45 protein-coding genes, 1 tRNA gene and 3 pseudogenes (2 of these 49 cut by a window edge) are annotated in these 57,487 nt (G+C 60.8%); 21 read left to right on the forward strand and 28 right to left on the reverse strand.

The genetic code is table 11. The features are described 5' to 3' along the window. The 3 genes from ACSQ3F_RS08255 to ACSQ3F_RS08265 form a co-directional block, all read left to right on the forward strand. On the forward strand, positions 1–317 hold the 3' portion of the coding sequence (locus ACSQ3F_RS08255; RefSeq protein ID WP_436099782.1) for a carbohydrate ABC transporter permease. Its footprint begins 508 nt before the window's first position; only the last 317 of its 825 coding nucleotides appear in the window; the start codon falls outside the window, past its left edge; it ends in the stop codon at positions 315–317. 10 nt (positions 318–327) lie between these two features. Beyond that, a complete protein-coding gene (locus ACSQ3F_RS08260; RefSeq protein ID WP_436099783.1) occupies positions 328–609 on the forward strand; it encodes a DUF2160 domain-containing protein in 282 nt (93 codons plus the stop codon). A 69-nt stretch (positions 610–678) separates the two neighbouring features. Further along, positions 679–2,403, forward strand: coding sequence for an ABC transporter substrate-binding protein (locus ACSQ3F_RS08265; protein WP_436099784.1), 1,725 nt, complete (start codon positions 679–681; stop codon positions 2,401–2,403). 357 nt (positions 2,404–2,760) lie between these two features. Here the strand turns inward: ACSQ3F_RS08265 and ACSQ3F_RS08270 are convergent, their stop codons facing one another. Together ACSQ3F_RS08270 and ACSQ3F_RS08275 are read right to left on the reverse strand one after the other, a co-directional pair. Further along, complete coding sequence (locus tag ACSQ3F_RS08270) at positions 2,761–3,369, reverse strand: sugar transferase (RefSeq protein WP_436099785.1); 609 nt, start codon at positions 3,367–3,369, stop codon at positions 2,761–2,763. 587 nt (positions 3,370–3,956) lie between these two features. Next, positions 3,957–4,832: a DUF6030 family protein gene (locus ACSQ3F_RS08275; protein WP_436099786.1), complete on the reverse strand. Its 876-nt coding sequence runs from the start codon at positions 4,830–4,832 to the stop codon at positions 3,957–3,959. A 120-nt stretch (positions 4,833–4,952) separates the two neighbouring features. On the opposite strand from ACSQ3F_RS08275, the gene ACSQ3F_RS08280 reads away from it, so the two are divergent. Beyond that, positions 4,953–5,087, forward strand: a complete 135-nt coding sequence (locus ACSQ3F_RS08280; protein WP_436099787.1) for a hypothetical protein — start codon at positions 4,953–4,955, stop codon at positions 5,085–5,087. Between the two features lie 255 nt (positions 5,088–5,342). Here ACSQ3F_RS08280 and ACSQ3F_RS08285 read toward each other — a convergent pair whose 3' ends face one another. Continuing rightward, the gene (locus tag ACSQ3F_RS08285) at positions 5,343–6,245 is read right to left on the reverse strand and encodes a LysR substrate-binding domain-containing protein (protein ID WP_436099788.1); all 903 of its coding nucleotides are present in this window, start codon (positions 6,243–6,245) and stop codon (positions 5,343–5,345) included. Positions 6,246–6,359: 114 nt separating this feature from the next. Between ACSQ3F_RS08285 and ACSQ3F_RS08290 the strand changes: the two genes are divergently transcribed. From ACSQ3F_RS08290 to ACSQ3F_RS08305, 4 genes and pseudogenes are all read left to right on the forward strand, one after another. Next, positions 6,360–7,502: an iron-containing alcohol dehydrogenase gene (locus ACSQ3F_RS08290; protein WP_436099789.1), complete on the forward strand. Its 1,143-nt coding sequence runs from the start codon at positions 6,360–6,362 to the stop codon at positions 7,500–7,502. 2 nt (positions 7,503–7,504) lie between these two features. Next, positions 7,505–9,004, forward strand: coding sequence for an aldehyde dehydrogenase family protein (locus tag ACSQ3F_RS08295; protein WP_436099790.1), 1,500 nt, complete (start codon positions 7,505–7,507; stop codon positions 9,002–9,004). A 68-nt stretch (positions 9,005–9,072) separates the two neighbouring features. Continuing rightward, a complete protein-coding gene (locus tag ACSQ3F_RS08300) occupies positions 9,073–10,194 on the forward strand; it encodes a mandelate racemase/muconate lactonizing enzyme family protein (RefSeq protein ID WP_436099791.1) in 1,122 nt (373 codons plus the stop codon). Between the two features lie 152 nt (positions 10,195–10,346). Beyond that, a pseudogene (locus tag ACSQ3F_RS08305) lies at positions 10,347–11,372 on the forward strand (hypothetical protein); the annotation flags it as partial. 489 nt (positions 11,373–11,861) lie between these two features. Here ACSQ3F_RS08305 and ACSQ3F_RS08310 read toward each other — a convergent pair. Further along, positions 11,862–12,706 (reverse strand): annotated as a pseudogene (locus ACSQ3F_RS08310) (IS5 family transposase). A 104-nt stretch (positions 12,707–12,810) separates the two neighbouring features. Between ACSQ3F_RS08310 and ACSQ3F_RS08315 the strand changes: the two are divergent. The 4 genes and pseudogenes from ACSQ3F_RS08315 to ACSQ3F_RS08330 form a co-directional block, all read left to right on the forward strand. After that, positions 12,811–13,671, forward strand: a complete 861-nt coding sequence (locus tag ACSQ3F_RS08315; protein ID WP_436099792.1) for a YcaO-like family protein — start codon at positions 12,811–12,813, stop codon at positions 13,669–13,671. 129 nt (positions 13,672–13,800) lie between these two features. Then, positions 13,801–14,661, forward strand: a complete 861-nt coding sequence (locus ACSQ3F_RS08320) for a protein-L-isoaspartate O-methyltransferase family protein (protein ID WP_436099793.1) — start codon at positions 13,801–13,803, stop codon at positions 14,659–14,661. Positions 14,662–14,995: 334 nt separating this feature from the next. Continuing rightward, positions 14,996–15,442 (forward strand): toxin-activating lysine-acyltransferase, encoded by a 447-nt coding sequence (locus tag ACSQ3F_RS08325; protein WP_436099794.1) that lies wholly within the window; start codon positions 14,996–14,998, stop codon positions 15,440–15,442. A gap of 43 nt (positions 15,443–15,485) precedes the next feature. Next, positions 15,486–16,430, forward strand: a pseudogene (locus ACSQ3F_RS08330) (virulence factor family protein); the annotation flags it as partial. A 40-nt stretch (positions 16,431–16,470) separates the two neighbouring features. Here the strand turns inward: ACSQ3F_RS08330 and ACSQ3F_RS08335 are convergent. The 4 genes from ACSQ3F_RS08335 to rocF all read right to left on the reverse strand — a co-directional run bounded on the left by ACSQ3F_RS08335 (position 16,471) and on the right by rocF (position 19,959). Further along, on the reverse strand, positions 16,471–16,878 hold the full coding sequence (locus tag ACSQ3F_RS08335) for a hypothetical protein (protein ID WP_436099795.1): 408 nt from the start codon (positions 16,876–16,878) through the stop codon (positions 16,471–16,473). 155 nt (positions 16,879–17,033) lie between these two features. Next, positions 17,034–17,513 carry a chemotaxis protein CheW gene (locus tag ACSQ3F_RS08340; RefSeq protein WP_037128397.1) on the reverse strand — a complete coding sequence of 160 codons (480 nt, stop codon included), beginning with the start codon at positions 17,511–17,513 and terminating at the stop codon, positions 17,034–17,036. A 276-nt stretch (positions 17,514–17,789) separates the two neighbouring features. Then, positions 17,790–18,995, reverse strand: coding sequence for an ornithine--oxo-acid transaminase (gene rocD, locus ACSQ3F_RS08345; protein WP_436099796.1), 1,206 nt, complete (start codon positions 18,993–18,995; stop codon positions 17,790–17,792). Between the two features lie 28 nt (positions 18,996–19,023). Continuing rightward, complete coding sequence (gene rocF, locus ACSQ3F_RS08350) at positions 19,024–19,959, reverse strand: arginase (protein ID WP_436099797.1); 936 nt, start codon at positions 19,957–19,959, stop codon at positions 19,024–19,026. A 138-nt stretch (positions 19,960–20,097) separates the two neighbouring features. Between rocF and ACSQ3F_RS08355 the strand changes: the two genes are divergently transcribed. Further along, positions 20,098–20,541: an Lrp/AsnC family transcriptional regulator gene (locus ACSQ3F_RS08355; protein ID WP_436099798.1), complete on the forward strand. Its 444-nt coding sequence runs from the start codon at positions 20,098–20,100 to the stop codon at positions 20,539–20,541. Between the two features lie 8 nt (positions 20,542–20,549). Here the strand turns inward: ACSQ3F_RS08355 and ACSQ3F_RS08360 are convergent, their stop codons facing one another. The 3 genes from ACSQ3F_RS08360 to ACSQ3F_RS08370 form a co-directional block, all read right to left on the reverse strand. After that, entirely contained in the window at positions 20,550–26,261 is a 5,712-nt protein-coding gene (locus ACSQ3F_RS08360; RefSeq protein ID WP_436099799.1) for a translocation/assembly module TamB domain-containing protein, read from the reverse strand. 68 nt (positions 26,262–26,329) lie between these two features. Then, a complete protein-coding gene (locus ACSQ3F_RS08365) occupies positions 26,330–28,252 on the reverse strand; it encodes an autotransporter assembly complex protein TamA (RefSeq protein WP_436099800.1) in 1,923 nt (640 codons plus the stop codon). Positions 28,253–28,523: 271 nt separating this feature from the next. Next, positions 28,524–28,778 carry a glycine zipper domain-containing protein gene (locus ACSQ3F_RS08370; RefSeq protein ID WP_112847930.1) on the reverse strand — a complete coding sequence of 85 codons (255 nt, stop codon included), beginning with the start codon at positions 28,776–28,778 and terminating at the stop codon, positions 28,524–28,526. A 498-nt stretch (positions 28,779–29,276) separates the two neighbouring features. Between ACSQ3F_RS08370 and hemA the strand changes: the two genes are divergently transcribed. Continuing rightward, positions 29,277–30,494: a 5-aminolevulinate synthase gene (gene hemA, locus ACSQ3F_RS08375; RefSeq protein WP_436102078.1), complete on the forward strand. Its 1,218-nt coding sequence runs from the start codon at positions 29,277–29,279 to the stop codon at positions 30,492–30,494. Between the two features lie 25 nt (positions 30,495–30,519). Here hemA and dxr read toward each other — a convergent pair whose 3' ends face one another. Further along, complete coding sequence (gene dxr / locus ACSQ3F_RS08380) at positions 30,520–31,725, reverse strand: 1-deoxy-D-xylulose-5-phosphate reductoisomerase (RefSeq protein ID WP_436099801.1); 1,206 nt, start codon at positions 31,723–31,725, stop codon at positions 30,520–30,522. Between the two features lie 155 nt (positions 31,726–31,880). Between dxr and ACSQ3F_RS08385 the strand changes: the two genes are divergently transcribed. Together ACSQ3F_RS08385 and ACSQ3F_RS08390 are read left to right on the forward strand one after the other, a co-directional pair. Further along, a complete protein-coding gene (locus ACSQ3F_RS08385) occupies positions 31,881–32,324 on the forward strand; it encodes an META domain-containing protein (protein WP_436099802.1) in 444 nt (147 codons plus the stop codon). A gap of 232 nt (positions 32,325–32,556) precedes the next feature. Beyond that, positions 32,557–33,837, forward strand: a complete 1,281-nt coding sequence (locus ACSQ3F_RS08390; protein ID WP_436099803.1) for an alpha/beta hydrolase-fold protein — start codon at positions 32,557–32,559, stop codon at positions 33,835–33,837. Positions 33,838–33,917: 80 nt separating this feature from the next. Here the strand turns inward: ACSQ3F_RS08390 and ACSQ3F_RS08395 are convergent, their stop codons facing one another. The 11 genes from ACSQ3F_RS08395 to ACSQ3F_RS08445 form a co-directional block, all read right to left on the reverse strand. Further along, the gene (locus ACSQ3F_RS08395) at positions 33,918–35,369 is read right to left on the reverse strand and encodes an FAD/NAD(P)-binding protein (RefSeq protein ID WP_436102079.1); all 1,452 of its coding nucleotides are present in this window, start codon (positions 35,367–35,369) and stop codon (positions 33,918–33,920) included. A 172-nt stretch (positions 35,370–35,541) separates the two neighbouring features. After that, positions 35,542–35,754: a hypothetical protein gene (locus tag ACSQ3F_RS08400; protein WP_436099804.1), complete on the reverse strand. Its 213-nt coding sequence runs from the start codon at positions 35,752–35,754 to the stop codon at positions 35,542–35,544. Positions 35,755–36,376: 622 nt separating this feature from the next. Further along, positions 36,377–37,861 carry a siroheme synthase CysG gene (gene cysG / locus ACSQ3F_RS08405; RefSeq protein ID WP_436099805.1) on the reverse strand — a complete coding sequence of 495 codons (1,485 nt, stop codon included), beginning with the start codon at positions 37,859–37,861 and terminating at the stop codon, positions 36,377–36,379. Beyond that, complete coding sequence (locus ACSQ3F_RS08410) at positions 37,833–40,490, reverse strand: nitrate reductase (RefSeq protein ID WP_436099806.1); 2,658 nt, start codon at positions 40,488–40,490, stop codon at positions 37,833–37,835. Before ACSQ3F_RS08410 ends, cysG begins: the two co-directional genes overlap by 29 nt. A 244-nt stretch (positions 40,491–40,734) precedes the next feature. Next, positions 40,735–41,070 carry a nitrite reductase small subunit NirD gene (gene nirD, locus ACSQ3F_RS08415; RefSeq protein ID WP_436099807.1) on the reverse strand — a complete coding sequence of 112 codons (336 nt, stop codon included), beginning with the start codon at positions 41,068–41,070 and terminating at the stop codon, positions 40,735–40,737. Between the two features lie 5 nt (positions 41,071–41,075). Then, entirely contained in the window at positions 41,076–43,526 is a 2,451-nt protein-coding gene (gene nirB / locus ACSQ3F_RS08420) for a nitrite reductase large subunit NirB (protein WP_436099808.1), read from the reverse strand. 5 nt (positions 43,527–43,531) lie between these two features. Further along, entirely contained in the window at positions 43,532–45,295 is a 1,764-nt protein-coding gene (locus ACSQ3F_RS08425) for an ABC transporter ATP-binding protein (protein ID WP_436099809.1), read from the reverse strand. Between the two features lie 10 nt (positions 45,296–45,305). Beyond that, positions 45,306–46,391, reverse strand: coding sequence for an ABC transporter permease (locus tag ACSQ3F_RS08430; RefSeq protein WP_436099810.1), 1,086 nt, complete (start codon positions 46,389–46,391; stop codon positions 45,306–45,308). Between the two features lie 35 nt (positions 46,392–46,426). After that, on the reverse strand, positions 46,427–47,809 hold the full coding sequence (locus ACSQ3F_RS08435; protein WP_436102080.1) for a CmpA/NrtA family ABC transporter substrate-binding protein: 1,383 nt from the start codon (positions 47,807–47,809) through the stop codon (positions 46,427–46,429). Positions 47,810–48,195: 386 nt separating this feature from the next. Continuing rightward, complete coding sequence (locus ACSQ3F_RS08440) at positions 48,196–49,482, reverse strand: CmpA/NrtA family ABC transporter substrate-binding protein (protein ID WP_436099811.1); 1,287 nt, start codon at positions 49,480–49,482, stop codon at positions 48,196–48,198. Between the two features lie 49 nt (positions 49,483–49,531). Continuing rightward, the gene (locus ACSQ3F_RS08445) at positions 49,532–50,119 is read right to left on the reverse strand and encodes an ANTAR domain-containing response regulator (protein WP_436099812.1); all 588 of its coding nucleotides are present in this window, start codon (positions 50,117–50,119) and stop codon (positions 49,532–49,534) included. 381 nt (positions 50,120–50,500) lie between these two features. On the opposite strand from ACSQ3F_RS08445, the gene ACSQ3F_RS08450 reads away from it, so the two are divergent. Then, positions 50,501–52,246, forward strand: coding sequence for a cation:proton antiporter domain-containing protein (locus tag ACSQ3F_RS08450; protein ID WP_436099813.1), 1,746 nt, complete (start codon positions 50,501–50,503; stop codon positions 52,244–52,246). A gap of 50 nt (positions 52,247–52,296) precedes the next feature. Here the strand turns inward: ACSQ3F_RS08450 and ACSQ3F_RS08455 are convergent, their stop codons facing one another. Beyond that, a complete protein-coding gene (locus ACSQ3F_RS08455) occupies positions 52,297–52,560 on the reverse strand; it encodes a hypothetical protein (RefSeq protein WP_436099814.1) in 264 nt (87 codons plus the stop codon). A 248-nt stretch (positions 52,561–52,808) separates the two neighbouring features. On the opposite strand from ACSQ3F_RS08455, the gene ACSQ3F_RS08460 reads away from it, so the two are divergent. After that, positions 52,809–54,092, forward strand: coding sequence for a cystathionine gamma-synthase family protein (locus ACSQ3F_RS08460; RefSeq protein WP_436099815.1), 1,284 nt, complete (start codon positions 52,809–52,811; stop codon positions 54,090–54,092). Positions 54,093–54,150: 58 nt separating this feature from the next. Here ACSQ3F_RS08460 and ACSQ3F_RS08465 read toward each other — a convergent pair whose 3' ends face one another. From ACSQ3F_RS08465 to ACSQ3F_RS08480, 4 genes are all read right to left on the reverse strand, one after another. Further along, the gene (locus tag ACSQ3F_RS08465; RefSeq protein WP_436099816.1) at positions 54,151–54,342 is read right to left on the reverse strand and encodes a hypothetical protein; all 192 of its coding nucleotides are present in this window, start codon (positions 54,340–54,342) and stop codon (positions 54,151–54,153) included. After that, a complete protein-coding gene (locus tag ACSQ3F_RS08470) occupies positions 54,339–54,668 on the reverse strand; it encodes a helix-turn-helix domain-containing protein (RefSeq protein WP_436099817.1) in 330 nt (109 codons plus the stop codon). Before ACSQ3F_RS08470 ends, ACSQ3F_RS08465 begins: the two co-directional genes overlap by 4 nt. Beyond that, positions 54,665–55,018 carry a type II toxin-antitoxin system RelE/ParE family toxin gene (locus ACSQ3F_RS08475; RefSeq protein ID WP_436099818.1) on the reverse strand — a complete coding sequence of 118 codons (354 nt, stop codon included), beginning with the start codon at positions 55,016–55,018 and terminating at the stop codon, positions 54,665–54,667. The genes ACSQ3F_RS08470 and ACSQ3F_RS08475 overlap by 4 nt, the downstream gene beginning before the upstream one ends. Before the next feature lie 221 nt (positions 55,019–55,239). Next, positions 55,240–55,316, reverse strand: a tRNA-Arg gene (locus ACSQ3F_RS08480). Between the two features lie 220 nt (positions 55,317–55,536). Between ACSQ3F_RS08480 and ACSQ3F_RS08485 the strand changes: the two genes are divergently transcribed. The 3 genes in view from ACSQ3F_RS08485 to ACSQ3F_RS08495 are tightly spaced (at most 21 nt apart) and all read left to right on the forward strand, a layout consistent with a single transcriptional unit that may run on beyond the window. Next, the gene (locus tag ACSQ3F_RS08485) at positions 55,537–56,433 is read left to right on the forward strand and encodes an ROK family protein (protein WP_436099819.1); all 897 of its coding nucleotides are present in this window, start codon (positions 55,537–55,539) and stop codon (positions 56,431–56,433) included. Positions 56,434–56,454: 21 nt separating this feature from the next. Further along, positions 56,455–56,949, forward strand: coding sequence for a heme-degrading domain-containing protein (locus tag ACSQ3F_RS08490; RefSeq protein WP_436099820.1), 495 nt, complete (start codon positions 56,455–56,457; stop codon positions 56,947–56,949). A gap of 19 nt (positions 56,950–56,968) precedes the next feature. After that, positions 56,969–57,487: the 5' end (the start) of an AGE family epimerase/isomerase gene (locus tag ACSQ3F_RS08495; RefSeq protein WP_436099821.1), read on the forward strand. The gene runs 639 nt beyond the window's last position; the window shows 519 of its 1,158 coding nt (coding positions 1–519); it begins with the start codon at positions 56,969–56,971; its stop codon lies off the right edge, out of view.

The following is a 57,487-nucleotide window of genomic DNA, read 5'->3' on the forward strand; positions in this document are numbered from 1 at the left end:
ACGAGACCGCCTATATCGACGGCTATTCCTTCCCGCGCTTCTTCCTGCGGATCTATATCCCGCTGATCGCTAGCGGAATCGGTGTCGCCGCCTTCTTCTGCTTCATGTTCTCCTGGGTCGAACTCCTGATCGCCCGGACGCTGACGACGACCGCCGCCAAGCCGATCGCCGCCATCATGACGCGCACGGTCTCGGCGTCAGGCATGGACTGGGGCGTGCTTGCCGCGGCCGGCGTGCTCACCATCATCCCGGGCGCGATCGTCATCTATTTCGTCAGAAACTATATCGCCAAGGGCTTCGCCCTGGGCCGCGTGTAAGGAGAGCGTCATGGACTTTTCATGGATGGCATGGACGCTGCCGACAGCGCTCTTCTTCCTGACGATCCTTGCCCTGCTCGTCGGCATGGGCATCTGGGAATACATATCGCCGGGCGGCAATCCGCGTGTCGGCATCCTGCGCTTCGAAACCACGCGCGGCGACCGGCTCTTCGTCTCGCTGCTCGGAGCCGCCTTTATTCATCTCGCATGGCTGGGGCTCGTCGGCCCCAACGTGTGGTGGGCTCTTGCGCTTTCCATCGTGTACGCCGTCGGCGTCTTCAAGCTGGTCTGAGGCAAGAATACTGAAACGGGTTGCCTGGGAGGCCGCCCGACATCGCAATCGCAAAACCGGAGGATTATTATGCGACGGCACCTTCTAACATCGACAGCAGCAATGCTGCTGGCCTTTACCGGAACCGCATTCGCGGGAATGGATGAAGCCAAGACGTTCCTGGACGCGGAAATCGGCGACCTCTCGTCGCTCGACCGCACGGCCCAGGAAGCGGAAATGCAGTGGTTCGTCGATGCGGCAAAGCCTTTTGCCGGCATGGACATCAAGGTGGTCTCCGAAACCATCACCACGCATGAATATGAATCCAAGGTCCTTGCTCCGGCCTTCACCGCGATCACCGGCATCAAGATCACCCACGACCTGATCGGTGAAGGCGACGTCGTCGAAAAGCTGCAGACGCAGATGCAGTCGGGCGAGAACATCTATGACGCCTTCGTCAACGACTCGGACCTGATCGGCACGCATTGGCGCTACCAGCAGGTTCGCAACCTGACCGACTGGATGGCCAATGAAGGCAAGGACGTGACCAACCCCGGTCTCGACCTCGCCGACTTCATCGGCACGTCCTTCACCACGGCGCCGGACAAGAAGCTCTACCAGCTTCCCGACCAGCAGTTCGCGAACCTCTACTGGTTCCGCTACGACTGGTTCAACGACGAGAAGAACAAGGCGGACTTCAAGGCGAAGTACGGCTACGACCTCGGCGTTCCGGTCAACTGGTCTGCCTATGAAGACATCGCCGAGTTCTTCACCGGCCGCGAGATCGACGGCAAGAAGGTCTATGGTCACATGGACTACGGCAAGAAGGACCCGTCGCTCGGCTGGCGCTTCACCGATGCCTGGCTTTCGATGGCCGGTAACGGCGACAAGGGCATTCCGAACGGCCGCCCGGTCGATGAGTGGGGCATCAAGGTCGACGAGAATTCGCGTCCGGTCGGCTCCTGCGTTGCCCGCGGTGGTGATACCAACGGTCCGGCAGCGGTCTATTCGATCAGCAAGTACCTGGATTGGCTGAAGGCCTATGCACCGCCGGAAGCGCAGGGCATGACCTTCTCGGAATCCGGTCCGGTTCCGGCCCAGGGCACGATCGCCCAGCAGATGTTCTGGTACACCGCCTTCACCGCCGATGCGGTCAAGAAGGGTCTGCCGGTTGTCAACGAGGACGGCACGCCGAAATGGCGCATGGCTCCGAGCCCACATGGCGTCTACTGGAAGGACGGCATGAAGCTCGGCTATCAGGACGTGGGTTCCTGGACGCTGATGAAGTCGACACCGGAAGACCGCGCCAAGGCCGCCTGGCTCTACGCGCAGTTCGTGACCTCGAAGACCGTGGACGTGAAGAAGAGCCATGTCGGCCTGACGCTCATCCGCGAATCCTCGATCCGGCATGACAGCTTCACCAAGCGTGCGCCGGAACTCGGCGGTCTGATCGAGTTCTATCGCTCGCCGGCCCGTGTCCAGTGGTCGCCGACCGGCACCAACGTTCCGGACTATCCGAAACTGGCCCAGCTGTGGTGGCAGGCGATCGGCGACGCATCCTCGGGTGCGAAGTCCGCTCAGGAAGCGATGGACTCGCTGTGCGCAGAGCAGGAAAAGGTGCTGCAGCGCCTCGAACGTGCCGGCATCCAGGGTGATATCGGTCCGAAGCTTGCCGAAGAGCACGATCTCGAATACTGGAACGCGGAAGCCGTCAAGGCCGGCAGCCTCGCACCCCAGCTGAAGGTCGAGAACGAAAAGGAAAAGCCGCAGACCATCAACTACGACGAACTGGTCAAGAGCTGGCAGTCGAACTAAGCGGTCTTGCTTTTCTCTGAACCATCGCCGCCCGGGCTCTGCTCGGGCGGTTTGCGTTCAAGGTCAGGGTATCCTTTTCGGGAAGCGTCACTGCCAGGCCGCTTTCGGGCTTTCCGTGGTGGCCAAGAGATAGCGCAATACCCTGCCTGGCATCCAAACATGGCGGCTTGGTCTTGAGGATACGCGGGGGCTTCCAGCGCACAGGGGGTCGGGTGCACAAGAGAGAATGACGGTTTGGAGTCCCCAGGCGATGTTTCTGCGGCTCTGCCATCGGCTGCACCGGCCAACGAAAAAAGCCACCGGCTGACGCCGATGGCTTTGCATTGGAAACATCAAGGCGATGAGGCTTTGCCAGCCTCAGAAGCCGGTGCCGCCCTTCAGTTCGTTGATCACCGTGCGAACGATGATCTTGATGTCCAGAAGCAGCGAGAACTGCCGGACATATTCGACGTCGCAGACGATCCGGCGGATCGCCAGCCAGCGATGTGCGGTCGGGCCGCGCAGGCCACGGGCCTGTGCAAGTCCGGTGAGGCCCGGCCGCATCAGGTGCCGGTACTCGTAACCCTGCACCAGTTCGGCATAGTTGCGGCCGGCAGCCAGCATGTCCGGAACGTGCGGACGCGGTCCGACCAGCGACATGTCGCCGATCAGCACGTTCCACAGTTGCGGCATTTCATCGAGATTGGTCTTACGCAGGACACGCCCAAGCGGGGTGATGCGCGGGTCGTTATCGATCGTTTGCCGCACGCCGCTTGTGTCGCAGAGATCGGTGTACATGGAACGGAACTTCAGGATCTCGAACGGTACCTCGTTGAGGCCTGTTCGTAACTGCTTGAAGAAAACCGGGCCTTTGCTTTCCAGCTTGATGAGCACGGCAATCAGAAGAATAACCGGAGAAAGAACAAGAAGACCGAAGAATGCGCCGCCAACATCGATCATACGCTTGATCGCAAGCTGAACAGGCATGTTCGGCGCACTGGCTGGGTTAATGTAAAAATTGCTTTCGTCTGCACGCCGTCCTTTGTTCTGAACGGCAAACCTCCCAGAAGTATGTCTATTCAACATGCTATCCTCCACCCCGATAGCAGCTGATTGTTGCAACATCATTTTTTCTGTCATGGCTTTAAATACTCCTGGCACTTTTGGCAGGCAGGGCCGACCACCTCTGAGTGGCCGTCACCAAAAAATGTGCTTGTCCGAAGAAGCCGGTCAAATTTTCTATTTGCAATACATATCGAGTCCTTGCCATCTCGGCAAGGTTGTTGTGCTTGGGTGCCTCGTGGAGTGTTGTCGTCCCTGAAATTTATTTGTCTGCAAAAAGCATTTTTTGTTTTTTAATCACTTATTAAATATGATCGTCTTTGACAAGTCTCCGAATGCGCGATGTTAGTGTTTGTGGTTAATTCGCAGCGCCCCAAAACGGATCATTTTTGGGGTGATTGCGGTTTCCGTTCAATGTCTTGCTGCGAAGCAACATATTTTTGCTGCGTTGCCGTTGCCTACCGCCGCTCACGCTGTGCCAATTTGAAATTTTTATGACTGAAGGAAGCCGGTCACTGCGCCGTATTTTTCGGTGCAGTCAGCGTCAGGCCGTCTGAACTTTCGCCCGCCATCATACCGTCGATCATCGGGAGGCCGTCGCTGCCGGTCAGCGGAAACCATTTGCTCCGATCGAAGAAAATATCTCCCGGCGTGCTCTTGCCGCGCTTTCTGATCTGGTTGGCAAGGAAATTGTAGCGCGGCGTTTCGCCGAACTCGCGCTTGAACTGGATCCGGCTGCCGAAATTGCGGATGTCGAAGGCCTCCAGCGCATGGATCTTGCCGATGACCTCGTCGGGGCTCTCCCAGCGCACCTGGCTGAGAAAGATGTTCGCCGCATTGCCGGCGAGGTCCGCGACCTTGATGGTATCGGCGACGTTTTCGATGTTCAGCTTGACGCGGAAGGACGTAACGCGGTTTTCGCCATCGCCCTTGATGAAGATGAAGATCGAGGACTGTACCGCACCGTCGCCTCTGGCCGGAAGATCGACGGAGGAGGAGCATTCCCAGTTATCCTTGTTGCCGCTGCTGACGGTCCAGTCCAGGTCGCCGAAGCCGCCGGTTTTCAGCCGTTCGCACAAGGTGCGCGGGTCGCTCTGGATCACGCGGATGAACTGCTGTTGCGGCACCTTGAAGTCACTGAATGCGTAGACCGGCAGGACAATGCGCGCTGGCGGCAGGCGCACGCTCTTGCTGCGGATGATCTTCACCTGCTTCGGCGCCGGCTCGGCCGTTGCCAGAAGCTCGGGATAGCCGAGATAGGCGAGCAGCAGATGGAGATTGCGCTGGCCATTGGCGAGCAGCACAGTCGCCAGGATGCCGGCAAAGATCAGGCCGACAGCGACGAGAAAGAACGTCTTTCCAGACCGGCTTTTCTGCTCCTCCTTCATGCCGAAACCCGAACTCCGCGGTTTCCACTCTCCGTGCCAGGCCATCCTGGCGCGCCTGCCGGGCAAGATTGTGGACGTCTGTCAGCCCGTCTGCCGGTTCCTGCAGGCTAAGATGATCACATGAACGAGGAGCAGTGGCCAGAGCAGGCACAAAGACAATCCGAGAACACGCATTGCATCCCAGGTGCCGCCGGCGGCCTCACCCTCGCGATAGGTATTGTCGAGAAAAAACAGACATATCAAGGTGTAAAATGAAAGCAGCAGATTTGACCATGGCATCGGGCAGGGGCCGGAAATTCAAGGGAGGAGAAAGAGAGGCTGAGATAGGCGCAACGTTCAACGTGGTTGCTGGCTGCAGAGGCCTTGCGGCTCTCCGGCTGGCTCGCGGAAATGCCACGGCAAAGATGGCAAGACCATCGCATGATTCGTTTGCATTGCACAATTACAGCGCCGCGCGTCTTTTCAAACGCGCAACGGTCGCTGTAACACCTTGATCTGCTGCGGCGCCCGTCAGCTCTCCGAGCCCGTCAGGAATGCATGCAGCTGCCGCGCTTCCGGCGTGACGGTCTTGAATTTGGGGAGGCCGAGATAATAGCCGTAGCCGGTGGAAAGGCACTCCGAGCCGACCGTCACGAGCCTGCCATCGGCGAGCTGCTCTTCGATCAGGCCGAGGCTGCCAAGCGCAATGCCGTCTCCGCGAAGGGCGGCATCGATCGCCATGATATAGGTGGAAAAGGAGAAACGCGGATTCTGCAGCTTCAGCCGGGGCGGCGGAGAAATGCGGCTGAACCACTGCCGGAAGGAAATCCAGTGCGCGTTGAAGCGCTCGTAGTCGATGAGGTCCAGCGACGCGATCTGCTCAACGGTCAGGCTTCCGGCATCGAGGCCGCGGCTGTCGAGATAGTCCGGCGACGCAACCGGCATCAGCCGCTCCGGCATCATCAGCGTCAGGTCCCAGCGCGGGTGTTCTCCGGTCGAATAGAGGATGACGAGATCATTGGTTTCAGCGGCCAGATCGGATGACGTGTCCGAGGTCAGCAGCCTGAGCGAGATCGCCGGGTTCTCCTTGCCGAAATCGCGCAGGCGGCCGCCGAGCCAGAGATGCGACACCGAACCGCTCGCCGCGATGGCGATCATGCCGCCTTTTACAGAGCGGAAGGGGTCGAGGCTCTCCTCCAGGTAATCCAGCGCGGCGCGAACCCGCTGGAACAGGCGTGCGCCTTGCGGCGTCAGTTCCAGGTTCTTGCCGCGCCGTGTGAACAGTGCCGCGCCGAGATGATCCTCCAGTCCCTTGATGCGGCGGCTGACGGCAGCCTGGGTGATGTTGAGTTCGCGCCCGGCTTTCGAAAAATTCATCTGCCGGCAGGCGGCGTCGAACACGCGGAACGCCTCCAGCGGAATATGGTCCAGCATCCCGTCTCCATGATTTCAGATTATCAAAATGGCTGAAAAATGCCCGTGTTTGAAAATATCAGATTGTGATGCAGGCTGGAAGCAGCATCAAACACGCATTGCAGGATCACCACCGTGGCTTTTTCCACCTCTTTCGTTCCCGAAATCCGTTTCGGCGAAAATCTTCACGAAACGATCGGTACCGCCGCCAGGGCTTTTGGTGCGAAAACCGCCGCCATCGTCATCGACGGCTTCCTTGCCCGATCGGGGCTCGCCGATCGCATCACAGTCCAGTTGCAGGCCGAAGGCATCGAGGCGCGTGTCTTCTCCGATTTCGCCGGCGAGCCGAAGATCGCCTATGTGCGGCAGGCGACCGAGGTCGTCACGGGCGCGGACGTGGTGATCGGTATCGGCGGCGGCTCTGCACTGGACATCGCCAAGATTGCCGCCTGCTGCGCAGCCTCCGGCGAGGATGCCATGCATTATGCGCTCGCGGCCAACCCGCTGCCGAAGAACCCCCTGAAGAAGATCATGGTGCCGACGACGGCAGGCACCGGATCGGAAACATCCGCGACCAACATTTTCGCCGGACCAGCGGGCAAGAAACTCTGGATCTGGGGTGCGGAGACCAAGGCTGATCTCGTGCTGCTTGATCCGGTCCTGACCGCGACGCTGCCCGCCGATCTCACTGCTTGGTGCGGCATGGACGCTTTCATCCATGCTTTCGAGGCCGCCACCAACCGCAATACCCATGCCGGCGGCAAATTCTACGCGCATGAAGCCCTGCGCCTTATCACCGGCGCGCTGGAAACGGCCGTCAAGCAACCCGACAATATGGACGCGCGCGGCAAAGTGTTGCTCGGCTCCTGCTATGCCGGCATCGCCATCGACAATTGCGGCACAGCCGTCGCCCACACTATCAGCCATGCGCTGGCGGGCCTGGCACCCGTTCACCACGGTCTTGCCACCGCTCTCGGCTTCGAGGCGACGCTTGCCTGGCTGGTCGAGGTCGATACCGCCGATCTCAATGCGGCTGCAAAAGCCTGCGGTCTTGCCAAAGCGGCGGACCTTCCGGCTTTCGTCTCGGGTCTGATGGATCGCTGCGGCATCGTTCGCGCCCTGCCGAAGATATTCGAGGCGCTCGATCCGGGCGCGCTCGCCGCCGAGATGAAGGCGCCGGAAAACCAGCCGATGCGCCGCGCGACCATCCGCGAGATCGGCGACGAGGACATCGCCCGTTTCGCCGCCATCATCATGTCCCTTCCGAAGGCCGCCTGATCATGACCAAGCCCTATACCCGCGACTACTGGGAAAACGTCCTCTCGGCCCTGAAGCCGGAAGGCCGCCATTTCATCAACGGCGAACTGTCACCGTCCTCGTCCGGTGAGACCTTCACCCGTAAGCGTCCCATGGACGGCAAGCCGGGCGGCACCTTGGCACGCGGCAATGCCGCCGATGTCGACCGGGCGGTGGCGGCTGCCCGCGCGGCCTTCGAGCGCGGTATCTGGCGGCACAAGGACCCGCTCGAGAAGAAGAAGATCATGCTGAAATGGGCTCAGGCGATCCGCGACCATGGCGACGAGCTGGCGCTGCTCGAAACGCTGGATGTCGGCAAGCCGGTCATGGCCGCGCTCAATGTCGATGTGCGCCTCTGCGCCGATGGCATCCAGTTCTACGGCGAGATGATCGACAAGCTCTACGACGAGGTCGCACCGACCCCGCCGAGCGAGCGCGCCATCGTCCGCAAGGTGCCGATTGGCGTCATCGGCGCCATCACGCCGTGGAACTACCCGATGATCATCGATGCCTGGAAGCTCGGACCGGCGATTGCCGCCGGCAACTCCGTCGTGCTCAAACCGGCCGAACAGTCATCGTTGTCTGCCATCCGCCTCGCCCAGCTCGGCTTCGAGGCGGGTCTTCCGGCGGGCGTCCTCAACGTCGTCACCGGTTACGGCGAGGAAACGGGCAAGCCGCTGGCGCTGCACATGGATGTCGACATGATCGCGTTTACCGGCTCGACCGAGGTCGGAAAGCTGATCATGGGTTATGCCGCGCAATCCAACGTCAAGCGCGTGGCGCTCGAACTTGGCGGCAAGTCGCCGCTCGTGGTCTTCGCCGATGCCGATCTCGATGCAGCTGCGTCTGCCGTCGCCTGGGGCTGTTTCTACAATTCCGGTGAAACCTGTCACGCCTCGACACGGCTGATTGTCGAGCGCCCGGTGCAGGACGCGCTGATCGCCAAGATCGAAGCCGTCACCAAGAGTGACATCGCCCTTGCCCATCCCTTCGAGCCGTCGGCCCAGATCGGCGCGCTGATCGAGGAAGAGCACATGAACAAGGTGCTCTCCATGATCGCGGCCGGCGAGAAGGAAGGCGCGCGCCGTGCCTTCGGCGCCGAGCGGACGCTCGCGGAAACCGGCGGCTATTATGTCTCCCCCGGTGTCTTCGTCGACATGACCAACGACATGAGCCTCGCCCGTCAGGAAATTTTTGGACCCGTTCTCGCTGCCATCCCCTTCGATACCGAGGAGGAAGCCTTGAGGATTGCCAACGACACGATCTACGGTCTGGCGGGGGCCGTCTTCACCAGGGACATGGACCGCGCCCACCGCTTCTCCGAGGCGATCCATGCCGGCACCGTCTGGATCAATACCTACGACATGTCGAATTTCGCCACGCCCTTCGGCGGCTTCAAGCAGTCCGGCTTCGGCCGCGACCGCTCGGTGCATGCGATCGACAAATATTGCGACTACAAGACCATCTGGCAGCATTTCGGGTGACGCGGGTCGCGTTCGGGGCGACCAGCCCGGACGAGAACGCATCCGCGAAAACAAAGGGAGCAAGGGACATGAGCAAGATCGTCTCCATCGGGGTCACCCATCACCGGCTGCCGCTCGATCCGGCCTTCAAGGCGAGCTGGGACGGCCGTCCGCGCACACATTTCGATGCGACCATCGTGCGCGTCCGCGACGACGGGGGCCGCGAAGGCATCGGCTCCGGCGACCTGATGAAGGGCTTCGCGGGCCATGAGGATCTCTTCATCGGCCAGGACCCGCGTCATCTGGAGCGGCACTACGAGGTTCTGTCGCATATCTCTTTCCACTATGGCCGTTGCTGGCCGATGGACCTCGCGCTCTGGGACCTCGCCGGCAAGATCACGCAAGAACCGGTCTGGCGCATGCTTGGTGGCCGCGCCGACAAGGTCCGGCTCTATGCCTCCTCCGGGATCCTGCGCGAGCCGTCGGCCATGGCCGATCAGGCCGAGCGTTACATCGAGGAAGGTTTCCCGGCGATGAAGGTGCGCTTTTCCTCCTCGGCCGGCGGCCGCGGCAGTTGGAAGGCCGATGTGACGGCGCTCGAAGCCATCCGTGCCCGCGTCGGCGACCGGCTGGAGCTGATGGTCGATTGTAACCAGGGCTGGCGCATGCCGTGGGACACGACGCTGCCCTGGACCTTCAAGGATGCACTGGCTGTCGCGAAAGAGCTGGAAAAGCTCGATATCTACTGGATGGAAGAGCCGCTGTTCCGCTCCGACCGCGAAGGCATGCGCCGTCTCTCCGACGCCACCAGCGTGCGCATCGCCGGCGGCGAGATGACCCGCGAACTCTATGAGTTCCGCGACATCATCGAGGAGCGCGCCTTCGACGTCATCCAGCCCGACGTGGCGCTGGTCGGCGGCATCACCGGCTGCCGCCGTCTTGCCTACCAGGCTCGCGAGGCCGGCGTGATGTTCACCCCGCACTCCTGGACCAACGGCATCGGCGTGCTCGCCAACGCCCACCTCACCGCCGGCGCCGGCGACGCGCCTTTCCTCGAATATCCCTATGACAATCCCGAATGGAGCGAGGAGCGCCGCGACTATCCGATGGTCTCGCCGCTGAAGCACAAGGACGGCTGGCTGGAGCTCGGTGACGCGCCGGGGCTGGGTGTGGTGCTCGACGAGGAGCGGCTGAGGGCGACGCGGGTTTGATCCCCCATCTCCCCATGGGAACGCGGGAAGTTCGCTCGGTGGGATGAACCGCCGCTCCCGGTAGATTACAGGAAGTTCACTTTTTTGCAGTGCGAAGCGGATGTATATCCTCGCCATTGCTATGGTTCCCAGTAGCATCGGCAGGGTGTCGCATGACAGATATTTCCGATCGGACCGAGGCGAGCGACGAAAACGTCCCCTCCCTGTTTCAGCGTTTGCGCGGCAACAGATGGCTCTTGAAAGGCGGCGCCACCGCCATCATCCTGCTCATCATCGGCTTTGCCATCGTCCAGCTAACGAGCGAGGTCCGCTATGACGACGTCCTGGCGGCGCTGCGGGCAACGTCCTGGCGATCGATCGTCCTCGCCATCGCGTTCACGGCCCTGAGCTTCGTCGCGCTGACACTCTATGATATCGGCGCTCTCCTTTATGTGAAGCGCAAGCTGCCCTATGCGGACGTGGCCCTGACGGCGTTTGCCGCCTATGCGGTCGGAAATACCGCCGGTTTCGGTCCCTTGAGCGGCGGCGCCATTCGGTATCGCGCCTATTCCCGGCTCGGTCTGAAGCCTGAAGAAATCGCCGGCGTGATCGCTTTCGTCACGCTTGCTTTCGGACTGGGGCTTGCCAGCATTGCCTCATTCAGCCTTCTGGCCATTGCGCCGGAAATCGCGCCGCTGGTTGGACTTGACCCTTCCTGGCTGCGTGTCATCGCCGTGATGGTGCTTGCCGCCCTTGGCGGCCTGATGGTCGCGGGCCGGGACGGCCGCGTTCTGCAGGTCGGCGGTATTGCGCTCAGACTTCCCGATTCCCGCACCGCGTCGCGACAGTTTCTCGTCTCCGCCCTCGACATAGCCGCATCGGCGACGGTGTTGTACGTGTTCCTGCCCGACGGGATCATGGGCTGGCCGGCTTTCCTTGCCGTCTATTCAGTTGCCGTCGGGCTCGGCGTACTCAGCCATGTTCCGGCAGGCCTCGGTGTTTTCGAAACCGTCATCATCGCGGCTCTGGGTCAGACGGCAGATGTCGATGCCGTGCTCGGCGCGTTGATGCTCTACCGGCTGATCTATCATGTGCTGCCTCTGCTTCTGGCGGTCATCTTCGTCATCGTTGCGGAGGTGCGCAGCCTGTCTCGACGCCCCGTCGCCTCCGGCCTGCGCCGTGTTGCCGGGCGGCTATCGGCCGGTAAAAATCCAGCTTCTACCTAAAATATATGTTGACTGACAATACAACCTAAGAGGTTAATAATCTGCGTGAAGCAACGCAATTTTCAAAATTTAATGGAGAGATGAAAATGCCACGTCGTCGTCCCAATCTTGAAGATGTAATGACTGAAACTTCGTTCGCTGATTTTTTAAACCGAACCTATAGAGGTGGCAGCGGCGGACGTGGTGGTGGTGGTGGCGATACGCAAGGTGGTCCCCGTATCGTAGTTGTTCCCAATAAGCCGAAGCCAGATTCCGGCAGCAACCCAAGGCCGCCTAAATCTATGTGAAAGCGTCACTTATACATTCAGATTCGGAGGAGGTTGATATTATCATCAGCACTACGGTACCAGTATCTCAAATAGTTGGAAACTATACATTATGTATAGTTTCCAACGAAAATGGCGCGTTCGGCGCGGCAACTACTGGATACGGTTTTGATTTAGAGTCGGTCCGGAAAGTTATTCATTTTGAACAGAGCCTTCGCAGCATGAGGCGGATAGACGCCAGCTTGAGGAAGGCGAGCGCGTTGCGCGACAGATTTTCGAAATCCTTGGCCAGCCTGCGGCATCGACCCAGCCATGCGAACGTCCGTTCGACCACCCAGCGCCTCGGCAGAACCTCAAAACCCTTGGCGGTGTCGGAGCGCTTGACGATCGCGGTCGCAAGTCCTGGCATTGCCTTCTTTTGTCCCTTGGCGAAGACAGGCCCCTGATAGCCACCATCGGCGAACAGTTTCTTCAAGAACGGATAGCGCCCGAACAGCGTCTTCAGAACCAGCACGCCACCGTCGCGGTCCTGGATGTCGGCCGGATGAACCAGCGCATGCAGCAGAAGGCCTACCGTATCGACAAGGATATGGCGTTTCTTGCCTTTGATCTTTTTCCCCGCATCATACCCGCCCGGGTCAATGCAGCGCCCCCTTTTTCAGCGCCTTTGACGCTCTGGCTGTCCATGATTGCCGCCGTCGGACTGGCCTCGCGGCCCATCGCCTCACGGCATTTCACGTAGAGTTCCTCATGAATGCGGCCGAGCGTGCCGTCCCAGTTCCACAGGTCGAAATAGCTGAACAGCGTGCTCTTCGGCGGCAGGTCCTTCGGCACTGCCCGCCATTGGCAACCCGTGCTGAGAACATAAAGCAGGCCGTTGAGAACCTCCCGGACATCGACCTCACGCCTGCGACCGCCGTGCTTGGCAGGCGGAATCAAGGGTTCAGCCAGCGCCCATTCCGCATCCGTCAAATCGCTCGGATAGCGCAGACAATCTCGATTGTATTTCCCTCGGTTAGCCTTCGTCCACATCGCGTCCATGCCCTCATCGAATCAATTCAACTGCATGGAATCACAAACGATTCATATCATTCAACTTCTTTATGGACCGACACTTAGACCGCACAGTTGCGCGTAAGAAAGCTTTGTTTGAGCACCTGGAGCGCGAGGCGTCTTATGCGGATTTAAGCACCTCCTTGGAATCAGTGAGGCTTGAGCCAGAATTTTTGGCATCAGGCCTCGCTGATAGCTTTTTTGATAATAAGCTATCTGACAATAATAAATTTTTTGGTTGTATGTTTTATTCACACCGGCATGCGCGGGGAGTAAATATTCCTCTGTATGCAAAACCGACAAAGCAAGGAAACACCGAAATTATATTTCCTATTTCATCTAGCGGTTGCGCATCTCATGTAAACGACAGGCTTGCTAAACAGAGTTCGATACTTGAAGTTGTGGAGAGAGATGCATTTTTTACGTCTTGGTACGGAAACATTTCGTCAAAATGCTGTAATAATATAGCCATTGTTGAAGATATATTTGAAAATACACCATTTGATAACTGGAATAGTATAAAGATTTATAGGCTGCCTACTAACTTTAATTGTTATGTTTATGCAACGGTATTGATTAACAATTCTGATGGATTTCTCATTGGGCTCGGCGCTGCGCTGGACAATGATACTGCACTACGTAAGTCTAGCATGGAGGCATTGTATTTTTTCAACTGGCTAAATATTTTTGGTCAAAAATCTTCTACGGTGAGTCATTTTCCCGTTATAAATGACTTCGATGATCATCTGTATTTCTTTTGGTTTTGTGGAAAACAGTCATATTCGCAGCTAGAATGTGGAGGTGAATTTCTTTTCAATGATTATGAAAGAAATTTCAGTTACCATGATCTTATTTCAAGCATAAATGCTGACCACTATTTGTTTTACAGGAAGTTGAAAACGAATTGTTCTGTAAGCACTCTGTTTACAGATCGTTTATTTCTCATACCATAAACCAGCACACGAGATATGATGCGCACTGGAACCTAGGTTTTATGAAGACCCGGTTTGCAGGATTTGCTCAACTATGGCCTGTTTTGGGCTTACACCCGTTTACATAACCATCGTCTTTAAGGGTCTACAATGAAAAATACTGCGATAGTCAGGGATGCTTTTGCAATACAGTTGCTCGCTAAGTGCGGTTTAGAGAATAACCTGGGTTTATTGAGTGCATTTAAAAATGTTAAGAGAGAGGAGTTTATTGGGGAGCCACCTTGGTTGATTGTTGGTGACGATGGTCTTATTCCGATAGAATCCCAAGATCCCGTCGTTTTGTACCAAGATGAATTGTTCGCTTTGAAGAGAGAACTTCAATTAAATAACGGGAGGCCATCACTGCATGCCTTCGCGCTCAATGCACTCGCGCCCAAAGAAGGTGAAGTTGTTGCCCATATTGGAGCAGGCACGGGATACTATACTGCAGTCCTTTCGCAGCTCGTTGGGTCGGCTGGTAGGGTGATAGCCGTGGAGTATGACCGCTCACTATATGAGCGTGCCAAAATTGCGCTTCAAGATTATACCAACGTTGATGTCATATGTGCGGACGGAAGGGAATTTCCAGAGCGTGAGGTAAATTGTATTTACGTGAATTTCGCGGTTTTGAATCCCGCGGAATCTTGGATAGAAAATTTGGCGGACGGTGGTCGCGCAATAATACAAATTGGGCCGCGTTTCAAAGATGCCGAAGGAAATCTTCAAGGGTTCACGCATCCAGGATCAGCTCTGCTTATTTACCGCGTTAAATCGGAATTTCATGTGACTTGGCTTGGACATACCAGTTTCACGTTTTGTCAGGGTGAATTCGATTCTTCTGACGAGGAACGACTTAGGTCGGCTTTTGAAAATGGCGGTGTTGAGCATGTCAATCGGTTATTTTGGAAATCGAACCCCAGTAAACGTAACTTTTGGTTCTCGAGCGGGCCTGTTTCTTGGTCGAACTCGTGACCTGCCGAGGATCTAGCCAATATTACGGACTGTGGACGGTGCTTAGCGAAGGGGAAACAGGTTGTCGATCGCACCGGCAAGCACCAGACTTTCATAGACGCCGTCGATTGCGAGAGGACCGCAGTCGCTGACGCTGTTATCAGAGATCAATAAAAACATCATTCGGTGTTACTCCGATAACAATTGGAATGACCGCTAAGCTCGATATCGTCATGGGAGCTTGATCACTTATTTCTTATATTCTTGAGCCTGCAGTGGAGGCGTCAATGCGCGGATGGAGGGAAAGGTGAAGGCAAAATGTGCGTGTTAAATATAGTATATATCGGACGGAGTTATGGCAGAGAACGATAGATTTGTAGATTATTATGAAGCGCTTGGAATCGTAATAGAATTATGTTTTCACGCTAAGAAATATCACGGCTGGGATATGTTTGATATTCAAAGGAATTTTATTCCAGCGTTAAAACTGTCTCAGTTTCATGTATTCTTCGATCAAACTGGCGCACCAAATGGTTTTATAACGTGGGCATTTTTCGATGAAGAATTGCATAGAAAATTTTTTATTGATGGCGAGCCTCCGGCTTTTGAGAAATGGAACAGCGGACCTCATCTTTGGTTGATGGATACGATAGCTCCATTCGGTGATACTTTATATATGATCCGCGAGCTAGCGCGAAATCGGTTTCGTGAAATAAGTATCGCACATTCTGTAAAAAGGGCGGCTGATGGAAGCGTTCAAAGAATCAAAGTTTGGAAAAATTCCCGACCGTTGGATGATTGATATTATATGAGCCAGCAGGTCCAGCGGGCGGCAAAGAACGATGACGATCGGGCAGACATTTGCCGTCGATCCCGAGGCCGGCATTGCGCTGACAAAACAGCTGTGCACGCCAGCGGACAAGCAAACAATCGGCGACCGGATGATCTACGGCCTGACCGACGGGCAGCTGCCTGACCCGGTCACCGTGCTGTTTTCCGGCGCGGCGCCGGCGGATGGCCGAGCCCATGTCGCAACCCTGACCGCCAAACACAGCGACATCCAGACAACAGAGACGGACGACGACGCCCGGGAGGCCCTGTCGGAGACGCTGTCTGCTCTCGTTTCCGCGTCGGCGGATGACGACAATCCGCTCGGCCTGCCGCTGACGGTCCTCGATGCCAAACCGAGCCGCGACACGATGGCGATTGTCTATTCCGGCGACGGGGGCTGGCGCGACATCGACAAGCAGGTCGGCGACGTTCTGCAGCAGCAGGGCGTGCCGGTGGTCGGGATCGATTCGCTGCGGTATTTCTGGTCCGAACGTCAGCCGCAGGAAACCGCCGATGATCTCCACCGGATCATCGCGTTCTACGCCAAGCGCTGGAAAGTGAAACATGTCCTGCTGGTCGGCTATTCCTTCGGCGCGGATATCCTGCCGAGAACATTCAATCTGCTGCCAAAGGCGGATCGCGACCGGGTCGCGCAAATCTCGCTGATGGCGGTGTCGCACCAGGTCGACTACAAGATTTCGGTGCTCGGCTGGCTCGGCGCGATCGGATCGCAGGGTGCCGGAGATCCGGGGGATGATATCGCAAAGATCAATCCTGCACTTGTTCAATGCATCTATGGCACGGACGAGGAAGACGATCTCTGCCCGACGTTGGCGGGCACCGGCGTCGAGGTTCTGGCAATCGACGGCGGCCACCACTTCGATGAGAACTATCCAGCCCTGGTGAAGCGCATCCTCGGCGGCTTCGATCGCAGGCTGGCTGCAAGATCGGGGCCTTAGAGCAATGCCGAATATGTGAGGCGGCCTGTTGCCGCGGGCGTCAGGTTTTGGCTCCCCTCTCACTCGTTCTTCCGCTCGGAATGCTGCTGACGGTCGCTGAAACCGGATCGCTTGCCGGGAAGGTGTCTTCCAGCCCCTCCTCGAGTTCTTCCTCGAGGGTAGCCTGGTCATGGGCCGAGCGTGCGCTTCGCAAGGATAGCACTGCGGGTGATTCGCCGCCGGACGTCGCGCCGGTTCGCGTGCCGTCACCGGCGCTGTCGTCCGTATCCTGCTCGAACGTCGCCACCTGCAGCATCATCGCCTTGGCTTTTTCGATCGCGTTCAGCCGGTTGAGGTCGTCATTCTTGCCCCTGCGCATCTGAACGGAGATGACATCGCCGCCTTCGCCGACGAACTCGACGGTCACGATCCCGGGCTGCTGGTGAACCTGTGTGCCGATCACTTGCATGGAAATCACCTCCGTGAATGCGTTGTCGGATGATAACCGTCTGGACGGGGCTTTGTTCCGCAAACGCGGTGAGTTGGGCCTTTCCGAGGAGGAGCGTCGGCCTGAAACGAAAAGAGCGGCCGGCGGCCGCTCTCGTCAATTCGGTTTGCTCGCCGTCAGGCGGCCATGTCGTCCATCTCGCGTTCCTTGAACATGCGGGCGAGATTGAGGAAGCAGATCATGCCGGTCTCGTTGGCGATGATGCCCTCGGCATAGCTCTTGTCGAAGGATGTGGTGATTTCCGGAACCGGCTGCACCTGGTTGCCCTGGACCGTCAGGATGTCGGAGACGCGGTCGACCACGAGGCCGATGACCATGTTGTGCACTTCGGCGACGACGATGGCGCTGCGCTCGTTGGCAACCGTCGACTTCATGCCGAGCTTATGGGCAAGGTCGATGATCGGGATGACCGTGCCGCGCAGGTTCATGACGCCGAGCACGTCGGCCGGCGAATGCGGGATCGGTGTCGAGGGCGCCCAGCCGCGGATTTCGCGGATCGTCGTGGTCTTCACGCAGAATTCCTGGTCGTGAAGGCGGAAGGCGATGATTTCCAGCGTTTCGCCGTCGAAACCTGCCATTTTCAGTGCATTCGTCATCTGCGGTTCCTTCCCGTTGCGGCTTTCGGCCGGCGCCAGGGCGCCCAGCCCTTAACAGACCTCGGCTGCATGCTGCTGGCGCCATTGTCGCGCCTGCGCTTGCTGCGTCGGATGAATTGTCTGGAATGCCGGCTACATCCGGTCAGGGGCGATGCGTCATGCACGGCAGATAGCCGTTCGCGCCCTGCGAAGAACCTTATATCACAAATCGTTAAGAGATGCTTTTGCAGCTTGAGGAAAGCGCACCGGCCAGTTGGCGGCCGGTGCGCTGAACACTCAAGCCGAGGCGAGAACGCCGGCGAGCTGCTCGAGCGCCCAGTCGACCTGGTCTTGCGTAATGACCAGCGGCGGGGCGATGCGGATCGTGTCGCCATGGGTGTCCTTGGCGAGGATGCCGCGCTCCTTGAGGGCCTCGCAATATTTGCGGGCGCCGCCGGCTTCCGGCACCAGTTCGACGGCGAGCATCAGGCCGCGGCCGCGCACTTCCTTGATGATGTTGGAGCGGATGTCCTTCAGCCCCGTCTGGAAGCGGTCGCCCATGCGGGCGGAGTTCTCGATCATGCCTTCCTCGGTCAGCGCCTTCAGCGCTGCGCGGGCGATGGCGCAGGCAAGCGGGTTGCCGCCGAAGGTCGAGCCATGCTGGCCGGGCTTCAAGACACCAAGCACCTCGGAATTGGAAAGCACGGCCGAAACCGGATAAAAGCCGCCGGAGAGCGCCTTGCCGATCAAGGTCACGTCGGCCTCGATGCCTTCATGCTCTTCGGCAAGCAGCTTGCCGGTGCGGCCAAGGCCGGTCTGGATCTCGTCGAGGATCAGCGTGACGCCGTGCTTGGAGCAGAGCGCCCGAACCTCGGGGAAATAACCCCGCGGCGGGATGATGACGCCGGCTTCGCCCTGAATAGGCTCGATCAGGAAGGCGACGGTGTTTTCGGTGATTGCGGCCCGGAAGGCCTCGATATCGCCGAAGGGCACGATCTTGAAGCCGGGGGCGAAGGGGCCGAAGCCGGTGCGGGCGTCCGGGTCGGTGGAGAAGCCGACGATGCCCATGGTGCGGCCATGGAAGTTGTTGGAGCAGACGATGATCTCGGCCTTGTCGTCGGGAACGCCCTTGACCTCGTATCCCCATTTGCGCACCGCCTTGACGGCAGTCTCGACAGCCTCGGCGCCGGAGTTCATCGGCAGGATCTTGTGGCTGCCGGTCAGCGCTGCGAGCTCCTCGTAGAGATGCGCCAACTGGTCGTTGCGGAAGGCGCGCGAGGTCAGCGTCAGCTTCTGCGCCTGCTCGATCATCGCCGCGAGGATCTTCGGATGGCAATGGCCCTGGTTGACGGCGGAATAGGCCGACAGGCAGTCGAGATAGCGATTGCCGTCGAGATCCCAGACATAGACGCCTTCCCCACGCGACAGGATGACGTCGAGCGGCTTGTAGTTATGCGCGCCGAGCCGGTATTCTGTTTCGATCAGTGCGTTCGTCGTGTTCATGGGATCTCCAGAGGCTCGGGTTCGTGGCTCAGGCGCCGCGGGTCGGTCGGTCGAGAATGCGGCGGCCGAACAGGCTCGCGGTCAGTTCGACGAGGATACGGGCGCTCTTGCCGCGATCGTCGAGGAAGGGGTTGAGTTCAACGAGATCGAGTGACGAGACGAGGCCGCTGTCGCAGAGCATTTCCATGATCAGATGCGCTTCGCGGAAAGTCGCACCGCCGGGCACCGTGGTGCCGACGCCGGGCGCCAGCTCGGGATCGAGGAAATCGACATCGAGGCTGACATGCAGCATGCCGTTCGCGCCCTTAATCGTCGCGATGATCTCGTGCATGATATGCGCCATGCCGGTCTCGTCGATGGCACGCATGTCGTAGACATTGACGCCATGCCTGGCGATTTCCTCGCGCTCGCGGTCATCGACAGAACGGATGCCGACCTGGAAGACGTGTCTCGGGTCGACCAGCGGCCGGTCCCTGTCGAGGATCGGCGCGAATTCGGCCTCGCCGCAGAAGAAGGCGACCGGCATGCCGTGCATGTTGCCGGACGGCGAGGTCACCGGCGAGTTGAAGTCGGCATGGGCATCGAGCCAAAGCACGAAGAGCGGACGGGCCTGCTCCTTTGCATAACGCGCCATGCCGGAGACCGAGCCCATCGACAGCGCATGGTCGCCGCCGAGGATCAGCGGGAACTTGCCGGCGCGGGCCGCATCGTGCACCGATTCGTCCAGTGCGCGGGTCATGGCTGCGACGATCTGCAGGTTGTTGGCGCCGGGATGATTGGCAAGGTCGCGGGCCGGCAAAGGCTTGAGGTCGCCTTCGTCGGTCACGCTGTGGCCGAGGCCGGCGAGGATGGTGTCAATGCCGGCGATGCGCAGCGCTGCCGGGCCCATGGCAGCGCCACGGCGGCCGGAGCCTTCCTCGAGTGCGGCGCCGATCAGCGCGATGTTTTTCTTGGATTCAGCCATGATTTCCCCGCAGGTTTGCGTGATGCCGGTTTGCCCGGTTTGTGGGTGGATTATTGCCGTTTCAGATGTAGGCAAATAGATGGAAAACTGACAGATAGAAGGCTATTATCGGCACTTTGATAAATCTGGATGAGCATAATGATAAGCCTTGATGATCTCGATCACACGCTCATCAGCGCTTTGCGCCACAACGCCCGTACACCGGTTTCGTCGCTGGCTGCGGCAACCGGTGCATCGCGTGCGACCGTCGCCGCCCGCATCGACCGCCTGGTGTCGTCAGGCACCATCGCCGCCTTCACCATCCGCACGGGAGCGGAACTTTCCGGCAGCGGCGTCAGGGCCATCGTCATGATCGAGATTCACGGCAAGATGGCCGACAAGGTTGCTGCGCAATTGCGCGGCCTGCCGCAGGTGCGGGCGCTCCATTCCACCAATGGCCGCTGGGATTTCATTGCCGAGCTCGAGGACAAGGATCTCGCCACCTTCGACGAGACGCTGAGGCGCATCCGGCTGATCGACGGGATCAACCTGACGGAGACGAATATTCTCTTGAAGACAAGCAAGATGGCGACGGGGCTATAACCCGCCGCTCAATATTCCTTCTCATAAAAAATACCGGCGCCCGTGCCGCTGCTGCCGGCTTCGCCGCGCAGCTTGACGCCGCGGCCGACGTCGAGGTTGATGATCGCCTTGCCGCCGCCGGCCTCGGAGCCTGACTGAAGCTCCAGATAGGTGCGGTCGTTCAGATATTTGCCGGCGGTCACCTGGGCGCCGCCGTTGGCGTCGGTCGAGACGTCGAGGTCGTCGACGCCGAGCTTGTTGCGCAATCCGTCAAGTAGCGAGTTGGAGCCGCCGCCGGCCAGCTGGCTCACGGCACTCGCGAGCTGCGCGATCTGCAGGGCCGACAGGTTGGAGAGCGAGCGGTTGAAGATCAGCTGCGCGAGGATTTCATCCTGCGGCAGAGCGGGCGAGGACGAGAAGGTGACGGTCGGGTTGTTGGCGAGACCGGCGACATTGACGGTGATCGTCGTCGAACCCGCGGTCGACGTTGCATCGAGGTCAAGCGTCGGGATCAGGTTGCCGCCGAAGCTGATCGTGCCGTCGGAGAAATCGAGCCGCTTGCCGAGAATTTCCAATCGGCCGCGCCGCATCTGGAAACCACCGGACACCGCCGGTTGAACAGCGGTGCCGCGGATCGTCAGATCGCCGCCCAATTCGGCGTCGATGCCGCGGCCGCGGACGAATAGCTTTCCAGGCGCATGGACGGCGAGGTCGAAGGCCACGCCGCCGCCCTTGGCTCCGCCGCCGCTCACGGTGTCGCTTTTGACATCCGCCTGCATCTGGCGAACCCTGGCCGGAGCATTCTTGTGCTTGATGTTGATCTCCGACAACGAGGCCGGGAGTTTTTCCGGAATCGTGATCGCCGCTTTCTGGATGGTGACCTTTCCGCCCAGCACCGGCGTCGCCGTGAGCGAGCCCTTGAGCGTCATGGCGCCGTCAACGTTCGCGGTAAACAGGCTGCCGTCGACATAGGTCGCGTTGTCGAGACGGATGGAAAGATCGGCCGGAAAGCCGGAGCTGGGCGCGATGCCGACGGTGCCGGTGACATCGAGCGAACCGCCGCTGGCAAGCCGACCGGATAATTTGGAAATGGTCGCCTGCTTGCCGTCGAGCGAAACATTGGCCGTCAGATCGGTAATCGCAAGGTTGCGGCGGACATCGACTAGGCGAGCACCGGAAGTCGAGATCGTGCCGGTGATCTGCGGCGCGGTCGCAGCACCCCTGATGGCGAGATCGACATTGGCGGCGCCCGTCAGCGTGAAGCCCTGCTGCGCCAGCAGACCGGCGGCGAGACCGAAGGGCAGGTTGCCGGAGAATTTCATGTCGATCGGCCTATTGCCGGTGAGGCCGACCTTGCCGCCGCCCCTGAAGGAAAGGCCGCCTGTACCGCTGATCGTCGCGTCGAGCGTCACGCTGTTGTTGGCGTATTGCCCCTTGGCGGTAATGTCCAGCGCGCCGACGCCCGCGGACCTGGCTTGGGCGACCGCAGCGTTCGCCCAGCGCAGGTCATAGGTGGCGACCGGTGCAGCCGATGTGCCCTTGACCGCAACCGTGCCGCTGATCGCGCCGTCCGCGCCGAGCGAGGGCGCGAAGGTGTTGGCGAGCCTGGCGGGCAGGGCATTGAGGTTGATGGCGAGATCGAGTTTTTCGCCGGCCGACCCGGTGATGGCGATCGTGCCGCCGGATGCACTGATCGTCAGCTTCTGCAGGCTGACCGTGCCGTTTTCGATGGTGACCGTCGTTGGTGCCGAGAGCTTGACCGGGATCTTTCTCGGGGTGGCGGTGAAGGAGGCAAGATCGACGGTCGTCTTGCCTCCCGCCGTCTGGATATCGGCGCGCAGCTTGAGCGGCGAGCCATCATAGTTGCCGTCGAGAGCGACATTGGTCTGGTTTGCCTGCTGGACGAAATCGAGCTTCAGGCCGCTGACGCGATTTGCGCCCTGGGCAAATGTTTCGACGGAAAGATTGCCCTTGATCGCGAGCGCCTTCAAATCGGCGATAGTAATATCTGCGATCGGCCTGGTGATGACGAGATCGCCCCGCTTGATGCCGGAGCCGCTGGCCTTGAGCGCGATCGAGGTTGTGCTGCCATCGCTTTTGATGGACGCCGACCCTGCGAGATCGCCGGAGGCCTTTTCCCCGGCCATGGCTGCCAGCAGCCCGACATCGGGGAAGGTGAAATCGATATTCCCCTGGGGAAGGAAATCCGAGGTGAAGTCGATCGCTCCGTTCAGCCTGTTCTCGCCGATCTGCACCTGAAGAACCGGGACGCTGGTGCGGCCGTCTTTGGAAACGAGGTCGGCCTTGACGTTGATGGCCTGGCCGCCGAGCGCGCCGGTGGCGGTGATCTTCGCCTGCGGGTTCTTCGGGTTGGCGGTAGCGTCGGCCGTCAGTTGCAGGTCGCTCAAGGTGCGGCCGGCAAGCGTCGCGCCGCGGGACGTGACTTCGGCCTTGACGCCGAGATTGTCGAGCGGGCCGGTGGCATCAACCGTGAAGTTGGCCTGGCCCTCTGCATCGGCCAGGACCTTGCCGAGGTCGAGCACCGTGCCGGTCAGCGCGGCCGTCAGGGTCTGGGCCTTGAGCGCGACAGAACCGGCGGCCTGAAGCGTGCTGGAGGTCACGTTGAGGTTCGTAACGTCGATGGCGCCGTCAGGGCCGGTCGCAAGCGTGCCAGCGACGTCCACCGGCGCATCGAATTTTGCCGCGACGGACGCGGGCAGGGCGGCCGGACGGACCGCGAGTTTGAACGTGGTGTTCAGGCTGTTCTCTGCGAGCCTGAAGGAGCCCGCAAGCGCGCCGTCGAGATTGGCGCTGCCGATCGTGATCGGGCTGAAACCGATCGCTTCGGGCGTCACGTCGAGCGTCGTTGCCACCTTGAGCGGGCCTTTGACCAGCCGATCGAGATCGGCATTGGTCAGTTGTGTCGCACCGGTCTCGACCGTCGCTGTCACTGCGCCGGAGCGGGTGGTGAGATTGAAGGCGTCGCTGTGCGCAGTCAGTTTGATCGCTTCGAAACGGCCCCGTGGCAGGGCGATCTCGGCGATATTGGCCGCGACGTCGAGAACGGCGGATTGCATGTCGCCGTTGATCGATGCCGTGCCTGTATCGAGCGCGATATGTGCTTCGCCGCCTTCAAGCGGCAGGCGGGATTCGATGCCGGCAAAATCCGCTGTCAGGGCGAGCTTTTCGCCGGCGCTGCCGGTGAGCGTCACGGTTCCACCCGACGCCTTGATGGCCAGTTGCTGCAGGTTGACCGCGCCGTTCTCGATCACGATGGTCGTCGGGTTTGCCAACTCCAGCGGGATTTTCTTCGGTGCTGCCGCAAAGGATTGCAGTTTGATCGCTGTGCGGCCGGCAGCGCTTTGCAGATCGCCACGCGCGGTGATCGGGGCTTCGTCATAGGTCCCGTCGAGAGCGAAATTCGTCGTTTTGCCCTGCTGCTTGAAGCCGAGCTTGAGGCTTGCGAGGCGGTTGGCGCCCTGCTTCACTTCCTCGATCGTCACAGCGCCCTTGATCGCGAGGGCCTTGAGGTCGGCAATGGTGATATCGGCCGTTGGTTTGGTGATCACCAGATCGCCGCGCGTGATGCCTGAGCCGTTGGCCTTGACCGCCACCGAAGTGACGCCGTTTTCTGTTTTGATGCTGGCCGAGCCGGCGAGGTCGCCGGACGCGGTCTGCCCGGCCATCGCGGCAAGCAGCCCCAAATCCGGGAAGTTGAAGGTGAGCGAGCCGTTCGGCTCGAATTCCGTCGTCAGGTCCAGTGAACCTTTCAGGGTGTTTGACCCGATCACCGCCTCGAACGAGGGAACATTGGTCGTGCCTTTCGCGGTTGTGATATCGGCCTTGGTGTTGATCGCCTGTCCGTCCAGGCTACCGCTGGCGGTGACAGTTCCCGTCGGTCCATCCCGGCCGATGACGGCGTCGGCGTCGACAGTGAGGTCGTTCAGGGTGCGGCCGGCAAGAGTTGTCCCGCTCGATGTGATCTTGGCCTTGACGGCGAGCGCATCGAGAGGCCCGGTCACGTCGGCGCTAAAGGCGGCAGCACCTTTGGCGTCGGCAAGCAGCTTGCCGATCTCCGGCACGGTTCCGCTGATCGCGGCGGTGAGATTGCCGGGCTCGAGCGCAGCCGAGCCCGCGGCGCTGATGGTTCCGGACTTTATGGTGAGATCGCTGACATTGACGCGGCCATTGGCGCCGGTTCCAAGGTTGCCTTCAATCGCGATCGTCGTGTCGAACTTCGCAGCCAGCGCCGGCGGCAGGACGGCGGGCAGGGCAAAGAGCTTGAAGCCGGTAGCGACCGTGTTTTCGGCGATGGTGTAGGAGCCGGTCAATGTACCGCCGATGCTGGCGCTTTCGATGGTGATCGGATCGAAGGATGCCGTCTCGGGCGTCAGCGACAGCGTGCCGTCGAGCTTGACCGGTCCTTTGACGAGCCGGTCGATATCGGCGCTGGCAAAGCGGGTCGCACCGGTTTCTATCGTGGTTTTGAGCGGGCCGGTGCGGGTCGTAAGGTTGAAGGCGTCGCTATAGGCGTGCAGCTTGATCGCCTCGATCTCGCCCTGCGGTACCGTCGCCTTGCCGATCGCAGCGCCGATGTCGAGCACGGCGGTTTGCGCATCGCCGATCAGCGAGACGCTCGCCGTGTCGATTGCGAGTTGGGCCTCGCCTTTTTCCAGCGGCAGGCGGAAATCGATCGGGCCGTTCTTGCCGGTGAGGCTCGCCTGGAGGTCGTTTTGACCTGCCGTGCTGTAAGTACCGGATGCCGACAGCGTCAGCGCGCCGGTCGAGACATTGCCTGTCTGGATGCGGACGGTCTTGCCGTCGATCGCCGCGGAAAGGTCGATGTCGGTCGTGCCCTCAAACAGCGGTCGGAAGGCTGCGGGCAGAAGATCGCTGAACGTGCCGCCGCCCTTCAACGAGACGGTGCGGAACCCGTCGGCCGCCAGCGTGTGCTGGCCGCCGAGCTTCAGCACCTCGTTACCGTCGAGTGCGGCGGTTGCCGTGCCGCTCCAGTTGGAAAGCGGCCCCTGCCCGGTGACGTTGACGCTGATCGCCGGTTCGCCAGGCAGGCGCATGGCCTTGGCGAGCAGTCCGCCCCTCGGCTCCTCAATCGTGGTCTCCAGCCTCAGCTCGTTGCCGGCCGGATTGAAGACAATGTCGGCGATCGCCTTGGCGTCGGGCCGGTCGCGCTGCGCCACGGCAAGGGCGGCGGCAATGCTGGCATTGGTGGCGTTCAGCTTACCTTGAGCACTCAGGAATTGGTCAACACCGGCGATCTCCTTGCCGATGACAACTTCTTCGAGGGCGAAGGCGTCGATCTTGACATTGAGCGGCAAGGCGAAGGTTTCGCGGACCTCGCGGGTTTCCTGCGAAGGGATCGGCAGCCGTTCAAGGCGCACCGATCCGGCGGACAGTTTTGCCGCTTCGAAGCGTTTGGCGAAAAGCGCTGTCGGCGACCAGTCGATCGCGACTTCGCGGATTTCCGCATAGACGCCCTTGCTGTCGAACAGGGTGACGCTGGAAGCGGTGAAATCGCCGGTGAGCAGCGCGCTCGGATCGTTAATGCGCACGATCTGGTCCGGGGTCGAGGCGTATTTCTCGATCATCGCGGCGACAAGTCGCGCGCCCGGCGCCGTAAAGCCGGCAAAGGCGAGGAACAGCACCGCGGCAACAAGGACGAGACCGAGGCAATAGAGGAACCAGCGCGACGCGGCTTTCAGGAAACGGAGGAAACGATTCATGGTTTATCCATAGTCCAAGTTGCGTCGCGGTGAAATTGCTTCTGTCTCCGGCCGGTCTCCTGAAGCAATCAGAAGGATTGCCCGATGCCGGCATAGATCCCGTATTTGGTGCCGTCCGGATAGGCGTTCAGCGGCACCGCGAAATCCAGCCGGATCGGTCCGAAGGGCGTTGCATAGCGGATGCCGATACCGGCACCAGCACGGACATCCGAAAAATCCGGCGTGGTTTTGGCTGATACCGTTCCGGCGTCGATGAAGGGAACGATGCCGATCTTGTCGGTGATGTTGATGCGAGCCTCCACCGAGGCGTTGACATAGGAGCGTCCGCCGAGAATCTCGTCATCTGCGTTGCGCGGGCTGATTTCCTGGTAAGAGTAGCCGCGCACGGTGCCGCCGCCGCCGAGGTAGAAGCGGCGGTTGGCAGGAATGGAGGCAAGGCCGTCGCCGCCGGCCAGCACACCGGCGCCAAGCTTGCCGGCAAGCACGAAGCGGTTTTCCTCGCCGAGGCCGAGATAGGCCGAGGCCGTGCCCTCGAAGGAACTGAAGAAGGCCTGGCCGTTGATCTCATAGCTCGGCTTGGCGTTGATCGAGGCGCGGTAGCCTGCTGTCGGGTTCAGCTTGTCGTCGCGGGTGTCGCGGACATATTCGATCGGGATCGCCGCCGTCAGATATTCGTTGGAGCCGAAGGCGTCGTCGACATCGGCCCAGCTCAGCTCGGCGCCGCCGGAAACGGTGTCGGTATCGGAGAGCTCGAAGGTCGCGCCGGCCGCGCCGGTGAAGATTGTCGCGTTATAGGCGTCGGGGTCGAGGAGCTGCGCCTTCAGGCTGGCATTGAAGGTGGAAGCCGGTCCGAAGGCGCCGGGCTTGGCAAAGAGGAGGCCGGCCGAATAATCGAGGTTGCCGACATCGGTCGTCTCGCCGATGCGGTTGACGGAGCCTTCGACGCGCAGCGATTCGGCCTGGCCGAAGAGGTTGCGATGGCCCCAATAACCCTGGATGCCGAAACCGTCCGTGGTCGAATATTGCGCGCCGGCGCCGAAATAGCGGTGTTTGCCTTCGGAAACCTCGATGGTCATCGGGATAGTGCCATCCGGCGCCAGCTCATTGGCTTGCCTGATGGTGATGCTCGAAAACACACCGAGCTGGCGCAGCCGTTCGGAGGCCTTGCGCAGGTTTTCCGGCGAATAGGGCTTGCCGCCGTTGAGGCGCGAGTAGCTGGCGACGAAGGCGGGGTCCACAGTCTTGGTGCCGGTAACGGTGACGGTGCCGACGGGCGCAACCGGGCCGCCCTCCGCGGCGATGACCACATCCACCGTGCTCGTCTTGTGATCGGCAATGGCGCTGCGTTCCGTCAGCCTGGCAAGCGGCCGGCCTTCCTCCTTGAGGTCCTCGACAACCTTTTCGCCGGCCTTGATGATGAGGGTCGAATCCGCCCGCGCGCCGGGTTTCAAGTATTCGTCCGGTCGCCGCCCGAGGGCGTCGCCCTTGAGCACGACATTGCCGAGCGTGAAAACCGGGCCGGGCGTCACAGTGATTTCAACGGGCACCGGAGCGCCGTCCGGAAACACCGGATCCGGCGGCAGCGTGTCGATGTCCTGGCCGTTGACCTTGACCTCGACCGTGCCGCCATAGCGGGCCTGTTCATAGAGGGCGGCGAGAAGACGATCGCGATCGTCGCGCGCCTTGATGGCGAGGCCGAGATCGCCGGAAACGGGCTTGTCCTTGTCCTGGAACAGGCGCGAGCTGCTTTCCAGCGCCTCTTTGAGATCCTCGTCGCCTGAGCCTTCCGTCAAGGTAAGGTTGTAGTTGACAGGATCGATGACCTCGAACTTTTCCTCGTCATTCTCGAAGAAGCGCATGCCGAAGATCTTGAAAGCATGGGCGTTCGTGACCGACAAAGGCCCGCATGCGGCCAGAGCCGCGACGGCAAAAGCAGTGCAAGCGTTCCGGTACGCAACACTTACAGTCGGCAGACGCTTTCGTTTCCGCATTCCGCTTTCCAGGCTACTTTCAACATCCGCCTGCCGTCATGGCAGGGGCACCATTGCATGACAAGGTTTTCCCTTCATTAACGATGACCCTACACAGCATTGCTCCGGTGATGAAGGCATGACGCCGGAATTTGGAGAAAAACCGCGACAAGTGTGACGCGGTGGAAACAAATAAGCCCCGGATTTCTCCGGGGCTGGCAGTATTTCCTGTAACCGGGGCAACGGCGCCCATGACGCCATTCGCTCTGCCGGCTGCAACCTGTGGGCTATATCACGGGCAATCGTCGATGTAGCGGCGGCCATAGCGGTCGCGGTAGTAGCACTGGCCAGGCTGTTCCGAGACATGGCCGATGACCGCGCCCGTAACGCCACCGATTGCAGCACCGACAGCGGCACCGCGGACGTTGCCGGTGACGGCTCCGCCGATGATGGCGCCGGAAACAGCACCGATGCCGGCGCCCTTTTCGGTCTGCGTGCAGCTTGCGACCGACAAGGCGATCAAGACAAGCGCAATGGCTTTTTTCATTTGGTTCTCCAATCTGGACGCGAAAGCTTGCCTCTCCGCCGTCCGTTCTCCCCAGGAATGGAAGCTGGACGGTAAGGTCCCCCTCCGGTCGAACTTGCAACTTCGAGGATAATTGCATGTCTGCGAAAGTCTACAGATATCCTGCAAAATCCTCTCGTTACAAGAAATGCCATTCAACCTGAACGGAAGCTGAAGGCGCTGTTCCCGACGTGACAGCGCTAGAGAAATTTCCGGCGCCTCTGTGATGAGGGGCAAGAGTGCCATTGCTCCGGATGGATTAGGGCCGGTTTCGTTGAAACAGAATATAAGGAAGGAGTGGCTCGTCCTTTTCACGCGGGCTTGACTCAGATCAAGGTTAAGTGGAATGAAATCCATGACGGATAGTTTGGAACTGTTCAAAATTAGGGGCCTTTTGCCGCAGGCCGCGGCGATCCCAAGCTTCGGGATTGACGCAGGCTGTCTTTGGATCAAAAAGACGGCAAGGTTCTGGAGACGATGATGGATTTCGAGAGTTTCTTCAAAGGCGAATTGGACGGCCTGCATCAGGAAGGCCGCTACCGCGTGTTCGCCGATCTGGAGCGCCAGCGCGGGCAATTCCCGAAGGCGACCCGCTATAACGCCAATGGCGAAAAGCAGGATGTCACCGTCTGGTGTTCCAACGACTATCTCGGCATGGGCCAGCATCCCAAGGTCATCGAGGCGATGAAACTCGCCATCGACCAGTGTGGCGCGGGTGCGGGAGGCACCCGGAATATTTCGGGCACCAACCACTACCACGTTCTGCTCGAGCGCGAGCTTGCCGATCTGCACGGCAAGGAATCGGCGCTCCTGTTCACCTCCGGCTACGTCTCCAACTGGGCGGCCCTTGGAACGCTCTGTTCGAAGATCCCCGGCGTCATTGTCTTTTCGGACGCCGGCAATCATGCATCGATGATCGAGGGCATCCGTCACTCCAAGTGCGAGCGGGTGATCTTCAAGCACAATTCCGTCTCCGACCTTGAAGCCAAGCTGAAGGCCGCCGACCCGCGCGCGCCAAAAATCATCGCCTTCGAATCGGTCTACTCGATGGATGGCGACATTGCGCCGATCAAGGAGATCTGCGATCTCGCCGACACATACGGCGCGATGACCTATCTCGATGAGGTCCATGCCGTCGGCATGTACGGCCCGCGCGGCGGCGGCATTGCCGAGCGCGAAGGCCTGATGCACCGGCTGACGGTGATCGAAGGCACGCTCGGCAAGGCTTTCGGCGTCATGGGCGGCTATATCGCGGCCTCGAGCGCGCTGTGCGATTTCATCCGCTCGTTTGCCTCCGGCTTCATCTTCACCACGGCGCTGCCACCGGCGCTGGCCGCCGGTGCGGTCGCCTCGATCCGGCACCTCAAGGAAAGCCAGGTCGAACGCTTCGCCCACCAGGAACGGGTTCGCCGCCTGCGCAACCTGCTCGACAGGAACGGCATTCCGCACATGGTCAATCCGAGCCACATCGTGCCGGTGATCGTCGGCGACGCGGCCAAGTGCAAGTGGATTTCCGACCTTCTGCTCGACAATTGCGGCATCTACGTCCAGCCGATCAACTATCCGACGGTGCCGAAGAAGACCGAGCGGCTGCGCATCACGCCGACGCCGTTGCATTCGGACGGCGATATCGACCATCTGGTCGGCGCGCTGCACCAACTCTGGTCGCGCTGCGCGCTGGCGAGGGCCGTTGCGTAAGTGATGGCTAACTCATTGAATTGAATCAGGCCGCCGCTCCGGCGGCCTTTTCTTTTCCGGCGATGGCTTCGGCGGCACGGGCGCGGGCCTCGCTGTCGGCGGCGAAAACGTCATCCATGGAGACGGCCGGGGCTAGGTCCGTCATGCGGTCCATGACCACCTCGGCGATGTCGGCCATATCGAGGAAACCGATGCGGCCTGAAACGAAGGCATGGAAGGCGACCTCTTCGGCCGCGTTCATGATCGCGCCCTGCAGGCCGCCGCGCTCCATTGCGGTGCGGGCAAGGCGGAGCGCCGGGAAGCGGACCTCATCCGGTGCCTCGAAATCCAGCCTTGCGAGTTTGGCGAAGTCCAGCCGATCGACATTGAGTTTCGCCCGCGCCGGATAGGTCAGCGCGTAGCCGATCGCGGTGCGCATGTCGGGGCAACCCAACTGGGCGATAACGGAGCCGTCGGTGTAGCCGACCATCGAATGGATGATCGATTGCGGGTGGACGACGACTTCGATCTGGCTTGGCGCCACGTCGAAGAGGTGCTTCGCCTCGATCATTTCCAGCGCCTTGTTGAACATCGAGGCGCTGCCGATCGAGATCTTCAGGCCCATCGACCAGTTCGGATGGGCGCGCGCGACCTCGGCCGTCACAGCTGCCATCTCATCGCGCGACCAGGTGCGGAAGGGGCCGCCGGACGCTGTCAGCACGATCCGTTCGACTGCGTGGCGCTGATCGTCCTCCAGCGACTGAAAGATAGCGCTGTGTTCACTGTCGACGGGGATCAGCCGTCCGCCACCTTCGGCAACCGCGCGCACGAAGAGCTCTCCGGCGGAGACCAGACATTCCTTGTTGGCGAGCGCAATATCGGCGCCGCGCCGGGCGGCGGCGAGCGTCGGCGCGAGGCCGGCGGTGCCGACGATGGCCGCCATGACCCAGCCGGCGTCGCGCTCAGCGGCCTCGATCAGGCCGCTGCGGCCGGCGGCGACTTCGATGCCGGTGCCTGCCAGGGCTGATTTCAGGTTTTCGTACTGGCCCTCGCTGGCGGTCACAGCGAGTTCAGCGCCTGTCGCCTTGGCCTGCTCGGCGAGCAGACCGATGTTGCCATTGCCGGTGACGGCGGCAATCTCGAATGCGTCACGGCCGCCAAGCTGGTTGATGACGTCGAGCGTGTTGGTGCCGATCGAGCCTGTGGAGCCCAGAATGGTCAATCGGCGTTTTTCAGGTGCGCCGGAGGTCATGGCCAAGTCCCGTTGTTTTTCTTGTTTCACGCTAGGCTCTACAGGTGAAAGCGGTTGTCAACAAGACTAGTCTCCAAAGAGGATGTGGCGATATGGTCGCGGGTGAGGGCGAATCGCGGTAAACGGCGCGCCAATTCGGAAGGACGGGATCTCACATGTTGAAACTTGCGCTGTTTCTCTCCTGCTCCTGTGTGCTGCTCGATCCGACATCTGTCTTGACCGTCTCGGCCGAATCCGTGCCGGCCGAACTCGTCGGGACATGGCTTGCCGAGGATATCGATGGCGGCAGCGTGATCGACGACTTACAGACGACGCTCGAAATCAACGATGACGGCACCTATTCCGGCTTTGCGGGCTGCAATAATTACACCGGCACATTCAACCTGAAGGGCAACGACATCATCTTCGGCCCCGCCGGCGCCACGCGCAAGATGTGCGTTCCGGCGGTGATGGATCAGGAGATGAAGTTCTTCGATGCGCTGAAGAGCGGGCTTTCTTGGAGGATCGAGGACACCAAGCTGGTGCTCGCGAAACCCGATTCAAACACTGCCATGCGGCTTGCCGCGCACAACAAATGGGCCGAGATACGAAAAGAATGACCGGGCTGAAGACTGCCGGCGCGGGAAACGAACGCTCAGGCCTTGTTCAGCCACAATCCCCGCGCGTCTGGCCATTGAGTTATCAATCAGCAATCCGGGTTCGCCTTCGCTCCGCATATGCTTACTGTTTTGTAACTTGCATAAGACAGTGCCCAGTTTGAGGAGAGGCCGACAGGCTCCGATCCAAACTCTGCAGGAGCCAAAGGGAAACTGTGGCGAAGGACAACGAGTGATGCATTCCCGGAGAGATTTCCTGGCCACGAGCCTTGGAGCAGGCGCAGCGGTGCTGATTGTTTCGAGCGGGTCGACGGCCTACGCAGAAGGCGGGTCAGGCCACGTGAAGGGCGCCACGGCTATCACGCAGGTGTTCGGCGACGGGCAGAGGTTTACCGCTGTCGCGATGGAATACGACCAGGATATCGACAGTTCCAAACTCTCCACCTCGGCCTACAAGATCGATGGGAGAACGGTCACCAGAGTCTACGCCAACACCGCTGCTGTACCGGCCGAGCACGGCACAAACGGTAGATATGTTATTGTTGAGCTTTCGCCCGACGACGCCGAGGCTCCCCTCTATATTTTGAACAAGCGGACGGTGACGAGGAAGGAAGCGAAGGCGTCGATAACCCAGGCTGACCCTATCGTTACGACCAGTGGCGAAACCCTTGCAGCAAGTGCCGATGCGATGGTGACCGGCAGCGTCAACAACCTGATCGTCGACGATTTCCAGCAGTTCGAATATAAGGACCCCAAGGGCGGGGATATCCTCAACTACAACCTCTTCATCCCGCACAACTACGACAAGACCAAGTCATATCCGCTGGTGCTCTTCATGCACGACGCTGGAGCGACCAGTACGGTTGCAGATACCACGCTTGTGCAAGGGCTGGGAGCGGTGGTCTGGGCGAGCCCGGAGGATCAGGCCAAACGCGAAGCCTTCGTTCTGGCACCGCAATACGCCGCGCCGATCGTGGATGACAATTCGGAGGCGACGAACTATCTCGACATGACGGTCGACCTCGTCAATCTGCTGACGACCCAATACAGCATCGATACGGGCCGCCTCTACACAACCGGCCAGTCCGGCGGCGCGATGACCTCGATCGCGATTGACATCAAATACCCTGATCTCTTCGCTGCCTCCTTCCTTGTGGCCGGGCAATGGGACCCGACGAAGGTTCAACCGCTGGCTCAGGACAAGCTGTGGATCGTCGTCTCGCAGGGAGACCTCAAGGCCTACCCCGGCCAGAACGCCATCACCGCTGTTCTGGAGGAGGAAGGGGCCAAAGTCAGCCGCGCGGTCTGGGATGGTCGATCCACGCCTCAAGGATTCGCGGCCGCCTTCGCACAGACGGCGGCTGAAAAAAGCCCCATCAACTATGTGGCCTTGCAGAAGGGAACGGTCGTGTTGCCCGGTCAGGCTGACGACGGCGGAAGCAATCACGTCAATACCTGGCGGATCGCCTACACGATCGACGGTATTCGCGACTGGATCTTCCAACAACGCAAGTGACCCCTTCCCGCCGCTTGGACGATTTTTGGGATACGCAAGGACAATTGCAATCTCTCGACTAGACGAAGAAAAGTCGTTCCTTAAAGCGGGTTTTGCGCCGCGCTGAGCACCGTTGCCTGCAAGCGCCCGGCAGCCACGGAAGCGACGAAGGCCGCATGTTCCGTCACCTGCGGCAGGCCCATGAGTTCGCCGAAGGTGCCGCGCGCCAGGGGGCCGGCGATCAGGAGCGACGGTGTTACGCCGGCCACCGGGCCGACCGCTTCGCAATTGCGGGTACAGGAAAGTCCAAGGCCGGTCGGATCGAGTTCGAGATAGCCGCTCTGCGCCAATTCCGCGAGAAAGGGTTGGCTCGCAAGGATGCCGCCATGTCCGGGACCGGTGGTGACCACGACGGCATCATAGGTCCGCTGCAGGGTCTCCTGGCTGCGCCGGAGGCGGAGCGTGCAGTGGACGGCCTCGTCTTCGACATTGGTACCTGCGATCGACCCGGCAAGAATTTCAAGGCGACCCTGCGAGATCGCCGCGTCGAGTGCCGCTTCCACCTGCGGCGCGACCCGGAAGCGATGAACATCCCAATACGGCCGCAGGTGCCGGACGATGCGTTGCCTTTCCGCCAGGGGCAGAAGTTGCCAGATCGATTGGCCCTGTGCTCGCACCTGGTCGATGACGCCGTGCCAGGTCAGCCCGGTTGCGGTTGCCTCGAAAATGGCGTTGCGGATGTTCCGCACAAGCGTTCTCGCGGTGAAAGCCGGGTCGGCGAGGAAATCACCTGCGGGATCTTGCGGGAACGGCGCATGTCCCCGGGACCGCAGGCCGCGGCGGGAGATCGCCGTGATCGCGCCGGTGTGCCCCTTGAGTGCCAGCGAAGCGATCACATCGGCCGAGGTCAGGCCGTTGCCGATGACCAGCACCCGGTCGGACGGGCGGATGGCGCCCAGCGCGCCGGCCCTGGTTGGGTCCGGCACGAAGCGTGGATGATTCTTGAGGAGCGTTTGAAGCCCGCCCGGCGCCAACGGTGGCGGATGGCTGGTGGCGATGACGACGATATCCGCCATGGTCTCGGCACCGTCCTCATCGACAAGACACCAGCGTTGTCCGTCACGCAGCAGATGCGCCACCGCGGAGCAGCGATGCTGGACGGTGCCGTCGGCAACAAACGGCTGCAGCATGGCATTGACGTAATTGCCAAACACGTTTCGCCGGGGAAAGAGATTGCCGTCCGGCCGCAGCGCATCGGCGTCGCCCGATGTCGCCGAATGGGCGTCGATCCAGCACACGAAGTGATCGGGCTCGTCAAGGAGAAGGCTCATGCGCGCAGCAGGCACGTTGATGCGGTGGGCGGGTTCCGCCGTATCATAGGCGAGCCCCCTGCCGAGGCCGTCGCGCGGTTCGAAAACGATGATCTCCGGTGCTGGGCTCTGATCCGCTTGGGCGAGGTGGAAAGCCGTAGCCGCGCCGGAGACGCCGCCGCCAATGATGGCGACCACCGGCCGTTTCGCTTTCGACGCTGTCGATTCACTGCGCGCTGACATGGTCACCGGATTGACGATCAATTGGTTCATGACATCTCACCGTTCGGACAATACCGATAGTCTATAGTTTTTATAAATATTATCCGGCGGTCAAGCCTGTATGTTGTAGCCCGTCCGCAGCGTAGAGCGAAATGGTTTTGCTTTGAAACCCGGCGGCGCGGCCGGAGTTCGATCAGGATTCTTCGTCCAGCGCCTGAAGAACCCGTCGCAACAGTTCCTCCTCCTCCCGCACGCCATGGCGATAGAGCGTCAGGACGAGTGCCGCGACCGGGTCGTTGGCATCGCTCTCGGGCGCGATCTTGCGGGCCGTTCTGGTGGCGTCGAAGACGCGCTGGCAAAGCTCCACATGGTGAGGGAGCATCGGCTCGTTGCGCCATTTCGTCATGCATCGTCTCCTGCCGCCCGGCCGGGGCATTAAAGGTTCTCCAGCAGGCAGGGAGGCGCTCTGACCGGAATCCGACAAGGCGGGAACGGCGCCGATCGTGGCCGCACTGCCTCGGCGATACGAGTGACGATCGATTGTGGCGGTTTTTTTACCGGAAGGCTGTCCCGGCACTTATATATGCGTGTCAGGATTGCAATTTTGCAAATACACCACAGAGATTGTAATTTATGGTTAACCTTTGGTTGATAGTCTCTGGCCGAGATGAACAGGGGACGTAATGTTCACAGCGGAATTCAGCGGTCCCTGCCTTCGGCGCCCGGGCGCTCTGCACGGGTAATCGTTCGAGCCGGATGCCCGCAACGTGAAAAAGCTGATCAATTTTCGACCGGATTCCGCGCCGGCGGCATTCTTCGCAGGCTATCGATATGATGAACGGGGTTGTCTGTTTCGGACAACTCAATCGCCAAAGAGAAGAACCACAGCCTGCTTGCGGGTGTTCGTATTCACTTCGGATCGAACGGAACGAACACAACGGGCAGAATTGGTCAACGACTCGCTGCTGCCATGGGCGGCGAATCTGGCGGCGGATCGGTGTTGCGTCCCGCCGCCAGACGATCGCGCATCACATTGCCTGGGCTCGAGCTTGATCGTATTCCGGTTGCCCGGCTGGGCTCTCAACTCCGGCTCGCGCTTCCGAAAAGGCCTGGCCGACACCGATCAGGATCGGATTGTCGACGCCGATTCGCTCTACGGCATCTGCTAGATCGCCAACTGTGCCGATCCAGCGTTTTTCATTGCTGCGGGAGACGGCGCTCATCACGACCGCCGGAGTCCGGCTGTCCATTCCGGCCGCCAGAAGTCGCGCGCGGATTTGTCCTGCGGTGCGTCCGCCCATGTAGAAAATCGTCGTGGTGCGCGGTTCGGCCAGATTTTGCCAATCGAGATGTTCGGGCAGCTCGCCGAGGCGCGAGTGGCCGGTGACGAAGCGGACGGCCTGCGCGTGATCGCGGTGGGTGAGCGAAACGCCGAGGCGCGCGGCCATGGCGCTGGCTGAGGTGATACCAGGCACGACATCGACGGGAATGCCTTGCTGTTCCAGGCAGGCAATCTCTTCGCCGGCGCGGCCGAAGATCATCGGATCGCCCGACTTCAGCCGGACCACGCGCTTTCCGGCCTTGGCGAGCGTGATCATCGTGGCGTTGATGTCCTCCTGCTTGCAGCTCGTCCGGCCGCCGCGTTTGCCGACCAGCATGCGCTTCGCCTCGCGCCGCGCCAGTTCCAGCACCTCGTCGGAGACGAGATCGTCGAACAGGATGACATCGGCCGCCTGCAGGGCGCGCACGGCCTTGAGCGTCAGAAGTTCCGCATCGCCGGGACCGGCGCCGACCAGCGTCACGCGGCCGATCGTCGGTTTGGTGTGCGCGACGATCCGTCCGGCATCGGCGAGAAGCTCGGCCTCGGTTTCGCTCTCGGGTGCCACGCCAAACGCGCGATCGACGAACCCTTCCCAGAAGGCGCGCCTCGGTGCACCGGGGTTTACGCTTGCATTGACCTTTTCGCGGATGGCATGCGCCAGCGTGGCCCAGGATTTCAGCGATGGCGGCAGCAACGTTTCGATGCGCCGGCGGATCGCCTGGGCGAGAATGGGGGCTGCGCCATCGGTGGAAATGGCGACGACGACGGGTGAGCGGTTGACGATCGACCCGAACTGGAACTGGCAGTATTTCGGGTTGTCGATGACGTTGACCGGCACGCCGGCCTTGCAGGCTGCCGCGAAGAACGCGGCGGCCGCCTTGTCGTCTTCGCAGTCGGAAATGGCGATTGCCGCGCCTTCGAAGGAGGAAGGCGACCATTGCGCCTCGTGATGAAAGAACCGGCCGTCTTGATTGATGAGGTTCGCAAACGTCTCGCTCAGCTCTTCCGCGTAGACGTGAATTTCGGCTCCGCAAGCGGCGAGAACTTCCGCCTTCCAGGCTGCCGCGTCGGACCCGCCAGCGACGATAGCGCGTTTTCCTTCAAGCGCCCAAAAGACCGGCAGCTTGGCGAGCGGTGCCATGCGGGCGGGGCGGGTGTTCCGGTCACTCGGCAGCAGCTGCAAGGCATCCATCGATGATCCCCCTGATTTCGGCCCGGCAGGAGCCGCAATTGGTTCCGGCATTCAATTCCTTGCCGACCGCCTCGACACTGTGACAGCCACCGCGCACGGCCGCGACGATCTGATTGACGCCGACGCTGAAGCAGGAGCAGACGGTCGCGCCGGGGTCCATGCGGCCAGCGCCCGGGCGGCCGGCAACGACGGCGAACCGTTTGGCCATTTCGGCATGTTGGACAGTCAGTTGCTCGATCGCCCAGTTGCGCGCGACGGCGACCGGCTGGCGGGCGAGGAAGAACGCGGCAAGCAGGCGGTCGCCATCGAAGAAGGCAAGGCGCAGGTCGCCGGTCTGGGCGTCGGCGTAACCGAGCGGCTCGATATGGTCGGGAATGCCGAGATGGGTGCGGCACCACTGCGTCCAGTTTTCGGGGGCGGCGTCGAACGCCAGTTCCAGGCGCCAGCCGCCTTCGGCCTTTGCCATGGCCCAGTAGGTGGTGTCGAGATCCTGCGGCTTGGTGGCCGAAACCGCAAAGCCATAGCTTGCAACCTTCAGCCGCCGGGCAGCGACGGCGACGTTCTTCGAGGCTGGCTGACCGGAGAAGGGGTCGGTGACCGGCGCGACGACGGCGTCGATGCGGGCCTTGGCGGCAAACTGATCGTTCCAGTGCATGGGCACGAACAGGCTGCCGCGGGCCTGACGTTCGGTCACGAGGGCGCGCACGACAGCCTTGCCGTAGGGGCTTTCGATCTCGACGAGGCCGGCGCTGGCAATGCCGAGTTCCATTGCGTCGCGCGGGTGGATTTCGGCAAAGGGCTCGGCGATATGGGCGGAGAGCCGGGCGCTTTTGCCGGTCCGCGTCATTGTGTGCCACTGGTCGCGGATGCGGCCTGTGTTGAGCGTCAGCGGGAAATCGGTATTGGTCCGATCCGTGACGGGAGCGCTGACGGCAATGAAACGCGCCTTGCGATCTGGGTGGAAGAAGCCGCCGTCGCTAAAGAAGCGTGTGGTTTGTATCCCGGAGCCTTCCGGCTGCGGCCATTGAAAGGGCGCCAGCGCATCGTAAGTCGTTTCATCGATCTGCTGATGCGCACCGATATCGAAATCGCGGCTGCCGCCGTTTTCGAAGGCCGACAGAGCCGCGTGCTCGGCAAAGACGGCGGTGGCGGAGCGGAAGGAGAACGCGCCCTTAAAGCCCATGCGGCGGCCGACCTCGGCCATCTGCCACCAGTCGGCTTTGGCCTCGCCGGGGACGGTGAGCCAGCCACGCTGGCGGGAAATGCGGCGTTCCGAGTTGGTGACGGTGCCGTCCTTTTCGCCCCAGCCCAGCGAAGGCAGAAGAACATGGGCAAGCTTGGTCGTATCGGTGTCCTGCAGGATGTCGGATACGACGACGAAGGGACAGGCCGCGATGGCGGCTGCGACGGCATCGGCATCCGGCATCGAGACGACCGGGTTGGTGGCCATGATCCAGAGCGCCTTGATCCGGCCGTCGGCGACTGCCCGGAACATGTCGACGGCCTTGAGGCCAGGCTTGCGGGCAATATCAGGCGATTGCCAGAAGCGTTGGACACGCTCGCAATCCTCACGGTTTTCGATCGCCATGTGGGCGGCGAGCATATTGGCGAGGCCGCCGACCTCGCGTCCGCCCATGGCGTTCGGCTGGCCGGTAAGCGAGAAGGGTCCCATGCCGGGACGGCCGATGCGTCCGGTCGCCAGATGGCAGTTGAGAATGGCGTTGACTTTGTCAGTGCCGGAGGCGGACTGGTTGACGCCCTGGCTGTAGCAGGTGACGACCTTTTCGGTTTCCTCGAACAGGCGGAAGAACTGCCGCAACTGCATGGAGGGCAGGCCGGTCAATTCCATCAGGTCGGCAATGCTAAGGGCCGAGGCCGCGGCGAAAGCCTCTGCGAAACCATTGGTGTGCGTGCCGATATAGTTCTGGTCGATCGCAGCGGTGCCGGCAAGGTGTGCCAGCAGGCCCATGAACAGCGCCACGTCACCATCCGGCCGGATCGCCAGGTGCAGGTCGGCAATATCGGCCGTCATGGTGCGGCGGGGGTCGATGACGACGACTTTCATGCTGGGCCGGGCGGCCTTGGCGGCGGCGAGGCGCTGGTAGATGACCGGATGGCACCAGGCGAGATTGGAGCCGGTCAGGATGACCAGATCAGCAAGCTCTATGTCCTCATAAGTACCGGGTACGGTGTCGGCGCCGAAAGCACGGCGATGGCCGGCGACCGAGGATGACATGCAAAGGCGCGAGTTGGTGTCGATATTGGCCGAGCCGATAAAACCCTTCATCAGCTTGTTGGCGACGTAATAGTCTTCCGTCAGCAATTGACCGGAGATGTAAAAGGCCACCGAATCGGGGCCATGCTTGGCGATCGTTTCGGAAAAGCGGGAGGCGACAAGGTCAAGCGCCTCGTCCCAGCTTGCGCGTTGTCCATCGATCTGCGGGTAAAGAACACGTCCGTCAAGATCGATGGTTTCCGCCAGAGCCGAGCCCTTGGAACACAGCCGCCCGAAGTTGGCGGGATGATCGGGGTCGCCCTTGACGCTGACCGCGCCGGTGTCATCGATCTTGACAATGACGCCACAGCCGACGCCGCAATAGGGACAGGTGGTCTTGGTTTCAGTGGACACAGATGTTCCCCCTGCTGCTGTGTCGCCCGTGGCTTTCAGCCCCCTCTGTCAGCTTTGCTGACATCTCCCCCTCAAGGGGGGAGATCGGGAGCTTGCTGTGCCTCTGGTCTCCATCCACTGCGCAAGAGCGATAGACGCTTTTCTTGCACAAACGGGCAGCGGCAAACTCAAACCGATCTCCCCCCTTGAGGGGGAGATGTCCCGAAGGGACAGAGGGGGGTATCGCCACGCGCACGGCCATATCCTACTCCGCCGCCATCATCAGGCTTTCAAGCGCGATGGAGAGCGCGCCGTCCTCGTTGCGCACCGGGATCGTCCGCACCTCGCCTTCGTCGGCGCCAAGCGCCTTGCCGCTTTCGAGCGAGATCACCCAGTTATGCAGCGGGCAGGTAACCGCTTTGCCGTGAACGATGCCCTGGGAGAGGGGGCCGCCCTTGTGCGGGCAGTGGTCCTCGATGGCGAAGACCTCGTTTTCGGCCGTACGGAACACGGCGATCTTGCCTTGCGGCGTCTTCACGCAGCGGGCGCCGCGCAGCGGGATGTCGTTGATGTCGCCGATTGCGATCCAGTTCATGTCCATCTCCCTCACTCCGCCGCTTCCGAATATCCGACCGTCGCCATCGGCCGGAACTCATGCTTGTCCTTGCCGGAGACACGCTCCGACCAGGGGTCGACCTGGGCGAATTTCTGGGAAAAGACGAAGCGGTCGTAGTAGGCTTGGCGCTTCTCCGCATCGCCCATGATCTGGCGGCGGATTTCGTCGAGGCCGATACGCTTGGCCCATTTGTAGATGCGCTCCAGATAGCGGGCCTGTTCGCGGTACATCTGCGTCAGCGCCACGATGTGCTCGAGCGCCTCATCCTCGGTCTTGACGAGGCCGAGAACTTCCGTGCCCTTGATGTCGAGGCCGGCAGCACCTGCGAAATGGATTTCGAAGCCGGAATCGACGCAGATGACGCCGACATCCTTGCAGGTCGCCTCGGCGCAGTTTCGCGGACATCCGGAGACGGCCATCTTCACCTTGGCCGGCGTCCACGATCCCCACATGAACTTCTCGATGCGGATGCCAAGCCCGGTCGAATCCTGTGTGCCGAAGCGACACCAGTCGGAACCGACGCAGGTTTTTACCGTGCGCAGGCCTTTGGCATAGGCCTGGCCGGAGACGAAGCCCGCCTTGCCGAGATCGGCCCATACGGCGGGCAGGTCTTCCTTCTCGATGCCGAGCAGGTCGATGCGCTGGCCGCCGGTGACCTTGACCAGCGGTACCTCGAACTTGTCGACGACGTCGGCGATGGCGCGCAGCTCCTTCGAATTCGTCACACCGCCCCACATGCGCGGCACGACCGAGTAGGTACCGTCCTTCTGGATGTTGGCGTGGACGCGCTCGTTGATGAAGCGCGACTGGTAATCGTCGGCATATTCGTCCGGCCAGTCGCAGACGAGGTAGTAGTTGAGGGCCGGGCGACATTTGGCGCAGCCGCAGGAGGTCTTCCACTCCAGTTCCTGCATGACGGCCGGAATGGTCTTCAGACCCTTGGCCTTGATCAGGCGGCGGACGTCATCGTGGCCGAGCTCGGTACAGCCGCACATCGGCTGAACGGCGGCCGGATTGTAGGCGTCGCCGAGCGTGATCGACATCAGCTGCTCGACGAGACCGGTGCAGGAGCCGCAGGAGGCGGACGCCTTGGTGTGGGCCCGCACGTCGTCGAGCGAGGTCAGTCCCTTAGAGGTGATCGCACCCGTGATCTTGCCCTTGCAGACGCCGTTGCAGCCGCAGATTTCCGCATCATCCGGCAAGGCTGCAACGGCCGCCATAGGGTCCAGCGGGGACCCTCCCTGGTAGGCCTGGCCGAAAATGAGCGTTTCGCGCATTTCCGAGATATCGGTGGCTTTCTTCTTCAGGTCGTTGAACCAGGCGCCGTCGGCGGTTTCGCCGTAAAGCACGGTGCCGATGATGCGGTTGTCCTTCAGCACCAGGCGTTTGTAGACGCCGGCCGTCGCGTCGCGCAGCACGATCTCCTCACGGTCGTCGCCTTCGGCGAAGTCGCCGAGGGAGAAGAGGTTGATGCCGGTGACCTTGAGCTTGGTCGGCGTATCCGAGTGGACGAAGGCGGGCGTGCGATCGCCGGCCAGATGCGAAGCGGCGATGCGGGCCATTTCGTAGAGCGGCGCGACGAGGCCGTAGACCATGCCGCCGACCTCGGCGCATTCGCCGAGCGCCAGGATGTCGCCGTCGGAGGTCTGCATGCCGGCATCGACGACAATGCCACGATTGACGGCAAGGCCGGCCTCCTTGGCAATGCCTGCGTTCGGCCGGATGCCGACCGCCATGACGACCAGTGTCGCGGGAATGATCGTTCCGTTGTCGAGCTCGATGCCCTCGACCTTGCCATTGCCGATGATGGCTTTCGTGTTTGCCTTGCAGATGACCTTGATGCCGCGCTCCTCGACGGCCTTCTGCAGCAGGTAACCTGCGGCCGGATCGAGCTGACGTTCCATCAGCGTCGGCATGACATGGAGCACGGTCACGTCCATGCCGCGCGAAGCAAGCCCGGCCGCCGCCTCGAGCCCGAGCAAGCCGCCGCCGATGACGACGGCCTTTTCGCGCGACTGCGCCGCCAGCAGCATCGCCTGCACGTCGTCCAGATCGCGGTAGGTGATGACGCCGGGCAGGTCCTTGCCGGGCACCGGAATGATGAAGGGCACGGAGCCGGTGGCGATGACGAGCTTGTCGTAGCTTTCCGTCACGCCGTGATCCGAGGTCACGGTCTTCCTGGCGCGGTCGATCGAGACGATCTTGTGGCCCTTGTAGAGCGTGATGCCGTGTTCGATGTACCAGCCATCGCCATGGATGACGATTTCCTCATAGCTCTTTTCGCCCGAAAGGACCGGCGAGAGCATGATGCGGTCGTAGTTGACGCGCGGCTCGGCGTTGAAGATGGTGACCTCATAGAGGCCCGGCGCCTGTTCCAGCAGGTGCTCCAGCATGCGCCCGGGCGCCATGCCGTTGCCGATGATGACGAGTTTTTCAGCCATTGGATTTACTCCGCTGCGGTTCTGGGAAGTGATCCACCGGTCTCTTCGAGACGGGCGGCACGCTTCTGCCGAATTGTTTCGAGGCGTTCGGGCGAAGGATTGGCGCCGCCCTCATAGGCTTCGAGGAAATCGATGAGTTCTTCGCGATAGGCGTAGTAGTCGCGATGGGCGAGCAGAGCCTTGCGGCTGCGCGGACGCGGCAGATGCACATCCATGATGTTGCCGATGCGGGCGTTGGGACCGTTCGACATCATGACCACGCGGTCGGCGAGCAGGATCGCTTCATCGACGTCGTGTGTCACGCAGATGGCTGTCACCTTGGTGCGGGCCCAGACATCCATCAGCACTTCCTGCAATTCCCAGCGTGTCAGGCTGTCAAGCATCCCGAAAGGCTCATCGAGCAGCAGCAGCTTGGGAGAAAGGGCGAAGGCACGCGCAATGCCGACGCGCTGCTTCATGCCGTTCGACAGGTCCGCGGCGATGCGGTGCATGGAATCGCCGAGACCGACCCTCTCAAGGTAGTATTCGACGATATCCTTGCGTTCTGCCGGAGAAGCAGTGGGGTAGACGCGATCGACGCCGAGGGCGACATTCTCGCGTGCCGTCAGCCACGGCATCAGGGAGGGAGACTGGAACACCACGGCGCGATCCGGCCCCGCGCCGGAGATTTCCTTGCCGTCAAGGATAATGCCGCCACCCGAGATCGCGTTCAACCCGGCCGCCATCGACAGGACGGTTGATTTGCCGCAGCCGGAATGGCCGATGATCGAGATGAATTCGCCTTTGTTGATCTTGAGATCGAAGCGATCGACGACCGTCAGCGGGCCCTTGGGGGTCGGGTAGGTCTTGCAGACCTCCGAGAACTCCACGAAGCGCCGTTCGACCACTGTGCGTGCGGCGCGTTCATAGGCGGCCGGCAGCTTGTCCTTGGGCAGTTTCTGGGTGATCGGAACGACATTCGGCAGTTGGATGATGCGGCCGGCCGATGTGTTGCGATCGGCGCCGACGTCCATCAGGTATGCTGTGACAGCGGCTCGCAATCGGATGAATTCGGGGTCTGAATTCATTTCAGCGCGAGCACGCGGGCGCGGCAGGGCGACGTCGAAACTCGGTCCGAGCGATGCGTTCGGACCGGGCGTCAGAGGAATGATGCGATCGGCAAGCAGGATCGCCTCGTCGACATCGTTGGTGACGAGAATGATCGTCTTCTTCTCCTGTTCGGAGATCGCGGCGAACTCGTCCTGCAGCTTCGAACGGGTCAGCGCGTCGAGTGCCGAGAGCGGCTCGTCCATCAGCAAGACGTCTGGCTGCATCGCCAGAGCCCGCGCCACGGCGACGCGCTGGCGCATGCCGCCGGAGAGTTCGGCAGGCTTGCGGTCTTTCGCGTGGGCGAGGCCGACCATGCTGACGTAGCGCGAGACGATCTCCTTGCGCTCCGTCTTGTTCTTCGCCTTGAAAACGCTGTCGACGGCAAGCGACACATTGGCATCGACTGTCAGCCAGGGCATCAAAGAGTAGGACTGGAACACGACGCCGCGCTCTGGGCCGGGGCCGGTCACTTCCTTGTCGCGAAAGAGCACAGCGCCCGAATCCGGCTTTGCAAGGCCGGCCAACAGGGAAATCAGCGTCGTCTTGCCGGCGCCGGAAAATCCGACAATGGCAATGAACTCGCCCTCTTTCACCTGCAGGTTGACGTCCGAGAGAACGTCGTTTCTGTTCTTTCCCTGCCCGTAGGATTTCGAAACGCCGCTGAGTTGAAGAATGCTCATTGTCGTTCCCTTATCGATTGGTCGAGAAGGTGAAGGCGGACTGGAGCGCGAACATGACGCGATCCAGCGCGAACCCGATGACGCCGATCGTCAGAACTGCAACCATGATGCGGGCGAGCGAGGTTTCGGAGCCGTTCTGGAATTCATCCCAGACGAACTTTCCAAGCCCCGGGTTCTGCGCCAGCATCTCGGCGGCGATCAGCACCATCCAGCCCACGCCGAGCGCCAGCCGCAGGCCGGTGAAGATCAGCGGCAGGGCGGAAGGCAGGACCAGCTTGCGGATCGTGGTCGCCGTCGAAAGCTGCAGAACCTTGCCGACATTGACGAGATCCTTGTCGATCGATGCGACGCCAAGCGCCGTGTTGATGAGCGTCGGCCACAGCGAACAGAGGGTGACGGTGACAGCCGAGATCACGAGCGACTTCGGCAGCATGTCGGAAGGGTTCACGTACAGAGCCGAGACGATCATGGTGACGATCGGCAACCAGGCAAGCGGCGAGACCGGCTTGAAAAGCTGGATCAGCGGGTTGATCGCGCCATTGATGGTGCGCGACAGGCCCGAGGCAATTCCGAGCGGAATGGCGATGATGCTGCCGATCAGGAAGCCGAGGCCGACGGTCACCAGCGACGTGACGATCTGGTCCAGGTAAGTCGGTTTGCCGGTATAGGTGCGATGCTTGACCTCACCCGCCTTGCCTTCGGCCACGAGCTTGGCATTGCGCTCGTCCTGGCGCTGGTAGAACGCCGCCGCCTTTTCACGCTCTGCAAAGTGGTCCTGCCACAGGGTGCCCGCCTGTTCGAAGACCTCGACCGGGCCGGGCACGGCGCCGAGCGATGTCTTGATCGTCGGCGCCAGGACACCCCAGGCGACCAGGAAGAGCAGAATGCCGGCAAGCGGGATGACCAGGGTCTTGCGGATTTCCGCCATCTGTTCTCGAACGCTGTCGCCGGCAGCGATCCTCAGGATCGGCGTAACCCAGCCGAGCCCGAGAATGTTGAGCCATGTGGCGGCCTTGTTGATGCGCTGGAAGAGGCGTTCCCTGCGCATTGCGCTGTCGAGCTTGCCGGTGTCGATGGTATCGGTTGCGTGGGCCATCTATGCTTGCCTTGTAGTGTCAGGAAGGGGTGGGATCAGCCGCCGACGATCTCGGCGCCCTCGACTTTCTGCTGGCCCTTGAGGCCGATTTTCAGGGAGTCGATGTAGGCGTTCGGGTTTTTGCCGTCATAGCTGACGCCGTCGATGAAATCGGATGTGGGCACCTTGTAGCCGTCGCTGTTCCAGGGGAAATCGGCGTCCTTGGCCTTGCCTTCTTCGACCAGCATCTTTGCGGCCTTCAGATAGACATCCGGCTTGTAGACCGACTTGGCAGTCTCGGCGTACCAGGCGTCGTCCTTGAATTCCGGGATCTGGCCCCAGCGGCGCATCTGCGTCAGATACCAGATGGCGTCGGAATAGAAGGGATAGGTCGCGTTGTAGCGGAAGAAGACGTTGAAGTCCGGCACCTCGCGCTTGTCGCCCTTCTCGTATTCGAAGGTTCCGGTCATCGAATTGGCGATGACCTTCGCATCGGCGCCGACATATTCCTTGCGGGACAGGATTTCGACCGCCTCGGCACGATTGGCGTTGTTGTTTTCGTCAAGCCACATCGCTGCACGGATCAGCGCCTTGGTCAGGGCAAGCGTCGTATTGGGGTTCTGCTCGACGAACTCCTCGGTCAGGCCGAACACCTTTTCCGGATTGTTCTTCCAGATCTCGTAGTCGGTGACGACGGGCACGCCGATTCCCTTGAAGACGGCGGCCTGGTTCCATGGCTCGCCGACCGAATAGCCGACGATCGTTCCGGCTTCGAGGGTTGCCGGCATCTGCGGCGGCGGGGTGACGGACAGAAGAGCGTCGCCCTTGATCTGGCCGGAGACGTCTGCCGGCGAATAGAAGCCCGGATTGATGCCGCCGGAAGCGAGCCAGTAGCGCAGTTCGTAATTGTGGGTGGAAACCGGGAAGACCATGCCGAGATTGAACGGCTTGCCGTCTGCCTTGAACTTGTCGACGACCGGCTTCAGGGCGTCGGCCTTGATCGGATGTGCGAACTTGCCATCCGCGTCTTTCGCCACATTCGCCTTCATCATCTCCCAGACGGCGTTGGAGACGGTGATGCCATTGCCATTGAGGTCCATCGAGAAGGGCGTCACGATATGAGACTTGGTGCCATAGCCGATCGTTGCAGCCAGCGGCTGGCCGGCCAGCATATGGGCGCCATCCAGTTCGCCGGTGATCACGCGGTCGAGCAGCACCTTCCAGTTCGCCTGCGGCTCCAGCGTGACGTAGAGCCCCTCGTCTTCGAAGAAGCCCTTTTCATAGGCGATCGCCAGCGGCGCCATGTCGGTGAGCTTGATGAAGCCGAGCTTCAGTTCGTCCTTTTCAAGCGCCAGTGTTTCGGCAGCGGCTTGCGTCGCGAAGGTGCCGATTGCCAACACGGAACAGATGGTCACCGCTCCGTTGAGCAATGTTTTCATGGCACCAGTCAATTTCTCGGTCATCTGTCAGTCCCTTCCGTGGGCTACGGGGAAAATGGGCAATAAAAAACGCCGCTCGGAGATTTGCGTCTTCGGGAAGGAGGAATCCCGGACTGCAAAACCCTTGCGACGTCGATGTCTCTTGCGAAGGCCTATTTTGGGCTTCGGCTTGCTGCGATCGCCATTGACCGCAGCGATTTATGTCATGCAAAGCCCGTGCCAGTTTTGATAAGAAAGATTATAGCTTTGAAATTGAACGGATTTTAGCGCCGATCTGTTAAATGAGTAATTTTTGATCGCTGCATTTTTGTGCAAAAAATTTCAGCTGTTGCTTATGGAGGGGCAAGTTTAAGTGGGAATTTTTGTGCAGTGCAAACGGTGCGACGTCAGATTTCTTCGCCGCTGGTGCCGTCGAGCGTGGTGCTTTTGACCGTGAACCCGGCGATATAGTCGGCGATCCGGACCGGGTCGAAAACCTGTCCGTCCACGAAGCGGTCGCCATCCACGGCTCCCTCGACGCGGATATCGTCATCCAGCAGCGGCGCGGCGTCCGCTCCAAGCGCCAGGCGGTAGATGTCGGGCCGATAGGCTGCGGCGGCGGCCGTCATGCCGGCGGAGGAAAGATCGGTCTGGCCCCAGCGGATCATCTGGCTGTAGATCCACAGCGCCTGGCTCGGGCGAGGATAGTTGGCGAAACCTGCATGGAAGGTGAAATAGTCGTCGATGATGCGGCGATTGCCCTTCGCATCGAGGTTGAATTCGCCTGCCAGCACGCGGCGGATGATATCGACCGGCGCAGCGAGATAACGGCCGTCTGCCAGCGCTTCCGCCAGCGCATCGTGGTTGTCCGGGCGGTCGCACCAGCGTGCCGCCGCATCCAGCGATACGATCAATCGGGAGACCGTTTCCGGATGCGTTTGCGCCCAGTCGGGCCGCATGCCGATCACCTTTTCCGGAGCGGATGGCCAGATGTCCTGCTTGGCGGCGACGATGCGGCCGACGCCTCGCTCCGAGGCGACCATGTTCCAGGGCGCGCCAACGCAGAACCCGTCGATAGCGCCGGCTGCGAGTGCGTCCGACGTCATCGGCGGCGGTACGACGACGAGCTTGACGTCGCGGTCCGGATCGATGCCGCCGGCCGCAAGCCAATAGCGGAATTCGTAGTTGTGCGACGAGAAGGGGTAGGTGACGCCCAATGTCGGCAGCGATTCGCCGCGCGCCTTCAGGCCTTCAATGACCTTCGCCAGCGCCAGCGCGTTCTCCAGAGCGCTCGCCGTTTCAGGCAAGGCGGCCGCCTTGCGCATGCGGGCGAAAAGCCGTGTCGAGAGCGTGATTGCATTGCCGCCGCGCCCCAGTGAGAAAGGGGTGATCGTCGGCGATGGATTGGAGCCGAGCCCCAGCATCGAGGCGACCGGCATAGGCGACAGCATGTGGGCGATGTCGAACTGGCGGAAGGCAAGCCGGTCGCGGACATTGGCCCAGGAGACATCCTTGACCAGATCGAGGGTCAGACCCTCCTTCTTGGCAAAGCCGAATTCGGCGGCGGCGATCAACACGGAGGCGTCGACAAGCGGAATGAAGCCGGCCCGCAGGGTGCGCGAGCCTTCGCTGGTCATTTCCGCGGGGGCCGCAAGGCGGCCATGGCCGCTCAATTCCGTGGGCTTCGTGATCATGTTCACTCCAATTCCTCCCGCCGGAAGGTGTGTGGCCGATGCGCTGTCATCACATCAGCAATCCTGCGGCGGTGACGACGCTCTGGGCGATCTCAGCTATCTTCTTCTTCTCGTTCATCGCCGTTTGGCGCAGCAGCGCGAAGGCCTGCTCTTCGGAAAGGCCGCGCATCTTCATCAGAATGCCCTTCGCCCGCTCGATGACCTTGCGTTCCTCCAGTGCGGATTTCGCGTCGGCAAGCTCCCGCTGCAGCCGGCTGAAGGCGTTGAAGCGGCTGACCGCCATATCGAGGATAGGCTTGACGCGCTCCTTTTTCAGGCCGTCGACGATGTAGGCGGACACGCCGGCTTCCACGGCTGCCTCGATCGAGGCCGTGTCGGAGCGATCAACGAACATGGCAATCGGCCGGCCGACCGTGCGGGTCAGCTGGAACAGATGCTCCATCATGTCGCGATTGGGGTTTTCAAGATCGATGACGATCACGTCCGGCTGCAGTGTCTCGATGATGCGGGCGATGCCGTTGACCTCATGGACCACGGTGACATTCGAATGCCCGGCCTCGCGCAATCCCTCCTCGATGATGGAAGCGCGGATCGCGTTCTCATCGATGACAAGAATTGTGAGGTCCAGATAAGCCATGGCGCATAGATGACGCAGCGCAGCAATCTTGGCAATGCCTAAAATAATTGCTCTGGGTTGATCGCCTAAAAATTAGGCGTCATGCTCAGAATGTGACCGGTGATTCTTGCTGCGCATCCATTTACGCCGGTCAGACTTGCCTATCTCGCATAGTATCACGATGCGGCGAGGGGAGCGACATGCCGGAAAGCGCGGAAGACATTTATGCCCACATCGGACAGGATGAGCGCGCCTCCCGAATGGAATAGAGGGCAAGAAGCCGGTTCATGGCGATAAAACCGTCATTTCCCTAATATGCCACTTTATCAAAGCGCCAGGGACGGCTTACGATGTGAAAAAACATTGTGTTGGCGCAACAGCTTGGGCAGTCGGGAGTAGAGTGTGCATCAGGACATGGCTTTGGTGGCGACGGTTGCGATCAGCTTCGTGCTGGCCGCTGGTTTCGGTTACGTCGCGGACCGGCTTCGTCTGCCGCCTCTGGTCGGTTATCTCGTGGCCGGAATTCTGATCGGCCCGTTCACGCCGGGCTTCAACGCGGATAGCGCGCTGGCCGCGCAACTGGCGGAAATCGGCGTCATCCTGTTGATGTTCGGCGTCGGCTTGCATTTTTCGGCATCGGATCTCATCGCCGTCCGCGGCATCGCCATTCCCGGCGCCATCGGCCAGATCATCCTTGCGACGCTGCTCGGCATCGGCCTCTGTACCCTGTGGGGCTGGAGCCTCGGCGCCGGGCTTGTTTTCGGCCTCAGCGTATCCGTTGCCAGCACCGTGGTTCTGCTCAAGGCGCTGGAAGAACGAAACCTCGTCAACTCGCCCAATGGCCGCGTCGCCATCGGCTGGCTGATCGTCGAGGACCTGGCGATGGTCCTGACGCTCGTTCTCCTGCCCATCGTCGCTGAGGTTTTGGGCAGCCAGGGTGCGACGGCGGCGCATGCGACGGAGGCGGGCGGTACGTCGATTGCGCTCACCATTCTTGTCACGCTGGTCAAGCTCGGCGCCTTTGCGGTGCTTGCCGTCATGCTCGGACCCCGGCTCGTTCCATGGCTGCTGACGCTGGTCGCCCGTACCGGTTCTCGCGAATTGTTCACGCTGACCGTCCTTGCCATCGCGCTCGGCATCGCCTTCGGGTCGGCGACGATTTTTGGCGTATCGTTCGCGCTCGGGGCGTTCTTTGCCGGCGTCATCATGAGCGAATCCCACCTCAGCCACCGGGCCGCCGCCGATTCGCTGCCGCTGCAGAATGCTTTTTCGGTGCTGTTCTTCGTCTCCGTCGGCATGCTGTTCAACCCGATGATCCTGATCCATCAGCCGCTTGCGGTGATCGCCATCCTGGCGTTGATCACCTGCGGCAAATCGCTGATCGCCGCCGGTTTCGTGCTCCTGTTGCGCTATCCCCTGCCGATGGCGCTGACGGTGGCGGCGAGCCTGGCGCAGATCGGCGAATTCTCCTTCATTGTCGCCGGGCTCGGCGTTTCGCTCGGGCTCCTGTCGCAGGAAGGCCACGACCTCATCCTTGCAGGCGCCATTCTTTCCATCACGTTGAACCCGCTGGTGTTCGGCGCGGCGGCGAAATTGAAAACGGCATTCGCCCGTTCCATGCCCGCGCTCGCAGGGCAATACGGTCAATCCAAATTTGCCGCGCTGACCCGGGATCTCGATATCATCAGGGAAAAAGCCGAAGAGAAGGAAAGCCAGCAGCAACTGAAGAAGCAGCAGCTGGTGAACACCTTCCCGCTGTTTTCTGAGGTTAATGAGCATGCCCTGGAGGAGCTTCTTCTCCTGTTCCGGCCGGCGTCGGCTTCGCCGGGCGATAAGGTGATCCGTGCTGGCGAGCGCGGGGATGCGATGTATTTCATTGCTGCCGGCGCCGTCGAGGTCCGCCTGCCGGGCAAGGCCATCCTTCTGGAGGCTGGCGCCTTCTTCGGTGAAATGGCGCTGCTCAGCGGCGGCTTGCGCACCGCCGATGTGATCGCGGTGGATTTCTGCCAGTTCCTGAAACTCGACCGGCGCGACTTCAACATCTTCATGGCCCGCCATCCGCGACTGCGTGCCGCCGTCAGCGACATGGCGCGCGAGCGCAAGCAGATGAATATCGTGCGTGACGCCCAAACCGACGCGGTGGATTGAAGCAGAGAACTGGCAGGCCTCCTGCGATAGGTCGCCGCAATGTTCAGGCCTCAGTCGAACACGGCGCCTTGAGCCCCAGTTTTTTCCCGGGCGAGCTTGCGGATCGCCTCTTCGGCGTCTTCATAGCGCCACTCCACGCTTTGCGCCCGGCGCGCAAGAGCGACGAATGCTTCCTGCATATCTGTACCGGCAGCGGCTGCGACGCTGACATCGGACATTTCAACCAGGTCATCGAAGGAAGGCCGGATGGCTTCGGTCGCATCGGATGGAGAACCAGCCGCGGCTGGCGCCGGAATGGGCTTCATCGGAGGCATGAGCCTTGCTCCTCTGGGTGACGATCATCCACGAACGGGCAAGTCTGTTCTTTGTTCCGGGTCGCGCCGGGAGCGCCTAGGCATCTGGCCAGACTTCGATGCATCCGGCGGCGCCCGAAATTCCAGATTTTGTCCAGATTTGATCGCCTCCACGCAATTTTTGAACGAATACGCATGCAGATTGGCAAGAAGCAGCAGCCAGACTTGATGTAGACTGCGTAAATCACCTCAAAATCCTGGAGATTGCCATGACTGCTCCTCATCCCTCCAAGACCCATATCGGCAATCATAAACTGCATCCCGAGACGCAGATGCTGAACTATGGCTACGATCCGGAATTGTCCGAGGGTGCGGTCAAGCCGCCGGTCTTCCTGACGTCAACCTTCGTTTTCAAATCGGCGGAAGAGGGACGCGACTTCTTCGATTTCGTCTCCGGCCGCCGGGAGCCGCCGGCGGGCACCGGGGCGGGCCTGGTCTATTCCCGCTTCAATCATCCCAATAGCGAAATCGTCGAGGACCGCCTGGCTGTCTATGAGCGCACCGAAAGCGGCGCGCTGTTTTCCTCCGGCATGTCGGCGATCGCCACGACGCTGCTTGCCTTCGTGCGGCCGGGCGACACGATCCTGCATTCGCAGCCGCTGTATGGCGGAACGGAAACGCTCTTGGCGAAGACCTTCCTCAACATGGGCATCGGCGCCGTCGGGTTCGCCGATGGGGTCAGCGAGAAGTCCGTACAGCAGGCTGCGGACGCGGCCATGGCAAAGGGCCGCGTCTCGGTGATATTGATCGAAACGCCGGCCAACCCCACCAATAGCCTCGTCGATGTCGCGATGATCCGCCGGATAGCCGACAGGATCGGCGAAACCCAAGGGTATACGCCGATCGTCGCCTGCGACAACACGCTGCTCGGCCCTGTTTTCCAGCGGCCGATCGAGCACGGCGCCGATCTTTCGCTCTATTCGCTGACCAAATATGTCGGCGGCCATTCCGACCTGATCGCCGGTGCCGTACTCGGCTCCAAGGTCGTGATCAAGCAGATCAAGGCCCTGCGCGGCGCCATCGGCACGCAGCTCGATCCGCATTCCTGCTGGATGCTTGGCCGCTCATTGGAAACGCTGTCGATCCGCATGGAAAAGGCCAACGGCAATGCGCGCCAGATTGCTGATTTCCTGCGCGATCATCCAAAGGTCGAGGGCATTCATTATCTGCCCTATCACGATGCCGATTCCCCGGTCGGAAAGACCTTTGCCGCGCAGTGCAGCGGCGCCGGCTCGACCTTCTCCTTCGACATCCGCGGCGGCCAGCCGGCCTCGTTCCGGTTTCTCAACGCGCTGCAGATATTCAAGCTGGCCGTCAGCCTTGGCGGCACCGAATCGCTCGCCAGCCACCCGGCGACGATGACCCATTCCGGCGTGCCGGCTGAGGTGCGCCAGCGGATCGGCGTGCTGGAATCGACCATCCGCCTGTCGATCGGCATCGAACATCCGGACGACCTGATCGCTGATCTCACCGTGGCACTGGATGCGGCCTAAGGCGCGGTCCGGTTTGCGCTTATTTTTGGCAATGTCTTGAAACGGTTACATTCGTGCATCATATTGCGCTCATGGAATTCGTTTCCAGCGGCTGACCACGGATGGACTGGCAGGCGTTGTCGAGGCGGGTCGGAGAGGTCGGGTTTTCACCCGGCCTTTTTCTTTGATCGAAGCGTCCCGATATCTGTCTTCGGCAGATGTCGCCGTCGCGCAAATTTTTATTGACCGCGGCTTGGGTCAACAGGGTCACGCGATCTGCTTTACATAAATCTCGGGATCAAAATCTACACGCCGTGCCTTCCCGTCCGGTGTTTTCAGGATAAGCTCGACCCCGCCTCCAATCGAGTGCATGTATCGCACTATTGAAGAGATCAAAACGTCGTCAGAGTTCTCAATTTTTGAAACAGTGTTCTGCGTCATTGCCGCACGATCTGCAACTTCTTGCTGGGTAGCAAGCATGGCCTTTCGGACTTCTGCCAGAGCCTTCCCCAAGCGCCGCTCTTCGCGTTTGGCATCCAAACGGGCCTGGACGTCTGCGGGCAGTTCAGACCGCAGTGTTTTCCACTCAGCGCTCATTTCCTTTTCTCCTTTAGCCATCTATCAAATCGTGCATCAGCCTTAGAAATCAGTTGCTTGTAGAAGAGCTCTTCTTTCTTTCCCTGCTTGTCGCCACCACACAATATGACTGCGGTCTGAGCTGGGTCAAAAGCGAACGCAAAGCGCCACACTTCCTTTGCAAACTTGACCCTGATCTCCTTCATGTTGGCGTAATCTGATCCACTGAGCGTACCGACTTCTGGACGCCCCCAGAATGGGCCGTCATCTTCGATATGGTCCAGGACTTCGCCAACAAGCTCTTTTAGCCCTATATCCAGGTCTTTCCATTCTTGGACAAAATCAGAGTGGAACTGCACCTTATATGGCATAGATTATCCCAAAAATATATATTTAAAGATATAACATCAACAAGCTCGCCGAAAACCACCAGTCAGCTTATGGAAGTCGAAGTAGGCAAAATAGTAGTTTGAATCCATTTCATCCAGCCGCCGAGTTGAAGGAGACCTTCAACTGGCATCCAGAGATAACCTCGTCTGCAATTCGAACTTTTGTGGCAATGAGTCCGAGTTTATGTGGCGATGAACAGGAATGGTGATCCCAACTGGATTCGAACCAGTGGCCTCAGGATTAGGAATCCTGCGCTCTATCCTGCTGAGCTATGGGACCAGCCGGAAGAACCCTTACAAAAGCTCGGCCGCGAAGCCAAGTGTTTTCCGATGCGGTTTTGCATCGGCTTTGTCGGAACTGGATTTTCTCATGTGCTTCGCAGCCGGGCGGACTGGCGCGAAACGCTTTTCCGGTGTTAAGCAGATGCTGCGGAACGGGAGGAGACCCGGCCGATGAGGCGCCGCTCATTGCAACGAGACGCACAAGAGTTTGATCCGACATGTTCATTGGAATTGATTGGGGCGGCACGAAAATGGAAGTCATCGCGCTCGATCGCGATGGCACGACACGAGCCCGTCACCGCATCGCCACGCCGACCAGCGGCTATGACGCCTGCATCCGCGCCGTGCAGCAACTTGTCGCGACGGCCGAGCAGATGGCTGGCGAACAGGGCACGATCGGCATCGGCATTCCCGGAAGCCCCAATCCGCGCACCGGCATCGTGCGCAATTCCAACGCCGTGCTCTTGAACGGCCAGCCGCTCGGGCGCGATCTTCAGGCGGCGCTCGGCCGCGACGTGCGGCTTGCCAATGATGCCAATTGCCTTGCGGTTTCCGAAGCCGTCGACGGGGCGGGCAAGGATGCGCACACGGTTTTCGGCGTCATCGTCGGCACCGGCCATGGCGGGGGGCTCGCGATCGGAAAACATGTGCATGCAGGCTATCAGGGCATCGCCGCTGAAATCGGCCACTACCCGCTGCCCTGGATGACGCCGGACGAATATCCGGGCCACAAATGCTGGTGCGGCAAACATGGCTGCCTCGACATGTATGCCTGCGGCACCGGCCTCGAGCTCGACTACCGGACCACGACGGGCATCGACCGGCGCGGGCGCGACATCATCGCCGACAAGCGCAACGGCGATCCGGTGGCCACCGCCGTCTATGACCGCTTCGTCGACCGGCTCGCCCGCAGCCTGGCGCTTCTGACCAACATCGTCGATCCCGACGTCTTTGTTCTCGGCGGTGGCATGTCGAATGTCGATGAAATCTATGACGAATTGCCGGATGTGATCGTCAAATATATTTTCGGCGACAGCTTCGAGACGCCGATTCGCAAGGCGGTGCATGGCGATAGCTCCGGCGTGCGCGGTGCCGCCTGGCTCTGGAAAGACTGAAAGACAAGGGGAAACGGCGATATGAATTTCGACAAGGATCTCGAACGCATCGCGCTGCAGGAAAAGGAACTGCAGTTCGACAGCTTCAATCTGGAAACCGGCTGGAAACTCGGTTCGCTGCTGCGCGACATGGCCGCTCAGCGGAAACTGGGCGTCGTCATCGACGTCACGCTGTTTTCCATGCCGGTTTTCTATGCGGCGCTGGAAGGATCGACGCCCGACAATCCGAACTGGGTACGCCGCAAGCGCAACTGCGTTTTCCGCTTTATGAAAAGCAGCTACGCGATCGGCCTGACACTTGCCAAGCAGGAAAGCACGCTGCAGGCGAAGTTCGGCTTGCCCGATGCCGAATTTTCGCCGCATGGCGGCAGCTTCCCGATCGTCGTGAAAGGCACCGGCTGCATCGGCGCGGTCACGGTTTCCGGCCTGCCGCAGCGCGAGGATCATGCCATGGTTGTCGAAGCGCTCGCCAATGTGCTCGGCAAGGATCTCGGCGCGTTGAAACTTGGCGCATAAGAACGGACGGACAGTGACAATGGATATTGCCGGCTTTTCCGCGAAATTGAACGACTGGCTTACCAGTGCGGCGCTGCCGATCTGGCGCGACAAGGGTTTCGACACGTCGAGCGGCGGCTTCGTCGAGACGATCGACATGACGGGAGAGCCGACGCGGGCGAACCGCCGGTCGCGCGTCCAGCCGCGCCAGGTCTATTGCTTCGCGGAAGCTGGGCGCCGGGGCTGGCCGGGAGACTGGCAGCGCGTCGCTGAGGGCGGGCTTGCCTATTTCGATCGCGTCTATCTGCAGCCGAACGGCTTTTACGGTGCTTTGGCGGACGCGGATGGACATCTGATCGACGCCTCTTTCGATTTCTACAACCAGGCCTTCGCACTTTTGTCCTTTGCCTATGTGGCAAAGGTGTTTCCGGAGCGGAAGGCGGAGATGATCGAGCGCAGCAATACCTTGCTGCAAAAGCTCGAGGCCCATTGCAGGCATCCTTTGGCAGGCTTCGAGGAAGACAATCCGCCGCGCCTGCCGCTCTGCTCCAACCCGCAT

The organism is Pararhizobium sp. LjRoot238 (assembly GCF_964252955.1).
In the GTDB taxonomy this organism is placed as follows: Bacteria; Pseudomonadota; Alphaproteobacteria; order Rhizobiales; family Rhizobiaceae; genus Pararhizobium.

Bases quoted from the DNA above. Each gene is read 5' to 3' on its own strand.
- ACSQ3F_RS08260 (WP_436099783.1), top strand. From the start codon at position 328: ATGGACTTTTCATGGATGGCATGGACGCTGCCGACAGCGCTCTTCTTC.
- ACSQ3F_RS08265 (WP_436099784.1), top strand. From the start codon at position 679: ATGCGACGGCACCTTCTAACATCGACAGCAGCAATGCTGCTGGCCTTT.
- ACSQ3F_RS08270 (WP_436099785.1), bottom strand. From the start codon at position 3,369: ATGCCTGTTCAGCTTGCGATCAAGCGTATGATCGATGTTGGCGGCGCA.
- ACSQ3F_RS08275 (WP_436099786.1), bottom strand. From the start codon at position 4,832: ATGAAGGAGGAGCAGAAAAGCCGGTCTGGAAAGACGTTCTTTCTCGTC.
- ACSQ3F_RS08280 (WP_436099787.1), top strand. From the start codon at position 4,953: ATGAACGAGGAGCAGTGGCCAGAGCAGGCACAAAGACAATCCGAGAAC.
- ACSQ3F_RS08285 (WP_436099788.1), bottom strand. From the start codon at position 6,245: ATGCTGGACCATATTCCGCTGGAGGCGTTCCGCGTGTTCGACGCCGCC.
- ACSQ3F_RS08295 (WP_436099790.1), top strand. From the start codon at position 7,505: ATGACCAAGCCCTATACCCGCGACTACTGGGAAAACGTCCTCTCGGCC.
- ACSQ3F_RS08300 (WP_436099791.1), top strand. From the start codon at position 9,073: ATGAGCAAGATCGTCTCCATCGGGGTCACCCATCACCGGCTGCCGCTC.
- ACSQ3F_RS08320 (WP_436099793.1), top strand. From the start codon at position 13,801: ATGAAAAATACTGCGATAGTCAGGGATGCTTTTGCAATACAGTTGCTC.
- ACSQ3F_RS08325 (WP_436099794.1), top strand. From the start codon at position 14,996: ATGGCAGAGAACGATAGATTTGTAGATTATTATGAAGCGCTTGGAATC.
- ACSQ3F_RS08335 (WP_436099795.1), bottom strand. From the start codon at position 16,878: ATGCAAGTGATCGGCACACAGGTTCACCAGCAGCCCGGGATCGTGACC.
- ACSQ3F_RS08340 (WP_037128397.1), bottom strand. From the start codon at position 17,513: ATGACGAATGCACTGAAAATGGCAGGTTTCGACGGCGAAACGCTGGAA.
- rocD (WP_436099796.1), bottom strand. From the start codon at position 18,995: ATGAACACGACGAACGCACTGATCGAAACAGAATACCGGCTCGGCGCG.
- rocF (WP_436099797.1), bottom strand. From the start codon at position 19,959: ATGGCTGAATCCAAGAAAAACATCGCGCTGATCGGCGCCGCACTCGAG.
- ACSQ3F_RS08355 (WP_436099798.1), top strand. From the start codon at position 20,098: ATGATAAGCCTTGATGATCTCGATCACACGCTCATCAGCGCTTTGCGC.
- ACSQ3F_RS08360 (WP_436099799.1), bottom strand. From the start codon at position 26,261: ATGAATCGTTTCCTCCGTTTCCTGAAAGCCGCGTCGCGCTGGTTCCTC.
- ACSQ3F_RS08365 (WP_436099800.1), bottom strand. From the start codon at position 28,252: ATGCGGAAACGAAAGCGTCTGCCGACTGTAAGTGTTGCGTACCGGAAC.
- ACSQ3F_RS08370 (WP_112847930.1), bottom strand. From the start codon at position 28,778: ATGAAAAAAGCCATTGCGCTTGTCTTGATCGCCTTGTCGGTCGCAAGC.
- hemA (WP_436102078.1), top strand. From the start codon at position 29,277: ATGGATTTCGAGAGTTTCTTCAAAGGCGAATTGGACGGCCTGCATCAG.
- dxr (WP_436099801.1), bottom strand. From the start codon at position 31,725: ATGACCTCCGGCGCACCTGAAAAACGCCGATTGACCATTCTGGGCTCC.
- ACSQ3F_RS08385 (WP_436099802.1), top strand. From the start codon at position 31,881: ATGTTGAAACTTGCGCTGTTTCTCTCCTGCTCCTGTGTGCTGCTCGAT.
- ACSQ3F_RS08390 (WP_436099803.1), top strand. From the start codon at position 32,557: ATGCATTCCCGGAGAGATTTCCTGGCCACGAGCCTTGGAGCAGGCGCA.
- ACSQ3F_RS08395 (WP_436102079.1), bottom strand. From the start codon at position 35,369: ATGTCAGCGCGCAGTGAATCGACAGCGTCGAAAGCGAAACGGCCGGTG.
- ACSQ3F_RS08400 (WP_436099804.1), bottom strand. From the start codon at position 35,754: ATGACGAAATGGCGCAACGAGCCGATGCTCCCTCACCATGTGGAGCTT.
- cysG (WP_436099805.1), bottom strand. From the start codon at position 37,861: ATGGATGCCTTGCAGCTGCTGCCGAGTGACCGGAACACCCGCCCCGCC.
- nirD (WP_436099807.1), bottom strand. From the start codon at position 41,070: ATGGACATGAACTGGATCGCAATCGGCGACATCAACGACATCCCGCTG.
- nirB (WP_436099808.1), bottom strand. From the start codon at position 43,526: ATGGCTGAAAAACTCGTCATCATCGGCAACGGCATGGCGCCCGGGCGC.
- ACSQ3F_RS08425 (WP_436099809.1), bottom strand. From the start codon at position 45,295: ATGAGCATTCTTCAACTCAGCGGCGTTTCGAAATCCTACGGGCAGGGA.
- ACSQ3F_RS08430 (WP_436099810.1), bottom strand. From the start codon at position 46,391: ATGGCCCACGCAACCGATACCATCGACACCGGCAAGCTCGACAGCGCA.
- ACSQ3F_RS08435 (WP_436102080.1), bottom strand. From the start codon at position 47,809: ATGAAAACATTGCTCAACGGAGCGGTGACCATCTGTTCCGTGTTGGCA.
- ACSQ3F_RS08440 (WP_436099811.1), bottom strand. From the start codon at position 49,482: ATGATCACGAAGCCCACGGAATTGAGCGGCCATGGCCGCCTTGCGGCC.
- ACSQ3F_RS08445 (WP_436099812.1), bottom strand. From the start codon at position 50,119: ATGGCTTATCTGGACCTCACAATTCTTGTCATCGATGAGAACGCGATC.
- ACSQ3F_RS08455 (WP_436099814.1), bottom strand. From the start codon at position 52,560: ATGCCTCCGATGAAGCCCATTCCGGCGCCAGCCGCGGCTGGTTCTCCA.
- ACSQ3F_RS08460 (WP_436099815.1), top strand. From the start codon at position 52,809: ATGACTGCTCCTCATCCCTCCAAGACCCATATCGGCAATCATAAACTG.
- ACSQ3F_RS08470 (WP_436099817.1), bottom strand. From the start codon at position 54,668: ATGAGCGCTGAGTGGAAAACACTGCGGTCTGAACTGCCCGCAGACGTC.
- ACSQ3F_RS08475 (WP_436099818.1), bottom strand. From the start codon at position 55,018: ATGCCATATAAGGTGCAGTTCCACTCTGATTTTGTCCAAGAATGGAAA.
- ACSQ3F_RS08485 (WP_436099819.1), top strand. From the start codon at position 55,537: ATGTTCATTGGAATTGATTGGGGCGGCACGAAAATGGAAGTCATCGCG.
- ACSQ3F_RS08490 (WP_436099820.1), top strand. From the start codon at position 56,455: ATGAATTTCGACAAGGATCTCGAACGCATCGCGCTGCAGGAAAAGGAA.